The following is a 57,509-nucleotide window of genomic DNA, read 5'->3' on the forward strand; positions in this document are numbered from 1 at the left end:
TCCACGAACGCGCTCATGTCGCGGGCCCGCCAGGCCTCCTCGCGCAGGTCCATGGCACGGTCGATGTCGGCCATGTCCTCGTCGCTGTGCCGCAGCGCGGCCAGGCGAGCGGCCTCGACCTCCAGCGCGCGGCGGACCTCCAGGTTCTCGCGCAGCCGTGAGCGCTCCAGACGGCGGCGCAGGGCCCCGCCCAGTTCGCTGGAGGCGCGGACGAAGGTCCCGGCGCCCTGGCGGATCTCCAACAGGCCCGCGTGGGCGAGGGCGCGGACGGCCTCGCGGACGGTGTTGCGGCCGACCTCGAGCTGATCGGAGAGTTCGGACTCGGTGGGGATGCGGTCGCCGACGCCCCATTCCCCCGAGTCGATCTGGGCTCGTAACTGACTGATGACCTGGTCCACGAGGCCGGTCCGGCGTGTCGAGGCGAGGGGCACGCTTGTTCCTCCTAGGGGCGGGTCGCCGGATGACAGGGCGAGTGCGCGTGTTCGGATCGGTTAGGCGGGAGCTTAGACCAGTCGGGGCGCGGAATCGTCGGTGAACGGCAATGCGTTATCCTCATGAAGTACATTGGGTCATCCTATGAATTTGTGAGGCACTTCGCATGGGCGCCGCGCCAGCTCCACTGAAGACGCCGACGAGCGGTCACCCGGCACGGGAGACCGCTCCTTCGCGTTCCCGGTGGGCGGTCCCCCTGCTGGTCGCGGCCGGTATCGGACTGGCCGCCCTCAACCTGCGCACCGCGATCACCAGCGTGGGCCCCGTGCTCGACGAGGTGACCGCGGGCCTGGGCATGACCGCGGTGGGCGCGGGTGTCCTGACCACGCTTCCCGTCCTGTGCTTCGCCCTGTTCGGCGGTCTCACCCCGACCCTGGCCCGTCGCCTGGGCGACCACCACCTCCTGGTGTACGCGCTGGTGGCGCTCGTGATCGGCCTCGTCGGGCGCGCCGCGGCACCCGCCCCCTGGCTCTTCCTCGCACTGAGCGTCGTCGCACTGGCCGGTGGCGCGATCGGAAATGTCATCCTGCCCGCCCTCGTCAAGTACCACTTCCCCCACCGGGTCGGTCTGATGACGACGGTCTACACCACCGCGCTCGCCGCGGGGACCGCCCTCGCCGCCGCCGCGACCGTTCCGCTGGAGCAGGCCACGGGGGACTGGCGGATCGCCCTCGGCTCCTTCGCCGTGTTCGGGGTCGTGGCCGTCCTGCCTTGGCTGCTCGTCCTGCGGCACGGCCAGCGCGGCGGCCGCAAGGGGCGCGTGCTGGGCGTGCGCGAGGTCCTGGGCACCGCCATCGGCTGGCAGAGCGTGCTGTACTTCGGGACGCAGTCCTCGGTGGCCTACATCATGTTCGGCTGGTACGCGCAGATGCTGCGCGACCAGGGGATGGACGCCCAGACCGCCGGGCTGGCCCTGTCCTACCTGGCCACACTCGGCGTCCCGATGTCGCTGATCCTGCCGACCCTGCTGACCCGTGTGCGCGACCAGCGCCCGTTCGTCGGCGTGTTCGCCGTCGCCTACCTCATCGGGATCGGCGGCATGTGGATCGCCCCGATGTCCGGTGTGTGGGTCTGGACGACCTTCATCGGCGTGGGCATGGGCAGCTTCGTCTACGCCCTGACCGTCTTCGCGCTGCGCACCCGCACGGGTGAGGGCACCGCCGCGATGTCGGCGTCCAGCCAGAGCCTGGGCTACCTCATGGCGGGGGCCGGGCCGTTCCTGTTCGGTCTGCTGCACGAGTTGTCCGGCGACTGGCGCGCGCCGCTGGCCCTGGTGCTGGGCCTGGTCGCGGTCAACGTGGCCGTCGGGTTCCTGCTGGGGCGTCCCCGCTATCTGGAGGACGCCATCGCCGAGCGGGACCGTCGCCGGTCGGTCGGGACCGCGGCCTAGCCGGTCCGGCCACGCGCACGCCGCGAAAATAACCTGACAATCCAGACAAAGTCCAACAAAATTACCTACATGGATACCTACGTCACCGCTCCCGAGCGACTCGGAGAGACCGTGCTGACCGACGGCCGCACACTGGCCTGGGCCGAGTGGGGGCCGCGGGACGGCGTCCCCGTCCTGCTCGTCCCCGGGGCCGCCACGAGCCGGCTGCTGGGGATCGGCGCCGGCGCGGCCGAGGCGCTCGGCGTCCGCCTGGTCTGCGTCGACCGCCCGGGGCTGGGCGCGTCCTCGCCCGCGCCGGGGCGCACCTTCGCGGACTTCGCCGACGACGTCGCCGACCTCGCACGGCGCCGCGGACTGGGGTGTGTGCCGGTCGTCGGCAACTCCCAGGGCGCGCCGTTCGCGCTGGCCTGCACGATCGCGGGCGCCACGGGACCGGCCGCCCTGGTCTCGGCGGCCGATGAGGTGGCCCACCCCGCCTTCGCCGACGTCCTCCCCGACGACCTGCGTTCCCTGGTCGAACGCGTCGCCGCCGACCGGCGGGGCGCGGAGGAGCTCTTCCGCGGACTCGGACCCGAGGCGATGTGGTCGATGGTCGCGGGCGGCGCCCCGGAGAGCGACCTGGCCGTCTACCGTTCCCCCGCGTTCGAGGCGGCCTACCTGGCCGCGCTGGGGGAGGGGTTCGCCCGGGGCGGGGACGGATACGCCCGCGACACCGTGTTGGCGATGGGGCGGTGGCCCTTCGACCTCGCGGCCGTGACCGCGCCGGTCGACCTCTGGTACGGCGCCCAGGACACGGTCCACTCACCCGACAACGGCGCCACACTCGCCTCCCGTATCCCGGGCGCCGAGCGGCACGTGGTCCCCGGAGTCGGCGGAGCGGTGCTGTGGACGCACGCCGAGCGGATCCTGTCCGTCCTGTTGGAACGGGCGGCGTCCTAGACGGGGAGCCAGTCCAGGCGACCGATGAGGTACACCGACCCGACGAAGGCGACGACGTCGATGAGCGTGTGCGCGACCACCAGCGGCATCACCCGCCCGTAGCGGTGGTAGAACCAGCCGAAGACCGCGCCCATCACCAGGTTGCCGAAGAACATCCCGACGCCCTGGTACAGGTGGTAGAAGGCGCGCAGGACCGAGCTGAGCAGGATCGCGCGCCAGGGTGACCAGCCCAGCTGGCCCAGCCGGTGCAACAGGTACCCGACCACGATCACCTCCTCCAGCACGCCGTTCTTGGCCGCCTGGAGCACCAGGACCAGGGTGTCCCACCAGTTGCCGTCCAGGGTGCTCGGGTCGATCGTGACCGTCAGGCCGAGCCGCCAGGACACCACGTACACCGCCAGTCCGCCGGTTCCGATCAGGGCGGCGAGCACGGCGCCGCGCCCCAGGTCGGAGCCGGGGCGGCGCACGTCGAAACCCACGGTGCGGGCGCCCTCCCCGGTGCGGTGCAGCAGGTGCACGACCAGCAGGACGGGTGCGAGCGCGATCACCACCGCGTACAGCTGCCAGGTCAGATCCAGCCAGGGACGCTGGTCGGCGCGGGGGCGCACCAGGGTCGCGGTCTGCTCGGCCAGGGACTCCGGCGCGGTCAGCGCGCCGACGAAGTGGATGGTCGCCGACACCGCCGCCGCGCCGAGGGAGAGCGCCAGGACGGTCGCGATCTCCCAGCGCAGCAGGCGCGGGGAGGGGAGCACGGCGTCCGCGGCCGTGGTGGTCTCGCTTGGGGCCGGTGCGGCCTCGTCACGGGTCTCGTCAGTCACGTCTCGACTCTAGGAAACGCGCGACGGTGGCCGGGCACGGGAACACGAAGGGCCGTTGGCCATGCGCGTGTGACACGGACCGCGCATGGCCAACGGCCAGGGGGGACGGTCGTCCCGCCCCGCCCCAGCCACGAAAGCGGGGAGGGACGACCGTCGGGGAACGAAGACCAGCGTCAGTGAGCCGCTGAGAACTGGTCTTCCTCGGTGGAGCCGGTGAGAGCCGTGGTGCTGGCCTCGGGGGAGATGGTCGTGCTGATCGCGTCGAAGTAGCCGGTGCCGACCTCGCGCTGGTGGCGGGTGGCGGTGTAGCCCTGGGCCTCGGCCGCGAACTCGGCCTCCTGGAGCTCGACGTAGGAGGTCATGCCGTTCTGGGCGTAGCCCTTGGCCAGGTTGAACATCGAGTAGTTCAGCGAGTGGAAGCCGGCCAGGGTGATGAACTGGAACTTGTAGCCCATGTGGCCCAGCTCGCGCTGGAACTTCGCGATGGTCGCGTCGTCCAGGTGGCGCTTCCAGTTGAAGGACGGGGAGCAGTTGTAGGCGAGCATCTGGTCCGGGTACTCGGCCTTGATGCGCTCGGCGAACTGGCGGGCGACCTCCAGGTCGGGGGTCGCGGTCTCCATCCACAGCAGGTCGGAGTGCGGGGCGTAGGCCAGACCGCGGGCCACGCAGGCCTCGACGCCGTTGCGGAAGCGGTAGAAGCCCTCGGCGGTGCGCTCGCCCGTGATGAAGGGCTGGTCGCGCTCGTCGATGTCGCTGGTGATCAGGGTCGCGGCCTGGGCGTCGGTCCGGGCGATGACCAGGCTCGGGACGCCGGCGACGTCCGCGGCGAGGCGGGCGGAGTTCAGCGTCTTGACGTGCTGGCTGGTCGGGATGAGGACCTTGCCGCCCAGGTGGCCGCACTTCTTCTCGGAGGCCAGCTGGTCCTCCCAGTGGACACCCGACGCACCGGAGGCGATCATGCCCTTCATCAGCTCGTAGGCGTTGAGGACGCCACCGAAACCGGCCTCGGCGTCGGCGACGATCGGCGCGAGCCACTCGGGGGCGCTGTCGTCACCCTCGGCCCAGGTGATCTGGTCGGCGCGCAGGAGCGCGTTGTTGATGCGACGGACCACGGCCGGGACGGAGTTGGCCGGGTAGAGGCTCTGGTCCGGGTAGGTGCTGCCGGAGAGGTTGGCGTCGGCCGCGACCTGCCAGCCGGAGAGGTAGATGGCCTTCAGGCCGGCGCGGACCTGCTGGACGGCCTGGTTACCGGTGAGGGCGCCGAGGCTGTTGACGTAGTCCTCGGTGTGCAGCAGGTCCCAGAGGCGCTCGGCGCCGCGGCGGGCCAGGGTGTGCTCCTCCTGGACGGAGCCGCGGAGCTTGACCACGTCGTCGGCGGAGTAGGTGCGCTCGATACCGGCCCACCGGGGGTTGGTCTCCCAGTCGCGCTGGAGTTCGGCGCTGGCTTCCTGTCGTCGAGCGCTGGTGCCCATGTTCGATCCCGCCTTACGTGTAGTCCCCAAGGTGTTCGCACCGGTCGAGGGAGGCTCGTCCAGGGCCGCCGGGGGTGAGCCCTGGGCGGTAAGTTCCCCGCCGGTAACTATGATTCTTGAGCAAGATCCACAGGTTTTCCACTCGAAACCGTGCGAAGAAGCTTGATTCTTTCCGTACCATGAACGCATGGCGTACTTTGGTGCTGAAGAAATACCGTCTTTGACAGGTGACCTGGATCTCGTCACGTTCGGCCAGCGGCTCCGTCATCTTCGCCGCGCACGCGGGCTGACCCTCTCTGACCTGGGAGAGCGTGTTGGTCGGGCGCCCTCCCAGCTGTCCCTGCTGGAGAACGGCAAACGCGAGCCCAAGCTCTCCCTCCTCACGTCCCTGGCCTCCGCCCTCAACGTCTCGGTCGAGGAACTTCTGTCCAAGCAGCCGCCGAGCCGCCGCGCGCAACTGGAGATCGCGGTCGAGGAGGCCCAGCGCGACTCCCTCTACCAGCAGCTCAACCTCCCCCATCTGAAGGTCGGCAAGCGGGTCCCCAACGACGTGCTCGAACACATCGTGGGTCTGTACGACGAACTCAAACGGCGCAGCGCCAAGCCGACCGCCACCCCCGAGGAGGCGCGCCGGGCCAACGCCGACCTGCGGCGCCAGATGCGCGAGCGCGGCAACTACTTCGAGAACATCGAGAAGGCGGCGGCCGAGACACTGGCCGCCGTCAACTACAGCGCGGGCGCCCTCTCCCAGGGACAGATCCTCGCGATCGCCACCCACCACGGCTTCACCCTCCGGTACGTGCAGGACCTGCCCCGCTCGGTGCGCTCCCTGACCGACCACGTCAACCGGCGCATCTACCTCAAGCGCGAGACCTCGCTGGGCATGCACAGCCCTCGGACGATCCTCCTCCAGACCCTGGGCCACGTGATCCTGGGGCACGGGCAGCCGCGCGACTTCGGCGACTTCCTGCGCCAGCGGGTGGAGGCCAACTACTTCGCGGCCGCCGTCCTCATCCCCGAGTCCACCGCCGTCACCTACCTCCAGGAGGCCAAGCAGGCCCGCGACCTGTCGGTGGAGGACCTGCGCGACGTCTACTCCGTCTCCTACGAGATGGCCGCGCACCGGTTCACCAACCTCGCCCACCGGCACCTGGACCTGGTCTGCCACTTCATCCGCAACGACGAGACCGGCATCATCTACAAGGCCTACGAGAACGACGGCCTGGTCTTTCCCACCGACGACACCGGGGCGATCGAGGGCCAGCGCATGTGCCGTCAGTGGTCGGGGCGACAGGTCTTCGCCTCACCGGACCGCTACTCGATCTACTACCAGTACACCGACAAGCCCAACGGGACGCACTGGTGCGTGGCGCACGTCGACCCCAGCCGGGAGCGCAACTTCGCGATCACCCTCGGCGTGCCCTACAAGGAGTCGCGCTGGTTCCGCGGCCGCGAGACCACCAACCGCACCCAGTCCAACTGCCCGACGGGGGAGTGCTGCGTGCGGCCGCCCGCCGACCTGACCGCCCGCTGGGAGGGCAACGTGTGGCCGTCGGCGCGCGCCCACTCCCACGTGCTGTCCGCCCTTCCCTCGGGGACCTTCCCGGGTGTGGACGAGCACGATGTCTACACCTTCCTGGAGAAGCACAGCGGAGACTGACGGACCGCTGACGACGGGCGGGGCCGGTGCGCGGGGGGACGCGCGCCGGCCCCGCCCGCGTGTGCGGGCGGCGGGGGCGATTGTGTCGGCCCAGCCTCCCTGTTACCGTTGGTAACACCTAACGGCCGACCCTCCCCCGGGAGGGACCACAGAAGGATGTAAGCGCATGAGTGAGGCCACCGCGCCCGCCTTCAGCCTGGAACTGAGCGAAGACGTTCGCGACGTCCGGGACTGGGCACACGGGTTCGCCGCCGACGTCATCCGCCCCGCCGCCGCCGAGTGGGACGAGCGGGAGGAGACGCCCTGGCCGATCATCCAGGAGGCCGCCAAGATCGGCCTGTACTCCCTCGACTTCTTCGCGAACCAGTGGCTGGAACCGAGCGGACTGGGCGTCCCGGTCGCCTTCGAGGAGCTGTACTGGGGCGACCCCGGCATCGCCCTGGCCATCACCGGCACCGGTCTGGCCGCGGTGTCCGTGGCCGCCAACGGCACACAGGAGCAGCTCCTGGAGTGGACACCGCAGATGTTCGGCACGGCCGACGACGTCAAACTCGCCGCCTTCTGCTCCTCCGAGCCCGACGCGGGCAGCGACGTGTCGGCGATCCGCACCCGGGCCGTCTACGACCAGGCCAAGGACGAGTGGGTGCTCAACGGGACCAAGACGTGGGCCACCAACGGCGGTATCGCCGACGTCCACGTGGTCGTCGCCTCGGTGGAGCCCGAGTTCGGCTCCCGGGGGCAGGCGACGTTCATCGTGCCGCCGGGCACACCGGGCCTGAGCCAGGGGCAGAAGTTCGCCAAGCACGGCATCCGCGCCTCGCACACCGCCGAGGTCGTGCTGGACGACGTGCGGATCCCGGGGGCGTGCCTGCTGGGCGGCAAGGAGAAGCTCGACGAGCGCATCGCGCGCGCCCGTGAGGGCAGGCGCTCCAAGGGCCAGGCCGCGATGAAGACCTTCGAGGCCTCGCGCCCGACCGTCGGGGCGATGGCGGTCGGCTGCGCCCGGGCCGCCTACGAGTACGCGCTGGAGTACTCGACGCAGCGCGAGCAGTTCGGGCGGCCGATCGGCGACAACCAGGGCGTGGCCTTCACCCTCGCCGAGATGGCCACCCGCATCGACGCCGCGCGCCTGCTGGTCTGGCGGGCGGCGTGGATGGCGCGCAACGGCAAGGACTTCGACCACGCGCAGGGCTCCATGAGCAAGCTCTACGCCAGTGAGACGGCCACGTTCGTCACCCAGAACGCCGTGCGCATCCTCGGCGGCAACGGGTACACGCGCGACTACCCCGTGGAGCGGTGGCACCGTGACGCCACGATCTTCACCATCTTCGAGGGGGCCAGCGAGATCCAGAAGCTCATCATCGGTCGGACCATCACCGGACTGCCGATCCGCTGAGGCCACGCCGCGAGAACCCCCGGGGAACGGTCCTCCGGGGGTTCTCGCGCGTTCTCACCCGCTGGAGCCGGATCCGCTCACCGTGGTTCCAGGCGGGCGGTCGCTTGGTGAATCAATGAGGATTAATCGGGTTTTCCGTTTCCGGTTCGGCGTGGCTTTCCGATTTTTTTGCCGTTCGTTCGACGCGCCCTTCATGGTGCCTGTTCGTATCGTTTCTTGATTCGATGGATCCCCATGTGGAATGGCAATTGAGACAATACTGTCGGTAGCGTAACAGATGCGTTGCGTTACCCTTAGAAGTGCGGTGAGGTGGAAGTTGCCATCAGAAGGCGCTGTCCGCGCAGAACGGATACCCGTGCGCTATGGGGCGCACGGAAGACCGCCTGCGGCCAATAGGCGGTCGGGATCGGCGCGGACGGACTCGGTGCGGATGCTCCGCACCGCTGCTGAAAGGGGTAATCCAGATGAAGAAGACCTTCGCTCGAGTTCTCGTCACTGGTTTCGTCGTTCCGGCCATGGCCCTCACCGCTCCGTCCATCGCGTTGGCCGACTACGACTACGGCCACAAGCCCTCGAAGAAGAACGAGCTCTCGATCAAGGACAATGTGCTGAAGCACAAGAACATCGAGGTCAAGAACAAGCTCGAGAGCACCAACGTCAACGTCAACGACCTCACCAACGTGCAGGGGCAGCAGCAGGAGCAGGAGCAGGAGCAGGAGCAGGAACAGGAGCAGGAACAGGAGCAGGAGCAGACCGGGGTCGAGCTCGGGCTCTAGCCCTGACACGGACATCCGCCAGGGGTTTCCGCCACCGGCGCGACCGGGTCCGTGACGTCCACGGGCGACGGTCACCTGGTCATCAAGGGGGGCCCGCTCGAGTATCGGGTCGGGTCCCTCCCTCGTCCGGCTCCAGATTCCACCACGACGGGGACGGGTCCTGGGACCGCCCCGTCGTCGAAGGGGGAAACCAGATGAAGAAGGTCATCACCCGTGTGCTCGTCGCTGGGCTCGCCGCCCCGGCGCTGGCCCTCGGCCCAGCGGCGATCGCCATGGCCGACGTCGCCGGCGCCCACGACGACGCGGCGGGACACGGTACGGGCGACTTCTGTGCCGCGTCGAGCCCTGGTTACGGGCGCGACCACTCCGACTGCGGCAACGGCGGAGGCCGCCCGTACCCGGACACCCGGCCCGTCATCAACGTCCACGTCCACAACCACCTGGACGTGGACAACACGAACGCCAACGACCTCGACAACACGCAGGTGGAGGCGCAGGATCAGACGCAGGACGCCGGGCACGAGGTCACGGCGGAGCAGGTCAGGGGGTAGGTGCCGAGGAAGTTCCCAGAAACACAGGACACGGCGAGTCCGGAGGAGGGCGCCGACCCGACCACCCGAGGTCGGGGTCGGCGCCCTCCCTCTTGCTCCCTGGAGCCCGCCCGAGACCCGGTAACGTGGTCCGGAGGCCCCCACGTGATGTTCCTGTACGTCTATCTCGCCGTCGGCGCCGTGACGGCGCTGCTCTTCCACCTCGAGGCTGAACGCGCACTGGGTCTGGACCCTGACCCCGAGTGCGTGCCGTGCCGCGACAACCGCGCGTTCTTCCGTCGGATCGTCGGTGACCTGCCCGTCGTGACCCCCGCGGCCTGGGGGTTGTCCCTCCTGGTCGCAGCCGTGGTCTGGCCCCTGTCCGTGTTCATCGTGGTCGCCCCGGCCAGCCATCGGCCGTTCTGTCCGTTGCGCAGGAGGGGCCGCTGACGGCCGCGGGAGGCGGCACGGGATCGGCGCCGTCTTCCCGGTTCGGAGCTCCGGCGGGCCTGGTGGGGCCACGAACACCGAAGGCCCCGGCCGGTCCACGGTCCGGGCCTTGTGCATATCCTGGTGCGCTGCGGCGGAGAACGGGGAGCCGGGGTCCTGGTGGTTGTCCCTCGCCGCGTTTTCCCATTCCGGTCGAAGGTCAAGGACATCCCTCGCCGCGCGTTGTCGTTCGTCGCGATTCCGACGAGCGCGCCACCGATGGGACGCGTTGTTGGTGAACGGCGGTTCCCTTGAGAATTCAGGGTGAGTCGCCGCTGTCCCCGTCCCCGCTGCGGGCGTCTGGTGCCGGATGAGGCGCCCGGACCGGATGGGATCCGTCCCGTGTGTTCTCAGAGCGACGATGTACTCCGGCCCGTCGGCCGACCGTAGGCATCGGGGCGGACGAGGTCTCCCTTTTTCCAGACCCAACGCGGCTGTCGGGGTTTCGGTGCCCGCCCCGTACCGCCGACATCTCGGCCGGTCCCCGGCGGCGGACGAGACGCCGCTCCACGGACCCCGGTGACACGACCGCGGCGGTCATCGCCGTGTGTACCGGGGCCGCACGTCCACGTGACCGACGCTCTCCGGGGCCGAGGCTCAGCGCAGGAGGAGGAACGCGGCCATGGCCGCGGCGCCCAACAGGGCTCCGACCCCCACCTGCCCGGGCGTGTGCGCACGCAGCCGCACCCTGGACCAGCCGACCAGGAGCGCGAGCGGCCAGGCCACCAGCGCCCCCGCCCATCCGCCCAGGGCGGTGGCCGTGCTCGCTCCGACCGCGGCCGCCAACGCGTGCACCGACACCTTCCAGGACCACCGGTCCGTCACCACCCACACGACCGCGAGCACGGCCCCCATGGTCACCCCCAGCGTGACCAGGTCGGTCGGTCCGCCGAGCGCCAGGACCAGGACGGTTCCGGCCCCCACGGACACCGCGCCCACGACCAGGGGCCACCTACGGCGCGCCCGGTCCGCGACGTGGTGGTCCTCCCACCGTCCGGCGCGTACGCCACCGAGCACGAAGCCCATGGGGATCACCGCCGAGAACAGGACGCAGACCGCCGACCACACGACCGCCTGACCGGCCGTGTCCGTGGAGTCCCAGGCGACGGCCGCGACGACCGCCGTGACGATGATCGCGGGCGCCAGCGCCTCGGAGACGATCCGGGCGGCCGTGTCGACCCACCGGCGGGTGTCGGCGGTCTCGTGCATGTGCGGGGCTCCTGGGGTCGTGCCGCCGTGTCGTGTCGGTTCCCGGTGAGCGGTCCCGCGACCACGGCGTGGTCGCGCACGAGGGTAGCCGCACCCCGGAACCGCGTCGGTCGGCGCCGGGGCGACCGCCGCGTGGACGGGGCGGACGGGACGGCGGACACCGCGTCGTACACGGCCGTTCCCAGGCACACCGCTCCGGCCTCGGTCTCCCACCTTCCGTTCCGCTCCCGACGGTCGGCTCAGGCGGGGGCGGGAGGCGGGGTCAGCAGGCGCCGGGCCGCGTCGGCGGCCAGGAACGCCGCCTCCTCGGGCACTCCCCGTTCCCGCACCAGGTGGCGGCGGACCAGGGCCAGGGGCAGCTCCACCACGGCCAGGGCGACCCGCTCCCTTGCCCGTTCCTCCGGTTCGCCGGGGTCGCGCAGGTCCCGCGCCAGCACGGCCAGGAGCGCCCCGACCTCGGCGTTGGCCGACCTCAGGCGCACGCGGTCGGCGTCCGGCCACGCGGTCTCGTCGAAGTCGGCGGACCGCCACAGCAGGATCCGGGCCAGGTCCGGACGGGACCGGCTCCACTCCAGCACGTACCGGGCGGTGTCCACGGCGGCGGTCAGGGGTTCGGATGCGGACAGCGCGGCGCGGCAGCCCTCCTGGAAGGACTCCAGGGCGTGCATCCACACCGCGGCCAGGAGGGCGGGCCGGTTGGCGAAGCGGTGGTAGAGCGATCCGCTGGGGGCTCCGGCGGCGCGCGCCACCGCCGCCATCGTCACCGCCGCCGGCCCTTTCTCGGCGGCCAGTCCGACGGCGGCCGCGACCAGGTCGTCCGTGCTGAAACGTGCGGGCCTTCCCATGGCTGGGAGCCTATGCCCTATCCTTTTTTAGAGATACCTCTCTAAAATAATCCGCAAGGAGTGGGCATGGGTGTCTACAACCTCCACGAACGCCGCCTTCCCATCGCGCCCGAGCGTGCGGGAGCCCTGGTCGACGGTCTGTCGTCCCCGGACGACCCCCTCTGGCCGAGCCGCGACTGGCCCGCGATGCGCCTCGACGCGCCGCTGGCCGCCGGGGCCGTGGGCGGCCACGGGCCCATCCGCTACACGGTGGAGGAGTACGTCCCCGGCCACTGGGTGCGGTTCCGTTTCCAGGGGCCGCGCGGTTTCGACGGATTCCACGAGTTCACCGTCCGCCCCGACGGCTCCGGAGGGGCGGTCCTCAGCCACCTGCTCGCCATGCGCACGCATGGTGCGGCCCGCCTGAGCTGGCCCCTCGTCTTTCGCTGGCTGCACGACGCGCTGCTGGAGGACTGTCTCGACCGCGCCGAACGCGCCGGCACCGGAACGGTCCGCGCCCCGGCGCGGTGGAGCCCGTACGTGCGCCTCCTGCGCCGGGTCCTCTCGCGGCGCTCGCCCGCCGCGCAGGCGCGGCCGGTCGGCTGAGCCGTCGCGGATGAGCCGCCGCGTCCGCCGGGGCGGCCCGGCCCCCGCCCCGGCCCGCCCCCTACGCTGACGGTATGAACGCCAACTCGGGCAACGGCGCCCCCACCATCACCATCCCCGCCCGGTTCAACGGACCGGACGGATCGGGCAACGGCGGCTACAGCGCGGGGCTGCTCGCCGCCCGCCTCACCACCGAGGGCGGCCCCGCGGTCACGGTCACCCTGCGCACCCCGCCGCCCCTGGACCACCCGCTCACCGTGGAGGGCGCCCCCGCCACCGGCCTGCGCCTCACCGACCCCGAACGCACCGACCGGGCGCACCTCGTCGCCGAGGCCCAGACCGCCGAACTCCCCGACCGCCCCGCCATCCCCGGCGGCCCGGTGACCGCAGCCGAGGCCAAGGAGGCGGAGAAGCGCTACCCCGGCCTGGTCGAGCACCCCTTCCCGCACTGCTACAGCTGCGGTCCCGCCCGTCCCGAGGGCGACGGCCTCCGCCTGTTCGCGGGGTCCGTGCGCCCGGCCACCGGCCCCGACGGCCAGGGCAACACCGTCGCCTGCACCTGGACCCCGCACGCCGACCTCGGCGACGGCTCGGGCGCCGTCGTCCTTCCCCAGACCTGGGCCGCCCTCGACTGCCCCGGAGGCTGGTCCAGCGACGTCGTCGGCCGCCCCATCGTCCTCGGCCGCCTCACCGCCCGCGTCGACCGCGCACCGCGCGTGGGGCACACGTACGTGGTGATGGGCCACCTGGAGTCCGTCGACGGACGCAAGACCCACACCGGCAGCGCCGTGTACGACGCGGACGGCGCCCTGCTCGCCGAGGCCCACGCGACCTGGATCGCGATCCGCTCCTGAGCAGCGGCGCACCCGCGAAGGCGCTACGGTGAATCCTTGTGGCGATCGACTACACGCAGCGGACGGCCCTGACCGACGGCGATGACACCTCCGGCACCCCCGTGCCGGAGGCCCCCGCCCGTGCGCTCGGACGCGGCGGACGCGGCCGGGGCGGGCGCGACCCCGAACGGCGCCGCGCCATCCTGGACGCCGCCGACAGGGTGATCCAGCGCGACGGACCCGACGCCCCCATGCTGGCCATCGCCGCCGAGGCGGGGATCAGCAAACCGATCCTGTACCGGCACTTCGGTGACAAGGGCGGCCTGTACCGCGCCCTGGCCCAGCGCCACGTCGACCCGCTCATCGAACGCATCCGCGCCGAGCTGCACGAGCACGCCGAGCTGGAGGTCCGCGCCCGCGCCACGGTCGGCGCCTACCTGTCGATGATCTCGCAGAACCTCAACCTCTATCGGTTCCTCATGGACCGGGCCACCTCCGAGGACCCGCGCACCCGCGGTGACCTGGGGCTCATGGTGCGCCGCCTGGGGGAGGAGCTCGCCGAGCAGCTCGCCAGCGAGGGGCGCGTCACCGGCCGCCCGCACGCCCAGATCGTCGCGCACGCCGTCGTCGGCATGGTCCAGGCGGCGGGCGAGTGGTGGTTGGAGCACCCCGAGGTCAGCGAGGACGAGATCATCGAGGACCTCACCGGAGCCGTCGTCGGCGCGATCCGCGGCGGCTGACCCGCCTTTGCCGAACCCGGTCCCGGATTTGGCTTGACCTGGAGCGCACTCCAGGCCCCATGCTCTTCCCCATGAGGGACTACTACACGCCCGGTGAGGTCGCCGAACGGTTCGACCTCACACTCGACACCCTCCGCTACTACGAACGGGAGGGCCTGCTCCGACGGGTCGACCGTTCCCCCAGCGGACACCGGCGCTACCGTGCCGACGACGTCGAACTCCTCGGCCTCGTCCGGTGCCTGCGCGACACCGACATGCCCATCGCCCGTCTGCGCGAGTTCGCCGAACTCGTCCAGGCGGGCGACCACACCATCCACGATCGGCTGGACGTCCTCCAACGCCACCAGGACCGGCTGGACCAGCGCATCGCCGAGCTGCGCGCCCACCAGACCGCCATCCAGCACAAGATCGACTACTACGTCGGCGTGCTCGCCGACAACGCCCCCCGAACGGTCGAGGAGACCTCCTGATGCGCTACACCACCATCGGCGACCGCCGTGTGAGCGCCCTGTGCCTGGGCGCGATGAAGTTCGGCAGTGAGACCGACGACGCCACCGCCTCCGCGCTGCTCGACCGCTTCGTCGAGGCGGGCGGAATCTTCGTCGACACCGCCGACAACTACCAGTTCTGGGTCGAGGGCTTCGAGGGGCACGAGAGCGAGACCTTCCTCGGGCGCTGGCGCCGGGAGCGCGGTGTCACCGACGAGGTGTTCGTCGCGACCAAGCTCGGCGCCATGCCGACCGTGCCCGGCACCGGTCTGGAGACGGCGGAGGGCCTGTCCGCCGAGGTCGTCGCGCAAGCCGCCGAACGCAGCCGCGAGCGCCTCGGGGTGGAGCGGCTCGACGCCCTGTACGCCCACATCGAGGACCGTTCGGTGCCCCTGGAGGAGACCATGGGCGCCTTCGCCGCACTCGTGGAGGAGGGGGTGGTCGGCGAGGTGGGCCTGAGCAACCACCGGACCTGGCGTCTGGAGCGGGCCCGCGCCGTCACCGAGGCCCACTCCTGGCCGCGCCCCCGGCTGCTCCAGTACCGGTACAGCTACCTCCAACCCCGCGTGGACGTGCCCCTGACAGCCACGGCGCACGTGCACGTCACCCCGGAACTGCTGGACTTCGTCCGCGCCGAGGCGGCCGAGGGCCGAGAGCACACGGTCGTGGCCTACACCTCGCTGCTGTGGGGCGCCTACACGAGGCCGGACAAGGAGCTGGAGCGCGCCTACGACCACCCGGGGACGGCCGCCCGCCTGGCCGCGCTCGACGAGGTGGCCGCGCAGACCGGGGCCACCCGCAACCAGGTCGTCCTCGCCTGGCTCATGGACAGCGACCCCGCGGTCGTGCCGCTGGTCGGCGTGAGCACCATGGCACAGCTCGACGAGGCGATCGAGGCCACCGACCTGACGCTCACGAAGGAGCAGTGGCGGCGCCTCGCCGACGCGAACTAGGTGCTCTCCGGGCGCCCCGCCCCGCCCACCCGTCACCCGAGGGCCGGGTGGGCGGGCCTCCCAACGGACGCCTCGCGGCGCCCGGACCCCACTCCTCGGGCGACCGCCCCGGAAGTAGAAACCAGGGCAAACCTCGCGATTCATCCCATGGGTGTACACGTGTTGTTTTCGCCATGGGGTGACCGGATACCTTCCTTGATGGCGGCGGGCGGGGCCGCGCCGCCGCGGTCCGCCGACCCGTGGGAGGGGCGAGTTGCCCGAGGACACCTACCACCAGATCCACTTCGCCTGGGCGGAACCGACCCTTCTCGGCCGGGTCGGCCCGGGCCCGGCCGCCTCCTCCCTCACCGAGGACGACCAGCCCGCGCTGCGCTCCTGGCGCGACCGGCTCCTTCCCGCGCTCACCGCCGACTACCGCTCCGCCCTTCCCGGCACCGAACCCGCCGACTACCCCGAGACCCTCTGGGCGCGCGCCTACCCCGACGGGCGGGCCGCCCTCGTCTACCGCTGGCCCGGCGAGGTCCGCGACGCGCACGCGTGGGCGATCGTGGGACCGGCGCACGGCCTCACGTTCCCGCGTGTGCTGTCGCTCCACGAGAACCCGAACACCCGACCCTCGCCCACCCGGCCGCCCGACCCCGGGTGGGCGACCATGGACGCGCTGTCCACCCCCGACCCCTGGGAGCGCACCGCCGCCCCCGGCGCCGTGCGCACCCGCGACCGCCGCGCCGCCGAGACCGCCGTCGCGGGCGAGCCCGTCCTCGTCGGTGCCGTGGCCGCCGCCCTGGCCCGTCCCGACCTGCCGATCCACATCGGCCTGGACCCCGAGCGCGCCGATCTGTGGCAGGCGGTCCAACTCCGGTTCCTGTGGGGCGTCCACCGCGTCCTGCGCGACGTCCTCACCCCGCCCCGGGCCATCCCCGCCGCGGGGTGGAGCTGGTCCTTCTCCACCTACGACCCCGTGCTCGGCGCCGCCGACGGCCAGCACCTGTCGTTCGGTCCGCCCGTGGCCGGAGCCCGGGCGGGCTTCCTGCGCCCGCCCGCGCCCGACTACCTCGCGGTGGCCGAGTCCCTGGTCGCGCTCCTGCGGGACGAGGGCGGCGACGTGCTCGCCGACCACCTGCGCGAGTGCGGTGTGCCCGAGGCGCCGACCTTCGCCGACCGCCGCGACCTGCTGTGCGACTGGCTCGACCCGCAGGCCCGGGCCCTGCCCGCCGAAGACGAAGCCGGTGCGACGGGCGGGCCGGTCACCGATGCCGACCCCGGAGCCGCCCGGGAGACCGTCACCGCGGACGACATCCCGCCCGCGACCGACCTGCCGGACCTCGACGACGTCCCCGAGCCGGAGTGGCTGCCTCCCGAGTACGAGCCCCCGGCCGACCTCGATCCGGTCGACCCACCGGAGTTCGCCGACGTCCCGGAGCCCGATGACCTCCCGGAGTCCATCGACCCGCCGGGGCCCGACATCCCCGCGGAGCACGACGATCCTTCGGAGCCCGTCGACCCGCCCGGGCTCGACAAGCCCGACGACCTCATCGAACCCGGCTGTCTCACCGCTCCCGAGGCCCCCACCGAGCCCGCCGGCCTGCCGGACCTCCCCGAGGTGGAGCCACCGGAGACCGAGGACTCCGATGAGCCCCAACCCCCGCCCCTGTGGCCTCTGGCTGAGCGCGAACCCCACGCGGAACGGGAGTCTCATACAGAACGGGAACCCCGCGAACCCTCCGCCCCGCCACCGGTCGCCCCCAACCCCCGGTCCCCCGAGGACGCACCGCCCCTGGACCTGTCCCCCGAACCGGATTACTCCACCGAGACCGCGCTCGTCCCGGACGAGATCGTCAGTGACGAGATCCCCGACGACAACTGGCCGACCCAGTACGCCGACATCCCCCTGACCCGCCTGGAACGGTGGCACTCCCGCCGCGGACCCGAGGGCGCGCGGGTGGACGTGGTCGACGCCCGCGCCGCGATCCGGGCCGAACGGGCCGAACTCCACCGCGTCCTCGACGAACGGGACCGCTACCACACCGAGGTCCAGGACCTGCGCCGGGAGGTCGCCCGTCTGGACCGGCCCTGGCTGGAGGCCCATGAGGAGGCCCCGGCCCCCGTCGAACCGTCCGGGCGGCGGCGCACGTGGGCGGTGGTGCTCCTGGCGGCGGTCGTGCTCCTCCTCGGTCTGGAGGTGGGCGCGCGGTCGGGGACGGGCGTCACCGACCTCCTCGCCCTCGTCTGGGGAGCGCTCCCGTTCGGCTGAGCCCCCGCAGTCCGTCAGCGGTCGCGCGGACGGCGCCCACCCGGTGTGGATCGGCCGACCAGGACGGCCAGGACGGCGAGGCCGCCGCCCCGGTCATCGACCCGCTGGTCCCGCGCGACGCGGAACCGGTCGCGGGGTAGCCGGCCCGCACCACCGAAGCGGCATCGGGCCCACCGCCTCCACCCGGGCGCTCAGGACACCACGGCCCAAGGAGAACTCCTGGGGGACCGCGACGGGAACCGGTGAGACTCGCCGACGGATGAGCGCAGCGCGCGACGAGGGCGCCTCGCTCGTACCCTCATATCAGCTTCACCCGAACACCACGCCATCCGTGTTACCGGCAGGGCACCAGCCGTTCCAGATAAAGCGTGGAAACCGAGAAACACGGAAAGCGAGTTACTTCGCGTCGTGGGGAGTCCGACCGGCGCGCGTCACCCGACGGCACAGGAGGTGGCATGACGGCTCCGCGAACGACGGCACGGGCGCGCGACGCCCGCGAACGCCCCGGACCGCCCTTCCCCGCCGCGCACGGAGACGGTTTCCCGCACGAGGCGATCACCTCGCACCTGCGGGACTTCCTCACCGGGCGGGGCCGCGCCGTCGAGGAGCTGGACGCGGACTTCGCCGACGAGGTCCTGCGCCGCCTGACCGGGTTCGTGCTCGACGGGGGGAAGCGGACCCGACCGGTCTTCGCCTGGTGGGGGTGGCGCGCCGGTGGCGGCGCCGACGACGGCCCCGAAGCGACCGCCGCGCTGCGTGCGGCCTCGGCGCTGGAACTCGTCCAGGCGTTCGCCCTGGTCCAGGACGACGTCATGGACCAGTCACCCGTACGCCGGGGCAGGCCCGCCCTGCACGCGGACCTCGCCGCCGACCACCGCTCGGCGGGGTGGTTCGGTGACCCCCGGCGCTACGGGGACAGTGTCGCCCTCCTCGCCGCCGACCTCGCGCTGATCTGGGCCGAGGACATGTTCACCGAGGCCCTGGCGGGCATGGCCGACGCCCGTGAGCGGGCGCGGCGCCCCTGGCGCGCCATGCACGCCGAGATGGTGGTCGGCCAGTTCCTGGACCTGCGCTCCCAGGCCGGATCGGACGACACGGAGTCCACCCCGGCGCGGGTCAACCTGCTCAAGACGGCCTCCTACAGCGTCGAGCGCCCGCTGCACCTGGGAGCGGAGATCGCCGGGGCGACCGGGGCGGCCACGGCGGGCCTGCGCCGGTACGGGGCGGCGATCGGCTCCGCCTACCAGCTGCGCGACGACCTGCTCGACCTCTACGGCGATCCGGCGCGCACGGGTAAGGCGGTCGGCGGCGACCTGCGCCAGGGCAAACGCACCCTGCTCGTGGCCGTGGGCCTGCGCCGGGCCCGGGAGAACGGCGACACCGACGCGGAGCGGACGCTGACGTCGGCGATCGGGGACCCCGGCCTCACCGACGCCGACGTGGCCACCGTCGCCGACCTCCTGGTGGACCTCGGAGCCAGACAGGCCGTGGAACGACGGGTGGACGATCTCGTCGACGAGGGAACGCGCGCCGTGGCGGAAGCGCCGATCACGACCGAAGCGCGCGGGGAACTGCGACGCAGAGCCGGTGCGGCGACCACCCGCCTGAACTGAGCGGACCCGCGGCCGCCCGGGAACAGGCCGGAGCCGACCCGGGGAACGGTGCCCGCCGACGTGCGGGGCCCGTGCCCCACAACCGACCGACGGAGAAGAGAGCCCGTGAAGCCGTACGCAGGAGCACCGCGCACCGTCGCGGGACCCACCGACCACGTCGTCGTCGTGGGCGCGGGAGTCTCCGGACTGGCCGCCGCCCTCCACCTCCTGGGAGCCGGCCGATCCGTCACGGTCGTCGAACGCGACGGGTACCCCGGAGGCCGCGCGGGGCGGGACGAGGCCGACGGGTTCCTCATGGACACCGGGCCCACCGTGCTGACCATGCCCGACCTGATCGACGAGGCCCTGTCCGCGGTGGGCGACTCCCTCAGCCGCCGCCTGGACCTGGTCCGGCTCGACCCGGCCTACCACGCCCGGTTCGCCGACGGCTCCGCCATCGACGTGCACACCGACCCCGAGGCCATGGCCGAGGAGATCAACGACAGGGTCGGCGGACGGGACGCCCGGGGCTATCTGCGCCTGCGCGACTGGTTGAGCCGCCTCTACCGGCTCCAGATGCGTACGTTCATCGACGCCAACTACGACTCCCCGCTGCGGCTGTTCACCCCCGAGCTCGCGCGGCTGGCCGCCATGGGCGGGTTCGGACGCCTCGAACCGGCGATCGGGCGCTTCGTCGCCGACGAGCGGCTGCGCCGGATCTTCTCCTTCCAGGCCCTCTACGCCGGAGTCACACCCCAGCGGGCGCTGGCGGCCTACGCCGTCATCTCCTACATGGACACGGTCGCGGGCGTGTACTTCCCCAAGGGCGGGATGAGGGCTCTGGGCGACGCGCTCGCCGACGCCGTGGCCGACGCCGGAGGCACCGTCCACTACGGACAGGACGTGCGACGCCTGGAGCGCCGCGGAGACCGGATCACCGCGGTCCACACCCGTGACGGCGCCCGGTTCGGATGCGACGCGGTGGTGCTCACCCCGGACCTGCCGATGGCCTACCGGATGCTGGGGCGCGTCCCCTGGCGGCCGGTGCCGCTGCGCTTCTCGCCCTCGGCCGTGGTCCTGCACGCCGGGGTCGACCGCGCGTGGGCGGGGGACCACCACCACACCATCTCCTTCGGCGCCGAGTGGGAGCGCACCTTCGACGAGATCTGCCGAAGCGGAACCACCATGGGCGACCCCTCCCTGCTCATCACCCGCCCCACGGCCACGGATCCCGGTCTGGCGCCCCCCGGGCACCAGCTGTACTACGTCCTGGCTCCGTGCCCCAACCTGCGCACCGGCCGGATCGACTGGGGACGCGAGGCCGACGGCTACCGCGACAGCCTCGTCCAGACCCTGGAGAAACGGGGGATGGACGGGTTCGGCTCCGCGATCGTGACCGAGCGGTTGACCACCCCGCTGGACTGGTCGCGCCAGGGGATGGCCTTCGGCACCCCCTTCGCGGTCGCGCACACCTTCGCCCAGACCGGACCGTTCCGGCCGCGCAACCTCGTGTCCGGCACGGGCAACGCGGTCCTGGCCGGATGCGGCACCACCCCGGGCGTCGGCCTGCCCACCGCCCTGGTCTCCGGCAAACTCGCGGCCGCCCGGATCGTCGGCCAGGCGGCCGTGGCCGGGGGGAGGCGCTGATGGGCACCGCCTTCGAACTCGACGCGGCGGGTATCACCGGAGCCGCGCTGCGCCGGGACTACGCCGCCAGCCGCGCGCTGCACGCCCGGCACGGACGCACCTACTACCTGGCCACGCGGGTGCTTCCGCCCGAGCGCAGACCGGCGGTGCACGCCCTGTACGGGTTCGCCAGATGGGTGGACGACATCGTCGACGATCCCGCCCCGGGACAGACGGCCGAGCGGACCGCCGCGCTCCTCGACGGCGTCGAGCGGGAACTGGACGCGGCCATGGCCGGAGGGCACGCCCGAGCCCCGCAGGTGCGGTCCCTGGCCGACACGGCGCGCCGGTACGCGATCCCGCAGGAGTACTTCACCGCGTTCATGGCCTCGATGCGCGCGGACCTGACCGTCACCGACTACGCCGACTACGCCGCGCTCAGCGGCTACACGTACGGCTCGGCCGCCGTGATCGGCCTGCAGGTGCTCCCCGTCCTGGGCACCGTCGTCCCCCGGAGCGAGGCCGAGCCGCACGCGGCGGCGCTGGGCACCGCCTTCCAGCTGACCAACTTCCTGCGCGACGTCGCCGAGGACCTCGACCGGGACCGGATCTACCTGCCCGCCGACGTCCTGGCCCGCCACGGCGTCGACCGCGAACTCCTCCGGCACTGCCGGCGCCGCCGCAGCCAGGACGGCCATGTGCGCGAGGCCCTGGCCGAGCTGGTCGACCTCAACCGCGCCGTCTACCGCGAGGCCGAGCCGGGGTGCGCGATGCTCTCCCCGGTCGCGCGCCCGTGTGTCGAGACCGCCCTGCACCTGTACCGCGGCATCCTGGACCGGATCGAGGAGGCCGACTACGACGTGTGGTCCCGGCGGCACCGGGTCCCCCGAGCCCAACGGGCCCGTGTCGCGGTGCCCGCACTGGGCAGGGCCCTGATGGCACGGGCCCTCGGCGCCTGACCGCACAGCACGTCCCCGCCCGTCCCGACGACCCCGAGGAGGCCACGGATGCCGCAGCCCGTTCCCGAACCAAGGCGGTCCCCCCTGCGCCGGCTGCCCGCGACCCGCTGGAGCCGACAGGCCCCCACCTGGCGGGAGGCCTCACCCGCGGTGATCGGCGCCGCCCTCAAGCGCGCCCTGGCCCGCCCCTCCGGCAACTGGTACGTGTTCGCCGCCAGCGACGAGGTCCGCGCGGACCGGCCCTTCGGGCGGGTGGTCGCCGGGACGGAGATCGTCGCCTGGCGGGACTCCGAGGGCGGCCTGCACGCGGCCCCCGGCGCCTGCCCGCACCTGGGGGCGCCGCTGTGCCGGGGCGCCGTCGACTCCGGCCGCCTGGTGTGCCGCTGGCACGGGCTGTCCCTGGGGGCCGAGGGCTTCCCGGGATGGCGGCCCTACCCCTGTCACGACGACGGGGTCCTGGCCTGGGTCCGCCTGGACGACGTCGGCGGCGAGGAGCCGCTGCCCCGGCCCGTGCTCCCCGAACGCCCCGCGGCGGCGACCGCGCTCACGGCGGTGGAGAGCCTCGTCGGGCGGTGCGAACCCGAGGACGTGGTGGCCAACCGTCTCGACCCGTGGCACGGGTCGTGGTTCCACCCCTACTCCTTCGTGGGGCTGCGCGTCACCGAGACGCCGCCGGAGGGCGCCCCCGACCCCGACCGGATGGTCGCCGAGGTGGCGTTCAGGGTCGCCGGCAGGTGGGGGGTGCCCGTCCGGGCCGCGTTCTCGTGTCCGGAGCCGCGCACCGTGGTCATGCACATCATCGGGGGCGAGGGGGAGGGCAGCGTGGTGGAGACCCACGCCACCCCCCTGGGCGTGCGCGACGGCGTCCCCTCGACGGCGGTCATCGAGGCGACCGTCGCCTCCTCCGAGCGCGCCGGATTCCGCCTGGCCGCGCGCGCCGCCCCACTGGTGCGGCCCCTCATGCGCGCCGCGGCCCGGCGCCTGTGGCGCGACGACCTCGCCTACGCCGAACGGCGCTACGCGTTGCGCGCCTCCGGGCGCTGGCCCGGCTGACCCCCCGAGCGCGCCCAGCGGGCCAGCGCCCGCAACGGGCCCCAGCGCCCACGCCGGGGCACGCTCCAGAGCCGGTGCCCCGGCAGTCCCCAGCGGCCCAGCAGCGCGTTCGCGGCCATCAGACCGCTGGTCGCGGCACGTTCCATGAGGGCCACGGGCAGGTCCACGCGCACGTGGTCGCCCGCCACGACCAGCCAGGGGTCGGACGTGGTGGGCGTCAGACGGCGCTCGTAGCCGCCCGGCGGGAAGAGCGCGCAGTCCGCGCGCATCTCGTGGCGCTGGTCGACGACTCCCGCGTGCGCGGTCTCCGGGAAGACCCGGTGCAGCTGGGCGATCAGCCGCTTGCGCTCGACGTGTTCGTCGCAGGAGGCGGGCAGCGCGTAGGCGTGCAGCTCCACCACCGACCCGCCGGTGCTCCGCGCCCAGCGGGCGGCCTCGTCCTCGAACCGCTCCAGCACGCTGACGTTGTCCAGCGTGGGGTAGCCGGCGGTGCCCAGGAAGGCGGGGCGGTCCGGGCGGACGGGCCGGTCCAGCCACAGCCGGCTGACGAGGAAGGGCGGGGCGCTCGCAAGCTCCAGGGCCCGGCCGCGCCAGTCCCGGTCGCCCAGGCACGGGGAATCGGCGACCAGGCCGCGCAGTCCGGGGACGTCCGTCGCCAGGACCACGGCGTCGAACTCCTCGGCCGCCCGGCCCTCCGTGTGGACGGCGAAGCGGCGCCGCTCTCCCGGAGCGACGCGGGACACGGGCGCCGAGAGGCGTTCGCCCACCCCGTGCCGGGTGAGGTAGGCCGACCAGGGGTGCCAGATCGCCTGGGGGAAGGGCGTGTTGGCGACGTCGAACAGCAGCCCCTCGCTGGAGCCCAGGAAGTACAGGTGGAACATGACGGCGAGCTCGGCCGCCGACAGCTGGGCTGGGTCGGCGAAGAAACTGCGCGAGAACACCTCGAAGGCCAGGTGCCGGGCGCGCGGGGGGAAGCGGATCGCCTCCAGCAACGCGGGCGCGTCCCGGTCGTCCAGCCTCGTGTAGACACCGGGGACGTCCACGTCCAGCAACTGCACGGCGGCGGCGACGTTGACCCGGGCCAGCTCGCCCGCGGGAAAACTCGGGCTGCGCGCCGCCAGCGCGAGCGCGTTCAGGGGAGGCCGCGCCGGAAGCCCGGTGAACACGTCGCGCCCGCCCCGGGCGTGGACGAGCGGGTAGTCGGGCACGGGGCTGAGCATGCCCAGGCCGGGGTCCAGGCGGGCCAGCAGCGCCCGCAGGTTGTAGTACTGGCGGAAGAAGGCGTGGAAGCCGCGGCTCATCGTCGCGGCGCGGCCGTCGGCCAGGACGGTCGGCCACCCCCGCAGGCGTCCGCCCAGGTCGGGCTCGCGCTCGAACACCGTGGCGCGCACACCGCGCTCCGACAGGGCCGTGGCCGCGGCCAGCCCGGCGATGCCCCCTCCGACGATCGCCGCCCGCGGCGCGTCGGCGGCTTCGGGTCCCGTGGGAGGGGCGGGGTCGATCACCTCGGCGCGCGGGTCGGCGGGCGACCACGTCATGAGGCTCCTTCGGCCGCAACCCCGCCGAGGAACGTGTGCGTGACGCCCCGCTGCCAGCCGGGGAGCGGTAGGGAGCGCACGTTCTCCAGCCCCGCCCGACCCATGCGTCGGCGCAGCTCGGTCACGCCGTCGAAGTCCAGGACGCTGCGCCACAGATAGCGGTAGAGGTCGGACCGGCCGGTGACCAGGCGCCCGAGGGGGATGATGACGCCCCAGCACACGAGCGACCACACCAGGCGCGCGGCGGGTGAGTCGGCCACGGAGTACTCGTGCAGGACCATCCGGCCCCCGGGCCCGAGCAGGTCACGCATCACCCCCAGGGCGGCGTCGGTGTCCGGGCAGTTGCGCAGCAGATAGGCGGCGAACACCGCGTCCGAGGGGCCGCCCAGGCGGTCGGCGGACAATTCCTCGACGCGTGCGTGGATAAACCGGACATTCGGCTTCCATTTCTTCGCGCGCGCTCGGGCGAGCATGCCCTCGGAAGCGTCCACACCGATGATCCGCGCGCGTGGGAAAAGGCGCGCCAGAGCCGCCGTCGAGGCCCCGGTTCCGCAGCCCAGGTCGAGCACGCGCATACCCTCACCGCCTCGTGGGAGCGCCAGCCTGCGCGCCGACAGACGCAGGTGCCGGTGGTATCCGGGGTTGGCCGCGACGAGTGTGTCATAGGACGCCGCCGCGCGGTCGAACTCATCGGTGACCGCACCGGACTTCATTCCGAGAAATGGCCGAGCCATGATCCCCCAGAGACGGTATCGAATCGGAGTCGGATTCCATGACATGCTAACCGCCATGCGGGAATTCGATCTGGTCATCGTCGGCGCCGGCGCGGCCGGTCTCACTTTGGCACACTTCGCGGCGAAAATCGCCCTGCCCGGAATCGGCCCCCCGGAGATCGCGCTGGTCGAACCGCCGGCCGGGCCGGCGCGCCCGGGGGACCGGACCTGGTGCTTCTGGGAACGCGGCCCGGGCCCGTGGGACGGCGTCCTCGCCGCCCGGTGGGACACGCTGTCCGTCATCTCCCCCTCCGGGGCCAGACACGAGCAGGCGATCGGTCCGCTGTCCTACAAGATGCTCCGCTCCCGGGACTTCGAGACGCACGTCCGCGCCGGTTTCGGCCCCAACGTCCACCCCTGCGCCGCGACGGTCACCGCGATCGACGACGGCGCCGACCGCGCGACGGTGCGTGCCACGCGGCCCGACGGCGCACCGGTGTCGCTCGGGGCCGCGCACGTCTTCGACTCCCGCCCGCGCCCGGTGCCGCCCGGCGCGCGCACCACGCTGCTCCAGCACTTCCGCGGCTGGTTCGTCCACACCGAGGACGACGTCTTCGACCCGGGTACGGCGTCGCTCATGGACCTGCGCACCCCCAGGCCGCGCACCGGCGTCTCGTTCGGCTACGTGCTCCCGACGTCCCCGCGGGAGGCCCTGGTGGAGTACACCGAGTTCAACCGCGACGTCCTGGACGAGGACGGCTACGAGGCCGCCCTGCGCCGGTACACCGGTCAGGTGCTCGGCCTGGAGCGGTTCACGGTCGCCGCCCGCGAACAGGGCGTGATCCCCATGACGGACGCGAGGTTCCCCACGCGCGTCGGCCGTCGCGTGTTCCGGATCGGCGCGGCCGGAGGCGCCACCCGGCCGTCCACCGGCTACACCTTCGGCGGCATCCAGCGCCAGGCGGCCTCGGTGGTCCGCTCGCTGGAACGGGGCCGGGATCCGGTACCTCCGATCCCGCACCGCCACCGACACCTGGCCATGGACTCGGTCCTGCTGCACGCCCTGGACTCCGGGCGGTTGGACGGCGCGGAGTTCTTCGCCCGGCTCTTCGCCCGCAACGACACGCGCGAGGTCCTGGAGTTCCTCGACGGAGGGTCGACGTTCGGCCGCGAACTGGCCATGGGCCTGACCACCCCCGTCGCGGCGATGTCGGCGGCGGTCGTCGAACGGGCGCTCGCGCCGCTGCGGGCCGGTGCCGCTCCGGAGCGGCACCCCCGATAGCCTCGTTGCCGTTCGTCCCGTTCCGCACCGAAGGAAAGAGGCTCCCATGTCGGAGGAGCTGTCCGTGCGCGTCGACGGCCACGTCGGCGTTCTGGAGATCCATCGCCCGCCCCACAACCACTTCTCCCTCGACGTGCTCACCGAGCTCGCCGACGCCTCGGAGGAGCTGGCCGCCGACGGGTGCCGCGCTCTGGTCTGGTGCTCGGAGGGCAAGAACTTCTGCGCCGGGGTGGACTTCGCGGGGGAGGGGGTCGGCCAGAGCCCGGTCCACACGCTCAGCGCCCTCTACGGCCAGGGGCTGCGCCTGTACACACTGCCGGTCCCGGTGATCGCCGCGGTCCAGGGCGCGGCCGTGGGCGGCGGACTCGGGCTGGCCTGCGCCGCGGACTTCCGGGTAGCCTCGGCCGCCACCCGTTTCCACGCCAACTTCGGTCTGCTCGGCCTGCACCAGGGGTTCGGGCTGAGCGCCTCCCTGCCCCGCGTCGTGGGTGGCCAGAAGGCCGCCGAGATGCTCTACACCGCCCGCCGGGTCCCCGGCGAGGAGGCGCACGCGATCGGCCTGGCCGACCACCTGGTCGAGGACGGCCAGGTTCGGGAGGGCGCGCTGGAGTGGGCCCGTCGGATCGCCGCCCGCGCTCCGCTCGCGGTGCGTTCGATGAAGGCCACCATGCGCGCCGACCTGCTGGCCGCGCTGCCCGCCGCCCTGGACCGCGAGATCGTCGAACAGACCCGCCTGATGGACACCAAGGACCACGAGGCCGGGATCAGCGCCTCCCTGGCCCGCGGCACCCCGGTGTTCACCGGCCGGTGAGGGTTCCCGTCGGTCGGGGCGGTTCCCGCAAGTGGGGTTCCCGCCCGGTGCGGCCGGGTCACTCGGCGACCGCCGGGTACAGCCAGGGATCCTCGTCGTCCGCACAGCCCTCCCGGTCCGGTTCCCACCGGTCCGAGACGTCGACGCGGACTCCGGCCGCGGTGAACGCCTCGCGGACCCGCTCGGTCATGTCCTCGGACATGTAGTGGTGGTGCAGGTCGAGCCGGTCGAGTGACCGGAAGGCCGGGGCGTCGAGGAGGACCCGGGCGCCCTCGTCGGTCAGGGCGCCCAGGGACAGGTCGAGGGTGCGCAGGGTGGGTGTGACGGGTGCCTCCGCCAACGCCCGGACCCAGTCGTCGGTGAACTCGGCGTTGCGCAGCCCCAGGTGGGGCAGACCGGGGAAGGCCTCGCCCGACAGGAGGGAACCGCAGTCCTCGGGGGTGGCCGCTCCGTCCTCCGCCACCCCCAGCCACAGTTCCAGGTGTTGGAGCCCGGGCAGCGAGACGCCGACGATGCTCTCCACCACCTCGGGGTCGATCCCGCTGCTCTGGACGGTGAGCCGCCGCAGTGACCGGTGCTGCCCGACACCGAACCGGAGCCCGCCGCTCCCGCGCACGGTGAACTCGGTGAGCCTCGGGTAGGCGGCCAGCAGGGGACCCAGATCGCCGTGCCGGATCCAGGAGGCCTCGCACTCCTCCCGGAGGATCTCCCCGAAGAAGAGCGCGCGCAGGCCGGTCAGGCGCGGAGCGAGCGCGATGAGCCGGTCGCGGAGCCCGTCCGACTCCGTCGACTCGAAAGGGGAGCCGAAGGGGAACTTCCCGACGATCAGGGCGGTGATCGCCCGGGTGTCCACCGTCTCGGTGAACCGGTCCAGGTAGGCGTCCAGCTCCTCGAACGGTTCCGTCCGCGCTCCGACGCCGGGCAGGGGGCTGGGCGGCTCCATGCGCAACCGCCACGCGAACGCCCCCGGATCGTCGATCGCGCGCGAGACAGTTCCCCGTCCGTGTCCGGCCCCCGGTCTTCACGGGGCCGGTTGCCGGAGGCGCCACGGTCGGTGAACTCGACGACGGGCGAACCCACGAACCGGGTGAGGTGCTCGTCATTCGGCATGGGTGTACTTCCTGGTGGGGGAGGTGGTGGTCGGCTCCTGTGTACCAGTCCTCGACGGCACCGGACGGCCACCCGCCCCAGGGCGCCGTCCCCTCGTCGGGCGAGGGTGAGGACCGCGGCCGGTAGGCGGAGGTCGCGACGACGGTTCCGCCCGGTGTCCGGTGCCCGACCGGCGCTGACCCGGGGCGGGGAGTTCGCGCGAACGCCGGACCGCGTCCGATCCCCGGCGCTAGCGTGGCGATCATGGTTGACACCACTCCCACGACACCGTTCCCCGAGTCGATCCCGCCCCGGCTGTGGGCCGCTCTGCGAGACCTCGACCTTCCCCGTGCGGTCCTGCGCGAGCTGCAGGACGAACCGGACGAGGCCGGACCGATCCTCCTGGAGGCCGCCGACCGGATGGAGCGCGCCGGACGGTCGGACCAGGGCCGGGCCCTGCTCGAAGCACTCCGGGAGCACCCGCCGGTCCCCGAGGACGCCCAGTACGCCTCGATCGAGATCATGCGGCGGCTGCGCGCCAGCGGCGAGGCCGACGCGGTGCGGGAGGCGGAGGGGATGCTCAAGGAACTCCTGCGTCCCGGCCGCCTGGAACAGGGGCCCGCCGACCTCCTCGCCGAGGACCTGCAGGAGGCGGGAGACCTGGAACGGGCGCTGCGCTGCGCCAACATCGCCTCCCGCGACCTGCTGGCCGAACCGGCCGACGACCTCGTCGACGCCGACGCCGCCACGATGCGCCCGCTCGTCATCCGCGCCCGTGTACGCGGTGAGATGGGGCTGCCCATGGACGACCATGACGAGGCGGGCCTGACGGTGGCCATGCGTCTGCTCCAAGAGAACACGGTCCCGGACTGGGACGAAGGCCTCGACGCGTGGGACGAGGGCATGCCCGGCCCGGACGACGAGCCCGTCCCGCCGCACGGACTCCTCCGGGGGATCCAGGTCCTCGTCTCGCGGGACGACTTCGCCGAGGCGCGGTCGCGGGGCCTGCTCACCGGTGACGCCGCCGACGAGGGGCCGGACGCCTACTTCCGGGCGGCCGAACAGGTCCTGCGGGACTCGTCCGGGGAACGCCCCGCGGTGTCGTTCCACACGGTCCTGTTCCGCGCCGAGGAGATGGCGTCCTTCGCCGAGGCCGAGGGCCTGGACCCCGCCGACGCCGACACCCACCGGGCCTGGGCGGAGGCCCGGATCCCCGACGGCTCACCACGCCTGCTGCCCTGGCCTCCGGGACGCAACCAGCCGTGCTGGTGCGGTTCGGGCCGTAAGTACAAGAAGTGCTGCGGCTCGGCGGCCCACCGCTGAGCGGTCCGCCTCCCGCGGGGACCCGGTGCCGTCACCGCCCGAGCCCCACCCGGTCGAGTTCGGCCAGGAACCGCCGCTTGCGCCGGTGCTCGGCCCGCAGCCCCTCGACGAACTCCCGGCCCTCCGCCGAACGCCCCAGGCGCTCGTAGATCCGGCACACCTTCCGGGCGAGCTCGGCCGCCTCCGGATACAGCGCCGGGTTGGTGAGCGCCACCTTCGCGGAGATCCGCGGCAGGTACACCTCCAGGGCGTCCGCCGGGTGCGAGGCCTCCCGCAGGGCGGCGAGCCGCAGCCACTGGCGGTCGTCACAGCCGTGTTCGACGGCGGCCTGCCACGCACCCTCGGCGTCGCCGTCGGCCAACAGCACCTCCACCAGGGTGCAGGGGAGGTGCGGCTGAGGCCTGCGCGCGGCGGACCGCCGCAGCAGTGCCAGCGCCTGCTCACGCCCGGCGGGCCACGCGTGCTCCGGGGTGTCCGCGCGCAGACTCTGATAGGTCCGCACCCGCGGAGAACGCTCGAACACCTCCCACCGCAACCGCTGGACCTCCTCGTCCCGTCCAGCGCCCCGGTAGGCGCCGATCGCGTAGTCGGCGAGCCGTTCGTCCAGCCGACCCGTGTCCTCCGCCAGCCCTCTGAGCGCCCACTCCAGGGCCTCGTCCCGGCGGCCCGCCTCGTCCAAAGCCGCCACGATCCCGGCGTAGTGCACGTGTCCCGGGTCCGCGGCGTACGCCCGCACCAGCAGGTCGGTCTCGCCCGCGACCCGGGCGAACTCGGTCATGAGGAACCGTGCGGTCCAGTCGCCCTCCGGCCGTTGTGACCGGACCCGGGCCAGCTCCTGCCCGTAGTGCCGGAGACCGTCCTCGCCGAGTGCGTCCGCGTACGTCTCCACCAGCAGCTCCGGAACGCCGCTGGCCCCGTTGAGCTGCCGGTCCAGCAGCCAGTCCGCGAGCCGCTCGCGATCGACGCCCGCCTCCGCGCAGGCCTCGACGTGGATCTCCACGAACCGGTGCGCTGCCTCGCCCACGTCACCGTCGGAGTCGTCGACCATGCCGCCGTGTTCGTCCAAAAGTTCGATCGCGCGGCGACCCAGCTCCTCCGCCTCCGCCGCCATCCCCCGTTCGAGGAGGTCGGCCAGCTCGTCGGCCACCCCGTGGACCGCGTCCGCGTAACCCCGTGCCTCGCCGTAGTCCACGAGGTCGACGGTCCGCAGCGCGCTGTCGACCATGACCCGTAGGGAGGCGGTGTCGACCTCGTCCCCGGAGGAGGCCGCGCGCATCTCCAGGCGGCGGCGCAGTCCGGGTGAGGCGGTAGCGGCCTCCAGCACCAGGTCGACGAGCTCACCGTGGCCGAGCGACTCCAGATACGCGCGGGTGTCCGGGGCGGAGGGGACCTCCACCCCGTGTTCGAGGTTGTACAGGTGGACCAGGCCCAGCGCCACGCAGTGCTTGCAGAAGTTGCCCTCCTCCGCCCAGGGACAGTCGCAGTCCCAGACGAGACCTCTCCGGCCCGGGGTGAGCTCCACCCGGTAGGAGTGGGTCCCGGTGACGGTGGCGCGCACCGTGTTCCCGTCGACGGTCAGGCCCGTGACCTGGGAGACGTAGTCGACACCGCGTGCGTAGGATTTCCGCCCGGCGAGTTCGAGGAGGTCCTCCATGGAGAAGGTAGGCATGGGGCCATTCAACACGCCGTCACCGTGTGGGCGGCGCCGGTCTCAGGAACCGGCGGTCTCTCGGAACCTGGCGGTGACCTCCTCGCGCAGGCGCACCGCCCGGGGGTCGGTGAAGTCCTCGACGACCTCCGCCGCCTCGCGCCAGTGCTCCCGGGCCGCCTCCGTGTCACCGGTGGCGGCCACCGCGTCGGCCAGTCGGTCCAGGCAGACCGCCAGCCTCCACCGGTCCCGGTACCTGCGGTAGGCACTCGCCGCCTGCCGGTGGAAGCCCGCTGCCTCTCCCGGGCGGCCGAGCTCCTGGTAGACCTCGCCCACGCCCTCGAACGCCTCGGCCTCGCGCACGTGGTCGGCGATCCTGCGGTGCAGGCCGGCCGCCTCGTGGAAGGAGGTGAGAGCGTCCTCCATGTGCCCGAGCAGCACGTGGACCCTGCCGAGTTCGAGGAGTGCGAACCCCTCCCGGACCGGCTGGTCGAGGTCCTGGCCGATCTCCAGGGCCTGCTGGGCGAAGGTCAGGGAGCGGTCGGCCCGGCCGAGTTCCCGCCAGGCGGCGCTCAGGGAAGTCAGGCAGGCGAACTCGCTCATCCGGTTGCCGGTCTCCCGGTGGACGCCGATCGCCCGTTCGGCCAGGGCCGTCGCCTCCTCCGGCCCGCCCAGTTCGAGGCGGCAACGGACCAGGTTCCCGAGGACGATCCCCTCCCAGAGCCTGTCACCGAGACCTCCCACGGCCTCCAGCGCCCGCTCGAGGTGGTCGCGCGCCTCGCCGAGCCGGTGCCCGCGCAGGTGCGCCAGGCCCAGGGCGTTCAGTGACATGACCACGCCGAGTCCGTCGCCCAGTTCCCGGCGCAGTTCCAGGGCGCACCCGTGGTGGGTGACCGCCTCGTCGGGGCGGTTGGCCTGGTTGCAGGCGATGCCCAGGCCCTCCCACAGGTCGGCCTCGGCTGAGGGCCGGTGCTCCCGCCGCACCGCCTCCAGCCCGAGGCGGACGCTGGCGATCCACTCCGCACCGAGCGTGTGGAAGGCCGGGAAGTGCCGCAGGACGGCGGGAAGCCGCCAGGCGAGGCCGTCCAGGCCGCTGGCGGCGGCCACCTCGATCGCGGTCGTCAGGTTCCTCCCCTCCACCTCGAACCAGCGCACCGCGTCGGTGTGGTCCGTGAACACACGAAGATCGTCGCGCGCCGCTCCGGGGAGGATCTCGTCCGGGTCGGGGCGCCGCAGGTTGGAGTCCATCAACGGGAGCGCGGCGTGCGCCGTGGCCAGGTACCAGGTCAGCAGCCGGTGCAGGGCCTGGCGTCGGCGGTCCGGCTCCTCCTCGTCGCGTACCTGGTCCGTCGCGTAGGAGCGGATGAGGTCGTGGAACCGGTACCGGTCGGGGCCGGTCTGTTCGAGCAGGTGGGCTCCGACGAGGATGTCCAGGGTGCGCCGTGCCCGGCGCATCGGCAGGTCCGCCAGAGCCGCCGCCGCTCCGGTTCCGAAGTCCCGGCCGGGATGCAGGCCGAGCAGTCGGAACAGGTGTGCGGCGTCCTTGGGCAGGGCCCGGTAGGACCAGGCGAACACGGAACGGACCGTGCCCGCCTCCTCCTCGTCATCGGTGGCGAGGGCGTCCCACAGCGCCGACTCGTCGCGCAGGTCCTGGATGAGGTCGCTCAGCGGCATGTACGGGCGGCTCGCCGCGCGTTCGGCGGCGATCCGCAGGGCCAGCGGGAGCTGCCCGCACAACCGGGCCAGTTCCGTCACCTCCTGCGGATCGTCCCGCGGCCGGTGGCGGACCGTGATGTGCTCCAGGAGTTCCACGGCCTCGGCGGGATCCAGGGACCGTACCGTGAGGCGCTGCGCGCCGTCCCTGACGACCAGGCCGGACAGCCGGTCCCGGCTCGTGATCACGACGACGCAGTCGGGGGAACCGGCGAGCAGCGGGCGTACCTGCGCCGCGGACGAGGCGTTGTCCAGCAGGATCAGGACGCGTTTGTCCGCCAGGAGGGACCGGTGGAGGGCGGCCCGGCTGTCGGTGTCGGGGGGAATCGACTCGGCGGAGACCCCGAACGCCCGCAGGAACCGGTCCAACACCTGGTCGGGGGACAGGGGCAGCCCGGGACCGTAGCCCTGGAGGTCGACGTAGAGCTGGCCGTCGGGGAAGTGGTTCCGGACCCGGTGGGCCCAGCGCAGCGCGAGGGCCGTCTTCCCCACACCCGCGGTACCGGCGATGACGTGGATCGCGGCCGCGGAACCTTCGTCCGAATCGCCCGCGCCCGCTCGCGTGTGGGTGCTGAGGATGTCGAGCTCACCGGTACGGTTCACGAATCCGCGCACGTCGCCGGGCAGCTGTCGGGGCACGGGGGTGGGGGAGCGGTCCGCTCCCCGCCCGTGGAAGTGGACCCCACCCCGGACGTCCCGTGCCTGAACCGCGCGGCCGGACACCTCCGCCATCCGGGACTGTGTGCCGCCCGACGCGTTCTCCTCCGGCCCCTCGCCGGGGCGAGGCGGTCCACTATCGGGCACAGGCGACTTCCGCCCCGCCCACCTCGCGGACGAAGTAGTCCTCCAGGACTTCGGCGGTCGCGTGGAGGGCCGCGATCTCGGACCGGCACCTGGTCGTGACGGCCGGGTCGGTGAACCGGATCGCTCCTTCGAGTACGCCCTGCGCGTCGTAGAGGATCTTGTAGGTCACCTCGTCTCCGAGGGTGACGATCTCCGGAAGGGGACGGTTCCGCTCGAAGGAGGCGAGGCGGCTCGGGGAGACGACACGGATGTCCTCACCGCACTGGGCCCGTACCCGCAGGGAATGCAGTTCCCAGAGGAGGTAGGTGGGGAAGGGCTTGGCCACGACCCGCACCCGGCGAACACCGCACCCCGCCTGGGCGAGGCGGGCGAATTCCTGCCGAAGGGCGGGGCGGTTGTCCTCCAACAGGCGCAGGGACTCATCCCGGCGCCCGTCGAGAAAGGCCATCCAACTCCTGCTTTCCGGTTGGTGGAACTCCTGCTGCCGTTCGAGCTTGTAGACGTCGGTGTCCCTGAGCGAGCGGAATCGGTTCCGGAAGTCGGCGGAGTAGTCGGTGCGCGCCAGGTGATCACCGGGAAGGGAGTCGATGGTGTCAAGCATCGGGGATGTCCGATTTCGCTGAGATCAGTGTGGAGCGGGGGATGACGACGAGCCGTTCGTCGTCGGCGATGGCGGCTCCGCCCGGAAGCCGATGAGCGTAGGAGCGGGTCAGGTCACGGCCGATCACGGCTATGTCGCCATTGGAGAGCTCCCAGATGTCAGGACAGCCGTCGACGTGGTCGGTGTTGCCCAGATCCGCTGGTGAGCTGCCCAGTCTCCGTGTCATGGCCGCAGTGGGATCCGCCTCCCAGGGGCGTGTCATCGTGAGCCCTTCCGCGCACTGTTCGGGGGGTGCGTACGCCCGTCAAAAATAACACGAGAACATTCATTCCTTGGGTGATGATCGCGTTGCTCGTGGTTACCTTTGCCTCTCCTGCCTGCGCGGATTTTCGCCATTCGTGTGGCCACAGTTGGTTATGTCGCAAAAAGTACAGGCCATGAGGTCTGTGATGGCAAGGGTGTGATTCTCTTTTTGGTGCCGTGGTGGTATCTGTTGGTGGATTCTCCGCTGGCGGCTGCGCCATGTGTTCGAACCAGCGGTGTGGAGAGAAGAGCGCAAGAGTCCTTGGTCCTTGATTTCCGCTGTGTGGGGCATGCGGTGGCCGTTTCCGGCCACCCGGCGGCACTGACTTCCGCTCGTGAGAACCGTTAGTGTCACTGCCCGGTCACCCATCCCCTACCTGAAGCAAGGAGCACGGTGCCTGCCGAACGGATCTGGCTTGACGTCCCGTACGCGGAGAAGGACCTGGCGAAGGCGGAGGGGGCGCGGTGGGATCCGCGGGTGCGCCGCTGGTACGCGCCCCGGCCGGGGATCGCGGGACTGGAGCGCTGGTCGGCCCGGCCCGACATCCCCGACCTGCTCCCCGGGGAGGACCGCTCGCTCGGTTCGGGGCTGTTCGTCGACCTGGTGCCCAGCACCTGCTGGTTCACGAACGTGCGCTCGTGCGTGTCGCAGCGGGACTGGGAGCGGCTGCGCCGCATGGTCGTGGACCGTGCGGGGCAGGTGTGCGAGATCTGCGGGGCCGCCGCCGACCGCGAGGCGCGGCGGTGGTTGGAGGTGCACGAGCGGTGGACCTTCGACGAACGCTGCGGGACGCAGACCCTGCGGCGGTTGATCTGCGTCTGCACGCCCTGCCACACCGTCACCCACTTCGGCCTCGCCCAGGTGAAGGGGATCGCCGCCGAGGCGATGGCCCATCTGATCGCGGTGACCGGAGCCTCGCCCGAGGCCGCCCAGCGCCACGTCCGCGAGGCGTTCGTGCTGTGGGAACGCCGATCAGGAGTGGTGTGGGAGCTGGACCTGGGCATGCTGACGGCGGTGGGGATCACCGTCCAGCCTCCGCCCGACGCGCTGCGCCGGGCGGAGCAGGCCCGGGCCGAACTCCAGCGCCAGCGTTCGTCGTGGTGACGGTGGACGGGGGCTCGGTGGGTCTGTCGGTTCCCTCCGCTAGCGTGGCCCGGCACGCGACGCCCCGCGCTGGCGGAGGAAAGGAACCACCCCCATGCCCCGAGCCCACCTCCGGGTCGAGAGCCCGCTTGGCGCCACCGGCCCCGCTCTCGAACTGCCTGCCCTTCCCGACCGGATCTCCGTACGCGAACTGATCCGGACGCACGTGCGGGAGGAGGTCGCCCGATACAACCTCGACCGGTCCCTACCCTTCCAGGGCCTGGTGGCCCCCACCGCGGCCGAGCGCCAGCTCAACACCGGGGACCGGCGGACCGAACGGCCGACCGTGGACTGGGAGGAGCAGGCCGACCTGGCCGAGCGGGCCTTCGAGAAGCAGCGGTTCGTGCTCATCGTCGGCGACCGCCAGGTGGAGTCCCTGGCCGAGAGCGTCGACCTGACCGGCGAACCCGAGATCGTGTTCGTCAGGCTCATCCCGCTGGCGGGGGGCTGACCATGACCGGGACCACCAGCGAGGCCGCGGCCCCGCCCTTCGCCTCGATCACCCCCTCACCCGCGGCGCTGGAGTGGGCGAAGCGGACCGCCGAGGAGTTCGCCCGGGGCTTCGAGGCTACGGAGAAGCATTCCTGGGCGTATCGGAGGACGCGGCCCGAGCAGATCGAGGAGTTCCTGGGCCGGCTGCATGACCCTGGCCTGCCAGAGCTGATCGAGGAGTGCGACCGGGTCGCGCGCGACCACCATGCCTCTGGATGGGGTTGGCGGATGGAGAGGGTGTCCGCGCTGGACGCGGGCACCCCGCTGCGCGAGGTGATCGACCGGCATGACGGTGATCTGAGGGTGCGCCTGGCGCTCTGGTTCATGCTGAGCTCCCTCCATCCCCGGCCCGCCGCAGTCGACGAGAACGGATACCACGACGGTTACTTCTCTCGCTTCCACAGTCACGGCGCCCGAGCCCTGGCCAAGAAGATCCCGCTCTGGAACGCCCCCATGCTCTCCCTGCTCATGGACGCGGAGGCGCACGGTCTCATCGGCCCGGACACCCACATCGGCATCTGCGAACGGGTGGAGGATGAGGTCCTGGCCCCGTGCACGCAGCAGTTGCAGGAGTACCGGGCCCGCTGTCAAGAGCGTGGGATGCACCTGTTCGGATTCGATCACGACCGGCCCGAGGCTCCCGGACGCGGCCTGCTGCTTCTCCTCCGACTGGGCGCCGTCCTGGAGACCGGCTACGTCCTGCCGGAAGGGGACCCGTTCGGTGATGTGCTGCGTGCGCGCGAGCCCGAACTGGCCACCCGTCCGGGGCTGGCGGAGCTGTTCGTCTCCCTGCTGATCCCGCCGGGTGCCCGGCCCGACCGCGAGTGGTGCGCCGGGCTCCGGCGCAGGTTGGCCGTGCTTCCCGAGGCGGAGGACGCGGTGCGGCGCCTGATCGGAGTGGTGCTGTGCACGCCGAAGGCTGAGGAGGGGGACCACTACGGTTCGAGCACGGCCTACTTCCTGCACCACGTGCACAACATCGTCAACGGTTTGGCGTGGGCGGTGGAGGAGCTGGCCTCTGAGTCCGACACCTGGTCGCTGCCCCTGCTGGAACGGCTGGCGGTGTTCACCGGGACCGGGCCGGGCGGCTCCAAGCTGCTGCGGTCCGAACGCACGGCCTCGGCCTGCGTCCGCATCCTGGCCGCGCGCGGCACCGACGAGGCGGTCGCCGCCCTCGCCCGGATCCGTGCGCGGGTCAAGAAGAAGACCCTGTCGAAGGTGATCGACAAGGCCCTGGGCGAGATCGCCGACCGGCTGGGCATCACCGGGGAGGAACTGCTGGAGCGCACCGTCCCCGACTTCGGGCTGGACCGGGACGGGGCCCGGACCGACCTGCTGGGCGAGCACCCGGTCACCGTGGCCCTGGGCGCGGACGGTACCGCCGCGCTGGGTTTCGTCTCCGCGAAGGGGCGTCCCGTCGCCAGCCCACCCGCGGCCCTTCGGAAGTCGCATCCCGACGAGGTCAAGGCACTGCGGGCCGAGCTCAAGGAACTGCGTCAGGTCGTGGCGGCCGAACGGGTCCGCCTGGAGGGGTTCCTGGCCCAGGGGCGTGTGTGGGACGCCGCGTCCTGGGTCCGCCACTACCTTGACCACCCGGTCACCGGGACGCTCGCCCGACGGCTGCTGTGGGAGGTGAGCGGGGACGGCGGCCGGACCTGGGTGTGCGGGTTGCCCGAGGTCGACGGCGACCACTGGCGCCTCCTCGACCCGGACGGGGCCGTGGTCGCCCGCACCGCGACTCTGGACGACGGCGCCCGGGTGCGGCTGTGGCACCCCGTACGGAGCCGACCGGAGACGGTGCACCGGTGGCGGGGCATCTGACCGACCGGGAGATCGCCCAGCCCGTTAAGCAGGCGTACCGGGAGATCTACCTGCTCACACCGGCGGAGGAGGCCACCCGGGTCTACTCCAACCGGTACGCCGCCCACATCCTCAGGTACGGCCAGGCCAAGGCCCTGCTGAACGAGCGCGGGTGGAGCGTGCACCAGTTGGGCGGCTGGCACGGCGGTGAGGACGGCCCCGCCGAGTGCGTCTACACCGACCGGGAGAGCGGAACCTCCTGGCAGGTCAGTCTCGACATCGCCGTGGCCGACGATGAGTTCGATCCCGTCCGGTACTGCGGCACCGACCAGGTCCGCTTCCACCCCGCGGGCGAGCGGGAACCGGTCCCGTTGGCGGAGGTGCCGACACTGGTGCTGTCCGAGGCGATGCGCGACGTGGATCTGGCGGTGGGGGTGTCCTCGATTGCCGCAGACCCCCAGTGGGTCGACCGGGGGGAGAGCGCTCACCTGCGCTACTGGCGTGAGACGGCCTTCGGTGAGCTCACTGAAAACGCGGTCGTGCGGAGGGAGGCTCTGGAGCGTCTGCTGCCGAGGCTGAGCGCGGCCGACCGGCTGGAGGTCGACGGCCGCTTCCTGCGGGTGCGTGGAGACCTGCGTACCTACCGGATCCACCTGGGCAGCGCCAACATCCTGATGGAACCGGACGACTCCTACCTCTGCGTGGTGCCCTCGGGGAGGGAGAAGGGTCCGGGTGTGTTCCTGCCCTTCGAGCAGGACGGCGGCCGCCTGGCGTTGATCCTGTCCAAGGCGCTGATGCTGGCCGAGGACAGCGCCATCGAGGACGTGAGCATCACCAGGCAGATCCGCCGCGGACTGGACGGGTAGGGGAGCGGGAAGCGTCGGCGGGCCGTGCCCGGACGGCACGCAGCGGACCCCGGCCACGGAAGGGGCCGGGGTCCGCTGGGTTCGGGATCGGGTGATCAGCTGCGGGCGGCGGAGAGGAAGGCGTCCCGACTACCGGTAGGTGTGGTTCCTCCTCGCCCACGACCTCAGCGGCAGCCGCTGGAACGCCGACACGTAGACCACCGCCGCCACACACCACGCACGTGCTGTGTCTCTGAACTGACAAGGGCTCCGGAGAGCGTTGCAGTGCTCTTCCCGGGCCCTCAAACCCCGACATTCGAACTGACCATGGTGGGAAAGCGGGATCGATGGCGCATCCTATCCCCGCACCCGGACCTTCCAGCGGCCCGATGCCCGGTCCCTGCCTCGACGCGACCCGCTCATCGGACCATTCTGTCCCCGTTGTGCGCACAGGTTCGTTCTGACTGGCCTCTTCCCCGGGACTGGACGAGGTCCCCGACGCCGAGACCCTCGCTCGCGTCCTGGACAGGGTTCCCGACCACCACTGAATCCGACTGAGCCCAGGCGGTGCGGTGGTGGCCAGCCATGGGTCGGCTACCACCGCAGCACCCCTGGTCAGGCTTTCGAGCCAAGGTGACCGTTCGAGCCCCCTGCGGTCGAGCACGGCCTCGTGGCCAGCTCCGGCCACGAGGGGATGGCTCTCCGCCCAGGTGGTGAGAACTCTGTGTGACATCGGAACTCTCGTCGTGGACAAGGGGACGGGCCGTATGAACAGGCACGGTTTCGGCGGAATGGTCACCGACGCCCAGTGGAGTCGGCTGGTGTCCGAAGCCGTGCGGAGACCGTTCACGGAGGGGGAGACCCTGCTGCACCAGGGAGGCACCGACAGCGGAGTCCACCTGGTGTTGAGCGGCCGTACGCGGGTGGTCTCCGTCCAGGAGGACGGAACATCCGTGCCGCTGGCGTTCCGGACGCGCGGCGAGGTTCTGGGCGAGGGTTCCCTGGCCGGTGGAGAGCGTGGTGCCACGGTCACCGCTCTCGGCCCGACGACCACGGCGTTCCTGACCTCCCACCGCTTCCGTCGACTCTTGGACGACCTCGGTCTGGAGACGGCTCTGTGGCGGAGCATCCTCATGCGCCAGCGCGAGAGCGACCAGATGGTCCAGCGTTCGCTCCTGCCCGCCGAGCGCCGTCTGCCCGCGGCCCTGGTCCATCTGGCGGGGGTTCTCGGAGAGCCGACCCCTCCGGCGATCACCGACGGGCCGGGGACGGTCGGGGAGGGCAGCCTGCTGCGTATCTCCCTCGCGCAACGGGATATCGCGGACTTCGCCGGCATGTCCCGGACCTCGGTTCATCTCGCCTACACCCGGTTGAAGGAGAGCGGGTTGATCCGTACAGGGAGGCAGTACGTCGCGATTCGCGACCTGGCGGCGCTCAAGGCTCTGGCGCGCGGAGACGACAACGCGTGATGTGTCCTGCGCCACGTTCCTCGCCCTGTGTTCAGAACTGAACACAGTCACACACCTTCCACCAGGAACCTGGGGGCACACGCCTGGCGGACGGTCGGGCAGAGGCGAGGGAGCCCTCATGGAACTGGACGTGTCACGGCTCGGTCAGAGCGCCCCGCTGCCGCCCTACCGCGCCGTTCTCGCCGTGGACATGGAGAAGTTCAGCCGGAGCAGGCCGCGACACCAACAGATCGTCGGAGAGGTGATCCCGCAGGTTCTCCAGGAGGCCCTGATCCGTGCGGGGATGGCACGCGTCTGGGAGGACGCGCGATTCCCCCGGCACGGAGGTGACGGTTACGTCCTGGGAGCCGACCCCGAACACCTTCCGTTCCTGCTCAGCCCGTTCCTCGAAACCCTCCAGACGGTTCTGGAGGAGGTCCAACCCCAGTTGGCGGTGTTCGACAGGGAGTTGCGGATGCGGTTGCGCGCGAGTATCGACGTCGGCCCGCTGCCCGACACCGGCGGCCGAAGCGCCATCGACGCGATGGGGGAGGCGATGATCACCACCCACCGCCTCCTCGACTCCGACCCGGTCAAACGCGAACTCGCCACGTCGCATCCCGACACCACGCTGCTGGCCGCGATCATCTCCCGACGTGTCTACGAGGACGTGGTCCTGGGTGGTTTCGCGTCCGTCAACGAGAGCCGCTGGCGCCCGGTCCACGTCAACCTGCCCGACAAGGAGTACCGCGCCGAGGGCTACCTCTTCGTTCCCACCCCCTCCTGGACCTCCGCGATCGGGGAGGACTCCGAACCGGTCCAGGACGGCTCGGACCGACGCGGAGCCCCGGAAGACACCTCTCAACGGCGACCCGCCGCCGACCAGAACGCCGCCGCACCGGGAACCGCGAGCTCCATCGGCACCAACCACGGACAGGCGATCCAGACCGGGGTCCTGAACGGCGGCGTCACCTTCGGGAGCGACCCCGGTGAGCGGTGACGGACCCCTGCCCCTGGAAGGCGTGCCGCCCGAGGATCCGGACGACGCGCCCGACTCCCCGCACGACCAGCCACCGGAGGACCCGTCCCAGGAGTGGCCGTCCGGTCAACGCGTCGACGAGAACTACGGGCAGGCCGTCAACGCGGGGAACATCAACGGTGGCGCCCACTTCCATGAGTACCGCGACTACACGGGGGAGGAGACGACTCGTCGACTCCGCAGGGCCACCAGGGTCAGCCAGGCCAGGATCGACGACGTCCTGGAGACCTTCTGCCCCGCCGACGCGCGAGCCTATGCGGCGTTCAAGGCCGAGCTGGGCCGCCATCACACCGGCGTCATCACCGGTGAACCGGGCACGGGCAGGGCCATGACCGCCATCCACGCGCTGGCCACGCTCCGTCCGGACGTACGGGTCCAGGAGGTCGTGGCCGACCCCGACGCCCGCGACGCCGGGCTGACGGGACTGGTGGCCAAGTCCGCGCACTCACGCCTCCTCGACCTGACGCACCTGCGTGAGCCCACGCACCTCCAGAAGGCGGGAGTCAGGGCACTGGCGGAGGAACTCCGCGAGGTCGGCGCCCTCCTGGTCGTCATCGCGCGCCCACGCGAATGGGAGTCGGAGGAGAGCGAGCATCGTGCGCGCCTTCGGATCAAGGAGCCCGCGAGAACGGAGGATGTCTTCCGCCGTGCCATGTCCCGTTCCCAGGGGTCGGTGTGCGCGGACCGCTGGTCCCGTGACTCCGGCGTCCGGACCGTCCTGGAGGGAGCGGGACCCGTTCACGCCATCGAGCTCGTCCGCACGGCGGAACGGTCGACGCCACCGGAGCCTCCCCTCACCGAGGACGACCTCTCCGCCTGGATCGAGCGGACCCTCAAGGCGTTCTCCGACGCCACGGAGGAACTGCGCGACTGGTTCAAACGGCACGATCAGGAGACCGAGTTCCGACGAGTGCTGATGGAGGCCGTGGCCGTGTTGGAGGGGGCCTCCACCACGACCGTGGTGCACCAGGCCCACCGGCTCGCGGAGCGGTGGCGGGTGCCCTCGGTGTGGCGCACGCCCATCTCCGGTGAGGGGCTCAGTTCCCACCTGAGGGAGATAGGGGCCCATACGCGCGCGGACCGCGTGTGGTTCAACCGCCCCGGCCGCGGTGCCGACGCCCTCGACTACCTGTGGCGGGAACACCCGGACGCGCGCGCCTTCCTCCAGGACTGGAGCTGGGAGGTCGCTCCTGACCTCGACTGGCAGGTCAGGGCGGAGATGGCACGCCGCTGGCTGGACGTGGCGGTTCGGCACCGGGCCCCGGCACCGATCGAGTCGATGATCGACCAATGGGGCGGCAAGCACTCCCTGATGTGGGCCGCTGTTCCGGCCGTCGCGGAGGCCGCGGTCAGCCCCGAACTTGGCCCCGCGATCCGGTCCCGGCTGTACCGCCGCGCGACGTCCCGCGGGGTGTCCCTGCACGACCGCCTGGTCGTGGAGGTGTGCCGGGTGTACGGGCGCGTCCAGCCCGGCACCGCGCTGACCCGGCTGGGGCATGTGGCGGACAAGGCCCCGCAGGCGTGGGAGGAGTCGTTGCTCCAGGCACTGGAGGACATCGCCGCCGAACCCGGAAACCACGCGGTGGTGCTGGAGGAGCTGTCCGAGTGGGCCGGCCAGGAGGAGAAGGCGCGCAGGGCGGTCGTCGCGGGTCGGTCCCTCACCCGGATCCTGTGCCAGGGGGACGGGAGGTCCGGCGTCCTGGGGGCGCTCCGGTCGGGTGAGATCGGTACGGAGCCGGTGGCGGCGGCGTGGGTCGCCGCGAGCAGTGCCGACCCCCGGGTGGGGAGGGCCGTGTGGGCCTGGTGCGACGCCCTGTCGGGGGTGGGCCCCGCCGACGCCCAGGGAGCTGTGGTGCTGCTGCACGCGGCCGGGGCTGACCAGGATTTCGGTCTCGTGCTGAGGCGCTCGGTGCGGCGGTGGCGGCACGTGCACGAGGCCAGCGCACCCGTGATCGAGGAACTGTGGCGTGTGCTGGAGACCATGCGAACTGAGGAGGAGCAGTGATCGGTCGACTCCTGCGTCGGTGGTGGGGAGTGGAGACTCCCGCGTGGAACATCGCGTTCCGGGTCCCGGACGAGACACGGACCTTCCAGGCCAGGCTGCCGAGCAGCACCGAGGGAATGTGGTTCGACGCGTCCTTCGAGATGACGGTGGCGTGGAACGGGGTGGGCGCCGCGGAGCGGACGCGTGCGCTGGCGCGTGTCCAGCGCGAGATCATCCGGTCGGCCTCGGAACGCAGTGCGGTGTTCGCGCTGGGGGACCGGGGCCAGGCCGGAGCGGACATCGCCTGCGCGTTGATCGATGAGGGAACCTTCGGGCAACGGGAGATACGGGAGGTCGCGGTGGGCGTGGGGCTGTCAGCCGATCCCGAGGACCTGGCCCTGGAGCGGGAGAGGGAACGGGTCGGGCAGCGCAACGAGGTCCACACGGCCCTGCACAGGGCGCGCATGCGCCGTGTGGCGGAGCTGCGCCGGGACGTCCTCAGCGATCCGGTCGTCGCACGCGTGTGGTGGTTCGAACAGCATCCGGGCCGCCTGAACGAGCTGGAGAGCGCTGGTCTGGCACTCGACCTCATGGTCACCCGGCCCGAGGACGTCGTGCCCCCGGAGCGCCCCGCCCCCGCCGCCTCGCATGGCGATCCGGTCCTGGACGCCTTCCTGCACGGTCTCGATGAGTGGGAGGTCTCTGACGTCCTGGACCGTCTGACGACCATGATGGAGGGCCTCGATCGGGACGACCTGGCCGACCGGCTGCGCGAGCGGTGGGCCACGGCCTGACCGGGACCTGACCCCGGGGCGCCGGTGGGGACGGCGCCGGTGCCCCGGGGTCTTCAGGTAACCCCTCCTGTCAGCGCGGATCCTGGAGGAGGGTGCCCGCTCTCCCTCACTGCTTCCAGCCGCTGATCTCGTGCCCGCACAGGGCAGGCGCGGCCCCGGCCACCGTCCTGAACGGTGGAGGGCCGAGCTCCCACAGCCAGATGCGGGAAACTCATCCCCGGGTGGGTGCATCCGGGCGTACGGACTGGATGGGCCGACCGGTCTCCTTCACACGCCAGAAGTCCCAACCATTGCGCGACGGGGTGATCGCGTTGCCCTCCTCGTCCCTGGCCAGGTCGGGGTTGAAATGCGCGATCACGGCGCCGGCCGCGCTGCTCGGGGATTCGAATTCCTCTTCGTCCCATGGGAGGAGGTGATCGTGAGCCGACCGGTCCCAGGATCGAGGACACCCTCCGCGCGGTGCCTCAGATACGTGGTGTACACACTGATACCGGGAGAGTCACGGTCCTTCAGGGTGAGAGGGAGGTCCGCTGCCGTGTCCGCCCACGACAGCAGTCGACGCACCGCACCCGTGCGGTCGGTCCCGAGCAGGGAGGCGATGGCGCCGAGCGTCCGGTGGTCCTCACGGGAGACTTCGATCTGCGGCATGAGCCCAGGACCTCAGGCACAGGACATCCGTGCGCCACGTTGGATCCGCCTCATGCCCCGGGAGCACCCCCGTGCCCGTCCTGCGCGCACCCCTCCTGTCGACGCGGTCGCGCCGCACGGCTGTCCCTGTTCGGCGGCCACCGCGCGGAGTTCGCCCGCGAACACCTGCGCGCCGCCTCCCTCCAGGCCCGCAACCCCCACCTGCTCATCTGGTTCGGGGAGTCCACGCTCTCCTACTGGATCGCTGGTCCCACCGGCCTGGCCGAAGCCTCCGGCCCTGACTCCCTCACACGCATCCTCGAACACGTCCCGGCCAGCCTCTGATCGGCTGCGACCCCCCGGCGGTGGCCGTGCCCGGAACCGGACCGGTCACCGCCGACGAAGGCCTCGGCGCGGAGCTCCGCCTCACCCGCTTTGACCTGTGCGGAGAACCGCAAGTACGTTCTACGTCGATCGTCGCCTATGTCCGTCCAACCCAGTGGAGCACCAAAGTGAACAGTGAAGCCGTCGAGCAGGCGGCCGCCGTCCCCGGATGGTTTCAGGACAACCTCGATCTGCTGGTCGGCGTCCCCCTGCGGATCCTCCTCATCATCCTCGGCGCGCTGATCGTCCGAGCGGTGGCCAGGCGTGCGATCTCCCGCGCCGTGGAACGCCTCCTGCAGCCCTCCGAAGGGGAGAACGCGCCGAACCGCTCCGCCCGGGGGCCCGCGGTCCTCCAGCGCGACGCGTCCAGGGCCAGCGAGAGGCGCCAGCAGCGGGCCCGCACCATCGGTTCGGTGCTCAGCAGCTTCACGACCATCGTCGTCGTGGGAACGGCCCTGGCGATGATCCTCGACCAGGTCGGCATCGCCCTCGGCCCCCTGCTGGCCAGCGCGGGCGTGGTCGGCCTGGCGATCGGCTTCGGAGCCCAGAGCCTGGTGGCCGACTACCTGGCCGGCATGCTCATCATGATCGAGGACCAGTACGGCGTCGGTGACGTCGTCGACCTCGGCGAGGCGGTCGGCACGGTCGAGAGCGTGGGTCTGCGGCTCACCCAGGTCCGCGACATCAACGGCGGCCTGTGGCACATCCGCAACGGTGAGATCCAGCGGGTGCGCAACGACAGCCAGGACTGGGCCCGCGCCGTCCTCGACGTCTCCGTGTCCTACGAGTCCAACCTGGAGAAGGTCTACGAGGCCTTGGAGCAGACCGGTCGGGAGATGCGCAAGGACCCGCAGTTCGAGGGCATCCTCCTGGAGGACCCGTCGATCTGGGGTGTGCAGTCGCTGGACGCGGACGGCGTCGTCGTGCGCTTCGTCGTCAAGACCGTTCCGCTCGAGCAGTGGGCCGTGACCCGTGAACTGCGCCGCCGCGTGAAGGCGTCCCTGGACGCCGCGGGAATCGAGATTCCGTTCCCCCAGCGCACCGTCTGGATGCGCACCGACGGCGGTTCCACCGCCTGACGGGACCACTCGCCACGGCGAGCGGCCGCGACGCGATGGTCACGCACGACGGATAGGCGTGCGTGGCCATCGTCGTGTTCCGGCCCGAGTCCGGCCACCGGGCTCGCCCCGGACGTCATCGCGGAGGGCCGACGCCTCTCCGGACGTCCTCCGCGGTCAGGGAGTCCTTCCCGCCCGGACACCGCAGACTGACCGCGTCCGGGGTACCGGGGTCCACCTCCAGGAGTCACTGTGGGTGGCGGTGTGTTCGATCCGCCGCCACCCCCACGGAGGTTTCGTGCGACACAGCGCACGGTGTGAACTGGCGACCAGGCCCACATGCGTCTGCACCGCCTGCGGAGGAAGCCGACACGGATGGCCCGGCCACCTCGCGCGTGCGGGGGGAGATCCACAGGAGATCAGGGGGCTGGGCGAGGCCGCCGAACGGCTCTGGTGGGAGCAGCGGAGACGGCACAGGGAGAAGGGGCGCAGGGCGCCCACGCCATACCTCCGGAGGGCCGGGGGAACCGTGGTCCTCGCCGCCCTGGTCGCCTGGCTCGCGGACGAGGCGGCGACACGGGAGCGGATCGGTGCACTCGGAGCCGGGCTCCACGGCGAGGTCTTCGACCGGGACCTGCGCCGGTACGCCTCGCGGCGCGCCTCGACCGACCCGGCCTTCGCGGATGTCGGGAGGGCGATCGTCGGTCACTTCTGGTGCGACCTGCTGGTGGAGATCGCGAGGGCGGTCGACCTGGGCACCGACCACCCCGAACGGGTGCCGCGGGCCGCCCGGGCGGCGTTGTTCGAGGGGTGGGAGACACCCCTCTGGGACCGGGTGCAAACGGCGCTGGCCGGGGCCGCCCTCGGATTCCTCTGGGCGTGCTTTCAGCGCCTGCCGTGGTTCCTGGGCGCCGATCCGCGGGCGCTGGCCCCGCAGCTGCGCGTCCTCGGAGTCCTCATCTGCCCCGACCCCGGGGTGCATCCCAGGGTCGCCCAGTGCGCCCTTCGCCCGCTGGTACTGGACACCCTGGGCGGGACGCTCGGGGTCGACCTGGAACCCGGCTGGCTGTGGGGGCCGGAAATCCTGAGGCCGGTTCCGGACCGGGGCGGCCCCGCGTCGTAGCACCCGTTGGGTCCACCCGAACCGCGTCCCCGCACAGGTGTCGCGTGGTAGACCTTTGGGGCCGAGCACCGACATGGGAGCGTGTATGAGGGCATGGATCGTCCGGGCCGGGTCCAAGGGCGAGTGGGAGCCGTGGGCCCTGGAGAACGGCTGCGCCGCCGTCGGTTTCACGGGCGTCCCCGACCTTTCCCCCTCGGGCTCCCGTGAGGACGTCTTCGAGCTCCTCTCCCGGGCCTTCCCGACGGACGGGGAGAACCGGCTGCGTACCCTGGCGGCCCAGCTCTGGGCGTTCCGGTCCCGTATCCAGCTGGGCGACCTCATCGTGCTTCCGCTCAAGACCCGGTCGGCGATCGCCGTCGGCCGGGTCACGGGGGAGTACGAGTACCGTTCGGCCAACGAGCCCGGATGCCGCCACGTGCGCAGGGTCGAGTGGCTGCGCGACGACGTCCCCCGCTCCGCGGTCCGCCAGGACCTGCTGTACTCGCTCGGCGCCTTCCTCACGGTCTGCCAGGTCAGGCGCAACGACGGCGCGTGGCGGATCGACCAGGTCGCCCGGCGGGGGAGCGATCCGGGGGCGCGTACGGGAAAGGGGATCGTGCCGGGGGCGGAACCGAACGGCGACGCCGACGAGGGCGAGACCAGCGACGTGACCGCCGTGGCCTTCGACATCGAGCAGCAGGCCACGGACCGGCTGCGCAGCCACCTGATCGAGACCTTCGCCGGTCACCGGATGCAGGAACTCGTGGCGGCGGTCCTGGCGGCCGAGGGGTTCCACTGCACGACTCCTCCCATGGGCCCGGACGGCGGCATCGACGTCCTGGCCGGGACCGGTCCGCTGGGGCTGGGGTCGCCGCGCATCGTCGTCCAGGTCAAGAGCGAGGCCAAACCGGTGGGCGCGCCCGTCGTGCAGCAGTTGCTCGGCGCGGTGGGTCAGCACAACGCCGACCACGGCCTCCTCGTGGCCTGGGGCGGGGTCACCCGGGAGGTCGACCGCATGCTGATGGGACACCAGTACTTCACGCTGCGGATCTGGCAGGACAAGGACCTCATGGACGCGATCTTTCGTACCTACGACCGCCTGCCCGAGGAGATCGTCAAGGACCTGCCGCTCAAGCGCGTGTGGACCCTCGTGGAGGAGTCCGGCTGACAGAGGCGTCGCCAAGACGACCCGAACCGTGTTCTCCCTGCCCTGACAAGGATCCTTCGGGAAGGAGACGAGAGCGCACGGATCCGGACTACGTCGGGCTTGGGTCCGCGTCGTGCGGGCCCTGCCGGAACACCTTCTTCCTGTGCCAGGAGAGCGCGGCTGGGGCGGGTCGGTCGGCCTTCGCTTGGGGCAGGTCCAACGGTCGTCCCTCCAGGGCGGTGTACTCCTTCACCCCGTCGGAGGAGTGCTCGTGCAGACGGGGGCTCACCTGCACGGTCATCCTTGGGGAGATCGCCAGGTAACCCTGGTCGAAGAGCTTGTGCACGTCAGCGCGCAGCAGAAGGCCGTTGTCGAGCCGGTGCAGGCCGCCATGGCTGACCGGGTGGATGTGCGCGGCCTCCAAAGCGGGACGCACGTCGACCCCGGTGATCGCGCACCGGCCCTCGTAGGCGTCCAGGAGTCTGAGTTTGAACGCCTCCTGTCCGAGGCGCTGACGTACGAGGCGTCCCTCTCCGCGCGTGGGTCCGTCGAATGACCAGGTGGCGGTGGAGGGTGCTCCCTCTTCAGCCGGGGCGCCCCCGCTCGCGGACAGCACGCGTTCGACGATCGGGGCGAAGTAGTCCGCCAGGGCGGAGGACTCGATCGCGTCGTAGCCCTTCCCCTGGACGAGGTTCTTCCTGAAGTCCGGTGGAGGCGGGAAGGTTCCCTCTTCGGGGAAGAAGACGGGGTCGCGCAGCATGATGCAGCCGATGAGCGGGTCGTCGTGTGGGCCGATCGGGGGTTTCTTCTCCTTCAGCCGGTAGCCGTTGAGCGCCGCGCGCAGTTCACCGAGGCCGCGCCTGCCGTTGCCCTCTCCGAAGGCGGCCCACGCCTGGGAGAGCGGAACGCGGGCGAAACCGCTGAAGACGGCGCCGCCCACGATCCTGTTGTGCGGATAACGCGTCTTGAACAGGAACAGGTCGCCCAGACCGATGCGTCCGAATACGGCGTCGGACGAGGGCCGCCAGAAGTTGATCTCGGTCAGATGGGGGCGTTGGGCGAGGAACTCGGCCCAGTCCTGGTCAGTCACTCCGACAAAAGCCTTCATGTCCGACATGATCGCTTATTGGCGTTCGCTGGGTGGCCCGAAAAGGCGTTCCGTGCTCCTGATGACCGACGATGGCCGGAAGCGGTCACGCATCACCACCGCCCTTCGCCTCGACGTTCTTGGGGGATGACGGGAGCACGGTCATCACCACCAGGCGGTGCGGCGGGTGTTTCTTCCCTGGAGGGCGGGAGCCGATGGTGAAGTCGGGGAAGACCACATGGCGTAGCGGGAGCGGCCGGTGGACGCACGACCCCCAGGCCGAGCGTCAGCGGCGACCGTTCGGCTGAGCCCGACTTCGAACACGAGAACTTCCGCTGTCGGAGTTCCGGTGCGGCGTCGGACACCACGGCCCGCGCCACGTCGAGTCGCTGTCCGGTTCGCGTGCCCAGGATGACTCCCGCGCGGAAGCTGCGCGGTGACGTGGCCAAACTGGACAGGCTTCTCACAGAGGCCCGGACGGCGGCGGCCACCAGGCCGGAGGCGGCGCGACGCATCTGCGGGCGGGCTCTGGAGATGCCGCAGAAGGCACCACGGAGCAGGACGTCCGCGGGTGACACATATGAGGAGGCCTTCCGGAAGGTACTGGGGCAGTCCCAGAAGCCCGGCTCCGGAAAGCGCCGGAAGTCAGCACGGCGCCGAGGTGCGCGCACAGCGCAAACCACGGAGCTGATGCCGAGGCGACGCGGTCGGTCCGGCAGGGCGGGACGTTTCGCTCCCGAACGGATGCCGCGAGAACGTCAGTGCGGACCCGGCCGGGCGCGACGTCCACCTCTCATCGTTGCGAAGGCCCGATGGCGGCACCGCCCGTCCAGGCCGCCCTCACATCCCCCGCCCCTACCGGCCCTCACCCCCGGCTGCGGGCCTTGTGGGCGGCCCTCCGGGCCACCTTGGCCACCCGCCTGTCCGGGTGCAGCCGCCCCAGGGTCTCCAGCGCCGGGACGGTCTGGGGGTGGTCCACCCGCCACAGGTCGTCGGCGGTCTCGAGCACCATCCGCCCGATGGACCCTCCGTCCGCCTCCTCGTTGAGGGCGAACAACGTGCTGACCTGGTACTCGCCCAGTTCCATCGGCCCGGCGACGGTGTCGATGACCATCCAGGGGCCGTGCTCGCTGAACATCCGCCGCCCCTCCTCCCGGGAGAGCGCGTCGGAACTGAGCAGCGCGCTGGCCGCGAGGCCGACCATGGTCCTTCGGTCCGATCCGAGCAGGGCGCGCAGCGCGGGCGCGGTCCGCTCACCCAGCGAGTTGAGCACCATCGCGCCCAGGGCGCGGCGCGCGGCCCCGTGGCCGGTCGGCGCCGCGGCGGCCTCGGCGATCTCCCGCACCGCCTCGTCCGCCGTGCGGTTGGCCGCCCACGGCGTGACCTCGGCGGTGTGGTACTCCCTCGGCAGCGCCGCCAGCGCGTCGAGGAGCTCGTCCGCCCCGGCCGTGGCCAGGGACCCGCTGAGCGGTGCCGGAACCCCCCAACCGAGCAGGAGCTCCCGGGTCCCGAACCGGCCCAGGGGGGTGAGCGCGACCGAGCAGTCGATGACCCCGTCCGGGTGCGCGGCCTCCTCCTCAGCCTGGTCGGGGACGCGTGAGCGGGTGTGCCCCGGCCGGTACAGGGCCGCGAGCGGCGGGGGAGTGCGGTCGGTCAGCCGCACCGCGCCGATCCCGGCGAGCTCGTGCACCGCGGCGTAGAGGATCTCGGTCATGAGCTCCTCCCACCTCTCGGCGTCCGGGGCGGGGAAGAGGCTCACTCCGTCTTCCCGGGGGACCAGCGCTCCGGCCAGCTCGCCGATGGGGAACTCGGTGCCGTCGGGCGCCTCGTACAGGGAGCGCAGGGTGGGGGGAAGGGCGTCGGACCCGTCGATCCCCGAGCGGCGGTAACCGCCCGGGGCGGGCGGACCCTCGATGACCGCCTCGAACAGGTCCGTCCACAGGTCCAGCACCCGTTCGGGGTCCGCCTCCAGTCCGTGGACCGCGCCGGTGGGGCGCGCGGTGGTGGCCCGTACCTCGACCAGACCCAGCTCGACGGCCGCCTCCCAGGGCAGCAGGAAGTCGAGGAGGTCCCTGGCGGTCCGGCTGTGCCGCAGGGCTTCGGCGCGCTCGGCGGCCTCCTCCTCGGAGACGACCGGCCACAGGTCGAGTTCCTCGACCGCGGCGCGGGCGTCGGCGGGGCGGGGCACGCCGGTACCGGTCAGTTTCCGGCTCGGGGCGATCCACCGGGCCAGCCGGACCGCGCCGCGCAGCAACGGGGCGTCGAGGGCCGTGCGGGCGAGCTCGTCCGCCGGGGGGAGCGTCACCGGCCGGGCGGGGGCGGCGCGTGCGGCGGCGTCGGCGGGCTCGTCCAGGGGCAGTGCCCCGACCGCCGCGCGCAGCGCCTCCCCGATCTCTCCGACCTCGAGGTCGTCGGGGGCGAGCAGCCCCACCCAGGCCCGCTGCTCCTCGGCCTCGCCGTGGGAACCGTCCTGGATCTCGTCGGGATGGTCACGCAGGTGGCGCAGGTGTTCGTACCCCTCGGCGCCGCCGCAGTCCTCGGGCGGGCAGCCGCCGTGGCCGTCCAGGAACCGCGGGTAGACGGTGTCGGTCGCGGCCTCGCCGACGTCCTCCACGGTGATGGTGTGCCGCCAGTCGTCGCCGAAGTCGTAGCCGTAGGTGCCCTGGGAACCGGGGCGCCGCAGGACGTCACCGACCCTGGCCGCGCGCTCGTCGCGGTCGGGGGGACCGAACCCGGGATGGTCGTCCGCGTGGCCGCTGTAGCGCCGTCCGCCGAACTCGAAGGTGTGCAGGTGTTCGTCGTTCCAGCCCATGACCGCCTGGATGACCGTGTGCAGTTCGTCGAGGCGGGTGACGGAGGGTACTTCGACGCGGCGCCACACCGGAGGGTTGGTGCCGTCGAGGGCGATCGTGAGCCGGTGGACCCGATGCGACGTTGCGCGGCGTGCCATGCCCTCTCCCTGAGGCTTGCTGCGGTTCGGTGCTCTCAGTTCTAGCGGTCGGCCTCGGGGAAGCACGGCGGTTTCGGGAAATCCGCGCGGAGAAGGGCACGAGACGGGTTCCGCGCGGGTCCGACGGGCCGGATACGCCGCCGGACGCGGGACGCAACGCCGCCCCCGGCCGTCCGTGTCAGGGGCGGGCGGTAGGTTCCTCGGGACACCCGCACGAAGCATCGGAGAAACCCCCACCATGCCCTCCTCCACCGCCTGCCGCCTCGTCTACTGCGAGGGGTGGGACCCCGCCACCGCCCGCCCCGTCGGCCTGCTGGCCCCGGGCGCCGCACGGGAACGCGACGAGGCCGGTGAACAGTACGCCGTGCTCGTCCGGGACCCCGGGGGCGACCCGCTCGTCCTGCTGGAGATCGCCTGGTCGCACGACCACTGCGGGGTCTGGCTGTTCGACGCCGACGGCGAGCGGCGCACCCACCACCGCTACGCGCGCCGGGAGGGCGGCGCGCTCGCCCTCACCCACAGCCGACGCTGGCCGGACCCCGCCGCCACGGAGGGCACCGACGCGGACCAGGGGCTCGTGCTGACCACCGTCGTGCTGATGGGGTCGGAGTGGGCGAGCTACCACAACGACTACCTCGGCGGTGGGCGCACCACCGTCAACCGGTGGCCGGACGAGGACCTCGTGGCCATCGCGAACCTGTCGGCGCCCGGGTTCGGCCGCTGGGAGGAACTCCTGGCGCTGCACCCCCGGCTGCACGACACGCCCTTCCGGTTGAGTGACGTCGACGTCGAGCCCGACCCCGCTCCCGTACCCGCGCCCTGGAGTCCTCCGGGCCCGCTGGCGCCGGTCGGTGTCGACGAGCTCTTCCGGCCGGGGACGCGACACCGGGACGCGCGGTGGAAGAGCGCGGGCACGGTCGAGGTGCACGACATCGGGACGATCGCCCTGCCCACCGGGCGGCTCCTCGTCTGTGACCCCTCCCGGCTGGTGGACGCCGAGGAGGAGCAGGCCCTGGCGGTCCCCCTGCCGCCCGGCGATCACCCCATGCGGCTGTCGGTGCTGCGCTCCACCGCTCCCGACCGGGAGTTCGCCCTGGTGGCGGGCCTGCGGATCGACGTCGCGGATCTGGCGGGAACTCCGGTCGAGACCTGGGAGATGGCCCTGAGCCCGGGCCAGGACTTCCACGTCCTCGGAGAGGGTCAGTTCTTCGGCGTGCTGGTGGACGGCGGCAGCGGTGTGGTCAGTGCCTGCGACGTGTCATGTCTGCCCCACCTCCAGGAACTGTTCCTGGAGTCGGAGCGCGACCACAACCTCGTCATCGGCCACACGGGGCAGGAGCGGGAGCGGTTCGCCGACCGGGAACGGCGGATGCGGGAGGCGGCCCGGGCCTTCCTCGACGCCCCCGGCTCCCACACGGCCCAGGTGTTCGCGGGTACCGTCGGCGACTCCATGGGCGGGGAGGCGCACACCCGGCACGGTGTGCTCCTGCTGCGGCGGCTGGCGCACGCGATCGTCCACACGGAGGCCCCCGATTCCCTCGCCTCCACCGACCCCCGTGCGCGGTCCGGGGACACCAGCCACTGGTCCAGGACCCTGGACGAGCCCGTCAGCGGCGGGAACCTGGTGACCGTTCCCGCCGGTTACGGCGCCGATCCCTGCCCGATGTGGCTGGGGCGGACCGCCGACGGCCGCGTCGCCGCCCTGGTCGTCGACACCCGGGTCATCGACCGGCCCCTGGAGACGTAGCCGTTCGGGCGCGTTCCACGGGCGACCCCACCAGCCGGTCGAGGCACCTGGAAGCGGTGGGTCCGCCATCTCGGTGAGGGCGGTTCGCGGACACCTGTCATCGGCGGCGCCCTCCTCGGGGCCTCCCCCTCATCGTCCATCCACGGCCACGGGGGCGAGGCGCGGGACATCCCCGCCCCCGCCCCTACCCGTGGTCCCCCTGCGCCTGCGTGCCCAGAAGGCTCAGGATGTCGCTGTCCCCGCGATCGTCCAGGCACTCCCGTACCCGCTCCTCGGAGGCGTCCGAGGGGAGGCCGAGCGCCGCGGCGAGGGCGGCCACCGTGTCGGAGCCGGCCACCGTGTCGGAGCCGGCCACCGTGCCGGAGCCGGCGGCCGACGCGGGCACACCGGCCAGGTGCAGGGCACGGGTCAACGGGTCGGTGCCCGCGGAGTCGGCCGGGATCACCCGGCACCGCACGCGCCCCTCGCAGATGGTGATGAAGGCGTGGTCTCCGACGTTGGCGCCCTCCTCCACGAGCAGGGGGCGGACCGAACTCATCAGCGGCTGCTGCTTCCAGGCCGCCACCGCCTCGCGGTCGCCGATCAGCACCGGCATCCGTACGCCGGGGCGCATGCCCGTCCAGGCGGCGAAACCGTTCGGGATCGGAAAGCCCGAGCCGCGTAGGTGGTCGGCGTTGACCTCCACCCGCAGCCACCAGGTGCCGTCGGCGTCAGTGAAGCACCTGCGGGTGCGGTCGACCGAGCGGCGGGGACGATAGGAGCCGTCGCCGTCCGCCGCGGTGTCGCCGGGAAGGGCGATCCACCCGGGCCGGGGGTGCGCGAACGCGCTGCCCGCCGTCAGACCGCGCACGGTGGTCTCGGTGACGTCGAAGCGCCGGGAGATCGTTTCGGCGAGTTCGCAGACACGCATCTCGCCCCCGGCGCGCTCCAGTTCGCGGCGTACCGTCCCCTCGACGCCCAGGTACTCCTCACCACCCCACACGCGCAGACCGAACACGCGCCGGTCCCGCCGGATGAGGCGGTAGTCGTTGTGCAGCCGGTCCCGGAAACCGCCCTCGCTGAACTCGCCGCCGATGTGTTCGACGAGCTCGTCGACGTGCATGGGGCGTCCCGTCGCGGACAGGACGGCGAACGCCTTCTCCTGCAGGTTGCGCACCCACCGCAGGACGTGGTCCGCCAGGACGCGGGTCTGCGGCTGTGCCTCGATCCAGGCGCGCGCGTGCTCGGGGCGCACGCCCGCCTCGTGCACGATGTCCAGGACCTCGCCGAGCGGCACCGCGGTCCGATCCGCCAACAGATCCGCGAGTCGGTTGGCCAGGGTGTCGGCGGCCTCGGTCACGACCCAGTCCCCCTCGACGCGGTGCTCCGGGAGCAGGGTGAGGACGACGCGTCCCATCGGGACGTCCAGGGCGGGTGGGCGCAGGGCGTACTCGGGGCGCAGGGCCCAGAACGCGTCGAGCGGGGCCGCCGTGCCCAGCGCGGCGGACACCTCCGCCGCGTGGGTCGTCAGGGGCTGACCGGCGGGGGACGCCAACCAGGCCCTCAGGTTCTGGTCGACCTGCTTGTTGATCTGGCGGACCCGTTCCCTGCTCACCCCGAAGTCGCTGCTGATGGCCTCCAGCGTCTCGGGCGTATCCGTGAAGATCCGGCGCGAGGCCAGGGCGCGTCGGCGTTCGTCGCCCGCCTCGAGCCACCCGTTGATCGCGTCGAGCAGGGTGGTGTCGTGGCTCCCGTCCGGGACCGGTTCCCCCGCGGCGGGGGCGGGGGCGTCGTCGGCGGGTCCGTCGGCCGCGACGACCGCCTCCGCCTCCGCGCCGTCCCCTGTCTCCGGGGCCTCGGACGGCGCGACCCCGGTGCCCGATCGATCGCCCTCCACACCGGTGTCCGCGACGGTCGTCACCGTCTCGTCACCGTCCTGGGGACCGTCGTCCCCAGTGCCCTCCCGCGGCAGCCGTGCCAGGACGGCCAGGAACGCCTCCCGGAGCGCCTTCCGAGCACCCTCCTCCCCCAGCTGTTCGGTCAGCCGCCACAGCGGATTGGCGAGCGCCCGGTGTTCGTCCGAGACGCCCTCGACCTCCGCTCCCGCGAGAACGGACGCGTACAGCGCGGGCATGACCTCGCCCGGGGCCCGCCCCTCCCAGCGGTCGAGCGCCAGCCGGGCCATTCCCGAGGCGAGATGGTCGGCCCCGACGCGACCCAGCACGAGCGGCAGGCGCAACCGCCGCCACCAGCGCTCCTCGGGCAGGGACGGATGGCCGAGCGCCGTGCCGACCAGGTCGTCGCACGTGTGGTCGAGGGCGGGTACGAGGTGGGTGAGCCGGAAATCGACGGGTCGGGTCAAGGAGGGGCCTCTCACGTCGAGGGGGTGCCGTGGCCCTCATGATGCACGGCCCCTGTGACCAACTGATACCGAGGCCCATCCCACAACCGGGGCGACCCCGATGTCCTCGCAGGTCGCGGCGGCGGGTGACCGGTAACGGCCATCCGCGCCCACCGGGTGCGTCCGGTGTCGCCCAACGACGCGTGAGTGCGGTCGGGCACGCCCCGGTGCGCGATCCGTCACCGTCCCCCTGGTGCGTACTCACACGGAAACCCCCTCTGGCCTGCGGTAGTGTGGGCCCTCGTTGTCGCGTGGCCGCCGTGGACCCGGGGAGTTCCCCGTCCTTCCCGGAACCGCCCCGGCGACCCGGCGGGCCGCTGTCGACGTCCCGTCCCGCTCCACCGCGTGCCGGCTCCGCTCGGCGGCCGTCGCCACGACCCCGTCGCCGCCGGACACCGTACGGGCACGCCGGGCGGAGCCTTGCCGATACCGGCCCAGGCGCGCCGGTGCTTCCATTCGAGGGGCTTCCTCTACTCCATGTTCTCCACGCTGCGTTCACGCGCGTTCGCGCGAGGCAGACGTTCCGACCGCTGGGTCACCGGCGTGACCGGCGCCTT

Annotated in this window: 48 protein-coding genes and 1 pseudogene (2 of these 49 running past the window's edge); 34 read left to right on the forward strand and 15 right to left on the reverse strand. The window is 72.2% G+C overall.

What is annotated here, in order from left to right; all coding sequences use genetic code 11:
- Positions 1–431, reverse strand: partial view of a FadR/GntR family transcriptional regulator gene (locus tag KIK06_RS04245; RefSeq protein ID WP_017597301.1) — the 5' portion only. It extends 271 nt beyond the left edge of the window; 431 of the gene's 702 nt are visible here — the first part of the coding sequence; its start codon is at positions 429–431; its stop codon lies beyond the left edge, outside the window.
- A gap of 167 nt (positions 432–598) precedes the next feature.
- Between KIK06_RS04245 and KIK06_RS04250 the strand changes: the two genes are divergently transcribed.
- Both KIK06_RS04250 and KIK06_RS04255 read left to right on the forward strand, forming a co-directional pair.
- Positions 599–1,882, forward strand: coding sequence for a CynX/NimT family MFS transporter (locus KIK06_RS04250; protein ID WP_268641978.1), 1,284 nt, complete (start codon positions 599–601; stop codon positions 1,880–1,882).
- Between the two features lie 69 nt (positions 1,883–1,951).
- The gene (locus KIK06_RS04255) at positions 1,952–2,821 is read left to right on the forward strand and encodes an alpha/beta fold hydrolase (RefSeq protein ID WP_268641979.1); all 870 of its coding nucleotides are present in this window, start codon (positions 1,952–1,954) and stop codon (positions 2,819–2,821) included.
- Here the strand turns inward: KIK06_RS04255 and KIK06_RS04260 are convergent.
- Both KIK06_RS04260 and aceA read right to left on the reverse strand, forming a co-directional pair.
- Complete coding sequence (locus tag KIK06_RS04260) at positions 2,818–3,639, reverse strand: CPBP family intramembrane glutamic endopeptidase (RefSeq protein ID WP_442789737.1); 822 nt, start codon at positions 3,637–3,639, stop codon at positions 2,818–2,820. The genes KIK06_RS04255 and KIK06_RS04260 overlap by 4 nt on opposite strands.
- A 173-nt stretch (positions 3,640–3,812) precedes the next feature.
- Positions 3,813–5,111 (reverse strand): isocitrate lyase, encoded by a 1,299-nt coding sequence (gene aceA / locus KIK06_RS04265; RefSeq protein ID WP_268641980.1) that lies wholly within the window; start codon positions 5,109–5,111, stop codon positions 3,813–3,815.
- A 220-nt stretch (positions 5,112–5,331) separates the two neighbouring features.
- Between aceA and KIK06_RS04270 the strand changes: the two genes are divergently transcribed.
- From KIK06_RS04270 to KIK06_RS04290, 5 genes are all read left to right on the forward strand, one after another.
- Positions 5,332–6,771, forward strand: a complete 1,440-nt coding sequence (locus KIK06_RS04270) for an XRE family transcriptional regulator (protein ID WP_017597305.1) — start codon at positions 5,332–5,334, stop codon at positions 6,769–6,771.
- 166 nt (positions 6,772–6,937) lie between these two features.
- On the forward strand, positions 6,938–8,167 hold the full coding sequence (locus KIK06_RS04275; protein ID WP_268641982.1) for an acyl-CoA dehydrogenase family protein: 1,230 nt from the start codon (positions 6,938–6,940) through the stop codon (positions 8,165–8,167).
- A gap of 464 nt (positions 8,168–8,631) precedes the next feature.
- Complete coding sequence (locus tag KIK06_RS04280; protein WP_017597308.1) at positions 8,632–8,943, forward strand: hypothetical protein; 312 nt, start codon at positions 8,632–8,634, stop codon at positions 8,941–8,943.
- 194 nt (positions 8,944–9,137) lie between these two features.
- Positions 9,138–9,494 (forward strand): hypothetical protein, encoded by a 357-nt coding sequence (locus tag KIK06_RS04285; protein ID WP_017597309.1) that lies wholly within the window; start codon positions 9,138–9,140, stop codon positions 9,492–9,494.
- A gap of 144 nt (positions 9,495–9,638) precedes the next feature.
- On the forward strand, positions 9,639–9,923 hold the full coding sequence (locus KIK06_RS04290) for a hypothetical protein (protein ID WP_268641983.1): 285 nt from the start codon (positions 9,639–9,641) through the stop codon (positions 9,921–9,923).
- Between the two features lie 636 nt (positions 9,924–10,559).
- Here the strand turns inward: KIK06_RS04290 and KIK06_RS04295 are convergent.
- Both KIK06_RS04295 and KIK06_RS04300 read right to left on the reverse strand, forming a co-directional pair.
- Positions 10,560–11,171, reverse strand: coding sequence for a hypothetical protein (locus tag KIK06_RS04295; RefSeq protein ID WP_268641984.1), 612 nt, complete (start codon positions 11,169–11,171; stop codon positions 10,560–10,562).
- A gap of 239 nt (positions 11,172–11,410) precedes the next feature.
- On the reverse strand, positions 11,411–12,016 hold the full coding sequence (locus KIK06_RS04300; protein WP_268641985.1) for a TetR/AcrR family transcriptional regulator: 606 nt from the start codon (positions 12,014–12,016) through the stop codon (positions 11,411–11,413).
- 66 nt (positions 12,017–12,082) lie between these two features.
- Between KIK06_RS04300 and KIK06_RS04305 the strand changes: the two genes are divergently transcribed.
- The 10 genes from KIK06_RS04305 (at position 12,083) to KIK06_RS04350 (ending at position 23,099) form a co-directional block, all read left to right on the forward strand.
- Complete coding sequence (locus tag KIK06_RS04305) at positions 12,083–12,601, forward strand: SRPBCC family protein (RefSeq protein WP_268641987.1); 519 nt, start codon at positions 12,083–12,085, stop codon at positions 12,599–12,601.
- Between the two features lie 74 nt (positions 12,602–12,675).
- Positions 12,676–13,455 carry a hypothetical protein gene (locus KIK06_RS04310; RefSeq protein WP_268641988.1) on the forward strand — a complete coding sequence of 260 codons (780 nt, stop codon included), beginning with the start codon at positions 12,676–12,678 and terminating at the stop codon, positions 13,453–13,455.
- 38 nt (positions 13,456–13,493) lie between these two features.
- Positions 13,494–14,174 carry a TetR/AcrR family transcriptional regulator gene (locus tag KIK06_RS04315; RefSeq protein ID WP_268641989.1) on the forward strand — a complete coding sequence of 227 codons (681 nt, stop codon included), beginning with the start codon at positions 13,494–13,496 and terminating at the stop codon, positions 14,172–14,174.
- 71 nt (positions 14,175–14,245) lie between these two features.
- On the forward strand, positions 14,246–14,644 hold the full coding sequence (locus KIK06_RS04320; protein ID WP_026127365.1) for a MerR family transcriptional regulator: 399 nt from the start codon (positions 14,246–14,248) through the stop codon (positions 14,642–14,644).
- Positions 14,644–15,615: an aldo/keto reductase gene (locus tag KIK06_RS04325; RefSeq protein ID WP_268641992.1), complete on the forward strand. Its 972-nt coding sequence runs from the start codon at positions 14,644–14,646 to the stop codon at positions 15,613–15,615. The genes KIK06_RS04320 and KIK06_RS04325 overlap by 1 nt, the downstream gene beginning before the upstream one ends.
- A 253-nt stretch (positions 15,616–15,868) precedes the next feature.
- Positions 15,869–17,869 carry a hypothetical protein gene (locus tag KIK06_RS04330; protein WP_268641994.1) on the forward strand — a complete coding sequence of 667 codons (2,001 nt, stop codon included), beginning with the start codon at positions 15,869–15,871 and terminating at the stop codon, positions 17,867–17,869.
- Between the two features lie 455 nt (positions 17,870–18,324).
- On the forward strand, positions 18,325–19,482 hold the full coding sequence (locus KIK06_RS04335; protein ID WP_268641996.1) for a polyprenyl synthetase family protein: 1,158 nt from the start codon (positions 18,325–18,327) through the stop codon (positions 19,480–19,482).
- Between the two features lie 105 nt (positions 19,483–19,587).
- A complete protein-coding gene (gene crtI / locus KIK06_RS04340; RefSeq protein ID WP_268641997.1) occupies positions 19,588–21,108 on the forward strand; it encodes a phytoene desaturase family protein in 1,521 nt (506 codons plus the stop codon).
- Positions 21,108–22,046 (forward strand): phytoene/squalene synthase family protein, encoded by a 939-nt coding sequence (locus KIK06_RS04345; RefSeq protein WP_268641998.1) that lies wholly within the window; start codon positions 21,108–21,110, stop codon positions 22,044–22,046. Before crtI ends, KIK06_RS04345 begins: the two co-directional genes overlap by 1 nt.
- A gap of 48 nt (positions 22,047–22,094) precedes the next feature.
- Positions 22,095–23,099, forward strand: coding sequence for a DUF5914 domain-containing protein (locus tag KIK06_RS04350; protein WP_026127367.1), 1,005 nt, complete (start codon positions 22,095–22,097; stop codon positions 23,097–23,099).
- Here KIK06_RS04350 and KIK06_RS04355 read toward each other — a convergent pair.
- Positions 23,063–24,637, reverse strand: coding sequence for an FAD-dependent oxidoreductase (locus tag KIK06_RS04355; RefSeq protein ID WP_268641999.1), 1,575 nt, complete (start codon positions 24,635–24,637; stop codon positions 23,063–23,065). The two genes, KIK06_RS04350 and KIK06_RS04355, sit on opposite strands and share 37 nt — an antisense overlap.
- Entirely contained in the window at positions 24,634–25,350 is a 717-nt protein-coding gene (locus tag KIK06_RS04360; protein ID WP_268642000.1) for a class I SAM-dependent methyltransferase, read from the reverse strand. The genes KIK06_RS04355 and KIK06_RS04360 overlap by 4 nt, the downstream gene beginning before the upstream one ends.
- 76 nt (positions 25,351–25,426) lie before the next feature.
- Here KIK06_RS04360 and KIK06_RS04365 point away from each other — a divergent pair, with 76 nt between their 5' ends.
- The gene (locus KIK06_RS04365) at positions 25,427–26,632 is read left to right on the forward strand and encodes a lycopene cyclase family protein (protein WP_268642001.1); all 1,206 of its coding nucleotides are present in this window, start codon (positions 25,427–25,429) and stop codon (positions 26,630–26,632) included.
- A 46-nt stretch (positions 26,633–26,678) separates the two neighbouring features.
- Positions 26,679–27,443, forward strand: a complete 765-nt coding sequence (locus KIK06_RS04370) for an enoyl-CoA hydratase/isomerase family protein (protein ID WP_268642002.1) — start codon at positions 26,679–26,681, stop codon at positions 27,441–27,443.
- A 58-nt stretch (positions 27,444–27,501) separates the two neighbouring features.
- Here KIK06_RS04370 and KIK06_RS04375 read toward each other — a convergent pair whose 3' ends face one another.
- Positions 27,502–28,386 (reverse strand): STM4015 family protein, encoded by an 885-nt coding sequence (locus tag KIK06_RS04375; RefSeq protein WP_268642003.1) that lies wholly within the window; start codon positions 28,384–28,386, stop codon positions 27,502–27,504.
- 410 nt (positions 28,387–28,796) lie between these two features.
- Between KIK06_RS04375 and KIK06_RS04380 the strand changes: the two genes are divergently transcribed.
- Positions 28,797–29,855, forward strand: a complete 1,059-nt coding sequence (locus KIK06_RS04380) for an SEC-C domain-containing protein (protein ID WP_268642004.1) — start codon at positions 28,797–28,799, stop codon at positions 29,853–29,855.
- A 31-nt stretch (positions 29,856–29,886) separates the two neighbouring features.
- On the opposite strand, the gene KIK06_RS04385 is transcribed toward KIK06_RS04380, so the two are convergent.
- The 4 genes from KIK06_RS04385 to KIK06_RS04400 all read right to left on the reverse strand — a co-directional run bounded on the left by KIK06_RS04385 (position 29,887) and on the right by KIK06_RS04400 (position 34,883).
- Positions 29,887–31,524 (reverse strand): SWIM zinc finger family protein, encoded by a 1,638-nt coding sequence (locus KIK06_RS04385; RefSeq protein ID WP_268642005.1) that lies wholly within the window; start codon positions 31,522–31,524, stop codon positions 29,887–29,889.
- 42 nt (positions 31,525–31,566) lie between these two features.
- Complete coding sequence (locus KIK06_RS04390) at positions 31,567–33,948, reverse strand: ATP-binding protein (protein WP_268642006.1); 2,382 nt, start codon at positions 33,946–33,948, stop codon at positions 31,567–31,569.
- Positions 33,949–34,009: 61 nt separating this feature from the next.
- Complete coding sequence (locus KIK06_RS04395) at positions 34,010–34,621, reverse strand: DUF6879 family protein (protein WP_268642007.1); 612 nt, start codon at positions 34,619–34,621, stop codon at positions 34,010–34,012.
- Positions 34,614–34,883 carry a hypothetical protein gene (locus KIK06_RS04400; protein WP_268642008.1) on the reverse strand — a complete coding sequence of 90 codons (270 nt, stop codon included), beginning with the start codon at positions 34,881–34,883 and terminating at the stop codon, positions 34,614–34,616. Before KIK06_RS04400 ends, KIK06_RS04395 begins: the two co-directional genes overlap by 8 nt.
- 435 nt (positions 34,884–35,318) lie before the next feature.
- Between KIK06_RS04400 and KIK06_RS04405 the strand changes: the two genes are divergently transcribed.
- The 12 genes and pseudogenes from KIK06_RS04405 (at position 35,319) to KIK06_RS04455 (ending at position 48,809) form a co-directional block, all read left to right on the forward strand.
- Positions 35,319–36,029 carry a DUF5710 domain-containing protein gene (locus tag KIK06_RS04405; RefSeq protein WP_268642009.1) on the forward strand — a complete coding sequence of 237 codons (711 nt, stop codon included), beginning with the start codon at positions 35,319–35,321 and terminating at the stop codon, positions 36,027–36,029.
- Between the two features lie 94 nt (positions 36,030–36,123).
- Entirely contained in the window at positions 36,124–36,519 is a 396-nt protein-coding gene (locus KIK06_RS04410) for a hypothetical protein (RefSeq protein WP_268642010.1), read from the forward strand.
- A gap of 641 nt (positions 36,520–37,160) precedes the next feature.
- A pseudogene (locus KIK06_RS29320) lies at positions 37,161–38,476 on the forward strand (DUF4132 domain-containing protein); the annotation flags it as partial.
- Between the two features lie 291 nt (positions 38,477–38,767).
- Positions 38,768–39,226, forward strand: coding sequence for a DUF7737 domain-containing protein (locus KIK06_RS29325; protein ID WP_442789817.1), 459 nt, complete (start codon positions 38,768–38,770; stop codon positions 39,224–39,226).
- A 746-nt stretch (positions 39,227–39,972) separates the two neighbouring features.
- Entirely contained in the window at positions 39,973–40,674 is a 702-nt protein-coding gene (locus tag KIK06_RS04420) for a Crp/Fnr family transcriptional regulator (RefSeq protein ID WP_268642011.1), read from the forward strand.
- Positions 40,675–40,792: 118 nt separating this feature from the next.
- The gene (locus KIK06_RS04425; RefSeq protein WP_268642013.1) at positions 40,793–41,653 is read left to right on the forward strand and encodes a hypothetical protein; all 861 of its coding nucleotides are present in this window, start codon (positions 40,793–40,795) and stop codon (positions 41,651–41,653) included.
- Positions 41,643–43,697, forward strand: a complete 2,055-nt coding sequence (locus KIK06_RS04430) for a hypothetical protein (protein ID WP_268642015.1) — start codon at positions 41,643–41,645, stop codon at positions 43,695–43,697. Before KIK06_RS04425 ends, KIK06_RS04430 begins: the two co-directional genes overlap by 11 nt.
- Positions 43,694–44,470: a hypothetical protein gene (locus tag KIK06_RS04435; protein ID WP_268642016.1), complete on the forward strand. Its 777-nt coding sequence runs from the start codon at positions 43,694–43,696 to the stop codon at positions 44,468–44,470. The genes KIK06_RS04430 and KIK06_RS04435 overlap by 4 nt, the downstream gene beginning before the upstream one ends.
- A gap of 687 nt (positions 44,471–45,157) precedes the next feature.
- On the forward strand, positions 45,158–45,442 hold the full coding sequence (locus KIK06_RS04440) for a hypothetical protein (RefSeq protein WP_268642017.1): 285 nt from the start codon (positions 45,158–45,160) through the stop codon (positions 45,440–45,442).
- A 167-nt stretch (positions 45,443–45,609) separates the two neighbouring features.
- Positions 45,610–46,560 (forward strand): mechanosensitive ion channel family protein, encoded by a 951-nt coding sequence (locus tag KIK06_RS04445; protein WP_268642018.1) that lies wholly within the window; start codon positions 45,610–45,612, stop codon positions 46,558–46,560.
- Between the two features lie 508 nt (positions 46,561–47,068).
- Positions 47,069–47,662, forward strand: a complete 594-nt coding sequence (locus tag KIK06_RS04450) for a hypothetical protein (protein ID WP_268642019.1) — start codon at positions 47,069–47,071, stop codon at positions 47,660–47,662.
- 85 nt (positions 47,663–47,747) lie between these two features.
- Positions 47,748–48,809, forward strand: a complete 1,062-nt coding sequence (locus tag KIK06_RS04455) for a restriction endonuclease (protein WP_268642020.1) — start codon at positions 47,748–47,750, stop codon at positions 48,807–48,809.
- 88 nt (positions 48,810–48,897) lie between these two features.
- Here KIK06_RS04455 and KIK06_RS04460 read toward each other — a convergent pair whose 3' ends face one another.
- On the reverse strand, positions 48,898–49,896 hold the full coding sequence (locus KIK06_RS04460; protein WP_268642021.1) for an HNH endonuclease: 999 nt from the start codon (positions 49,894–49,896) through the stop codon (positions 48,898–48,900).
- An 844-nt stretch (positions 49,897–50,740) separates the two neighbouring features.
- Positions 50,741–52,825: a plasmid pRiA4b ORF-3 family protein gene (locus KIK06_RS04465; RefSeq protein WP_268642022.1), complete on the reverse strand. Its 2,085-nt coding sequence runs from the start codon at positions 52,823–52,825 to the stop codon at positions 50,741–50,743.
- Between the two features lie 238 nt (positions 52,826–53,063).
- Between KIK06_RS04465 and KIK06_RS04470 the strand changes: the two genes are divergently transcribed.
- Positions 53,064–54,572, forward strand: a complete 1,509-nt coding sequence (locus KIK06_RS04470) for a DUF4241 domain-containing protein (RefSeq protein ID WP_268642023.1) — start codon at positions 53,064–53,066, stop codon at positions 54,570–54,572.
- A 184-nt stretch (positions 54,573–54,756) separates the two neighbouring features.
- On the opposite strand, the gene KIK06_RS04475 is transcribed toward KIK06_RS04470, so the two are convergent.
- Complete coding sequence (locus KIK06_RS04475; RefSeq protein WP_268642024.1) at positions 54,757–56,913, reverse strand: sigma factor-like helix-turn-helix DNA-binding protein; 2,157 nt, start codon at positions 56,911–56,913, stop codon at positions 54,757–54,759.
- 516 nt (positions 56,914–57,429) lie between these two features.
- Here KIK06_RS04475 and KIK06_RS04480 point away from each other — a divergent pair.
- On the forward strand, positions 57,430–57,509 hold the beginning of the coding sequence (locus KIK06_RS04480; RefSeq protein ID WP_268642025.1) for a BCCT family transporter. 1,531 nt of this gene lie beyond the right edge of the window; only the first 80 of its 1,611 coding nucleotides appear in the window; it begins with the start codon at positions 57,430–57,432; its stop codon lies off the right edge, out of view.

Origin of the sequence: Nocardiopsis sp. EMB25 (genome assembly GCF_026797795.1) — a bacterium.
Lineage (GTDB): Bacteria > Actinomycetota > Actinomycetes > Streptosporangiales > Streptosporangiaceae > Nocardiopsis > Nocardiopsis lucentensis.

What these genes read in the sequence shown, in the direction of transcription:
- KIK06_RS04250 (WP_268641978.1), top strand. Translation starts at nt 599, where the DNA reads ATGGGCGCCGCGCCAGCTCCACTGAAGACGCCGACGAGCGGTCACCCG.
- KIK06_RS04255 (WP_268641979.1), top strand. Translation starts at nt 1,952, where the DNA reads ATGGATACCTACGTCACCGCTCCCGAGCGACTCGGAGAGACCGTGCTG.
- aceA (WP_268641980.1), bottom strand. Translation starts at nt 5,111, where the DNA reads ATGGGCACCAGCGCTCGACGACAGGAAGCCAGCGCCGAACTCCAGCGC.
- KIK06_RS04275 (WP_268641982.1), top strand. Translation starts at nt 6,938, where the DNA reads ATGAGTGAGGCCACCGCGCCCGCCTTCAGCCTGGAACTGAGCGAAGAC.
- KIK06_RS04280 (WP_017597308.1), top strand. Translation starts at nt 8,632, where the DNA reads ATGAAGAAGACCTTCGCTCGAGTTCTCGTCACTGGTTTCGTCGTTCCG.
- KIK06_RS04285 (WP_017597309.1), top strand. Translation starts at nt 9,138, where the DNA reads ATGAAGAAGGTCATCACCCGTGTGCTCGTCGCTGGGCTCGCCGCCCCG.
- KIK06_RS04295 (WP_268641984.1), bottom strand. Translation starts at nt 11,171, where the DNA reads ATGCACGAGACCGCCGACACCCGCCGGTGGGTCGACACGGCCGCCCGG.
- KIK06_RS04300 (WP_268641985.1), bottom strand. Translation starts at nt 12,016, where the DNA reads ATGGGAAGGCCCGCACGTTTCAGCACGGACGACCTGGTCGCGGCCGCC.
- KIK06_RS04305 (WP_268641987.1), top strand. Translation starts at nt 12,083, where the DNA reads ATGGGTGTCTACAACCTCCACGAACGCCGCCTTCCCATCGCGCCCGAG.
- KIK06_RS04310 (WP_268641988.1), top strand. Translation starts at nt 12,676, where the DNA reads ATGAACGCCAACTCGGGCAACGGCGCCCCCACCATCACCATCCCCGCC.
- KIK06_RS04320 (WP_026127365.1), top strand. Translation starts at nt 14,246, where the DNA reads ATGAGGGACTACTACACGCCCGGTGAGGTCGCCGAACGGTTCGACCTC.
- KIK06_RS04325 (WP_268641992.1), top strand. Translation starts at nt 14,644, where the DNA reads ATGCGCTACACCACCATCGGCGACCGCCGTGTGAGCGCCCTGTGCCTG.
- KIK06_RS04335 (WP_268641996.1), top strand. Translation starts at nt 18,325, where the DNA reads ATGACGGCTCCGCGAACGACGGCACGGGCGCGCGACGCCCGCGAACGC.
- KIK06_RS04345 (WP_268641998.1), top strand. Translation starts at nt 21,108, where the DNA reads ATGGGCACCGCCTTCGAACTCGACGCGGCGGGTATCACCGGAGCCGCG.
- KIK06_RS04350 (WP_026127367.1), top strand. Translation starts at nt 22,095, where the DNA reads ATGCCGCAGCCCGTTCCCGAACCAAGGCGGTCCCCCCTGCGCCGGCTG.
- KIK06_RS04355 (WP_268641999.1), bottom strand. Translation starts at nt 24,637, where the DNA reads ATGACGTGGTCGCCCGCCGACCCGCGCGCCGAGGTGATCGACCCCGCC.
- KIK06_RS04360 (WP_268642000.1), bottom strand. Translation starts at nt 25,350, where the DNA reads ATGAAGTCCGGTGCGGTCACCGATGAGTTCGACCGCGCGGCGGCGTCC.
- KIK06_RS04365 (WP_268642001.1), top strand. Translation starts at nt 25,427, where the DNA reads ATGCGGGAATTCGATCTGGTCATCGTCGGCGCCGGCGCGGCCGGTCTC.
- KIK06_RS04370 (WP_268642002.1), top strand. Translation starts at nt 26,679, where the DNA reads ATGTCGGAGGAGCTGTCCGTGCGCGTCGACGGCCACGTCGGCGTTCTG.
- KIK06_RS04375 (WP_268642003.1), bottom strand. Translation starts at nt 28,386, where the DNA reads ATGGAGCCGCCCAGCCCCCTGCCCGGCGTCGGAGCGCGGACGGAACCG.
- KIK06_RS04380 (WP_268642004.1), top strand. Translation starts at nt 28,797, where the DNA reads ATGGTTGACACCACTCCCACGACACCGTTCCCCGAGTCGATCCCGCCC.
- KIK06_RS04385 (WP_268642005.1), bottom strand. Translation starts at nt 31,524, where the DNA reads ATGCCTACCTTCTCCATGGAGGACCTCCTCGAACTCGCCGGGCGGAAA.
- KIK06_RS04390 (WP_268642006.1), bottom strand. Translation starts at nt 33,948, where the DNA reads ATGGCGGAGGTGTCCGGCCGCGCGGTTCAGGCACGGGACGTCCGGGGT.
- KIK06_RS04395 (WP_268642007.1), bottom strand. Translation starts at nt 34,621, where the DNA reads ATGCTTGACACCATCGACTCCCTTCCCGGTGATCACCTGGCGCGCACC.
- KIK06_RS04400 (WP_268642008.1), bottom strand. Translation starts at nt 34,883, where the DNA reads ATGACACGCCCCTGGGAGGCGGATCCCACTGCGGCCATGACACGGAGA.
- KIK06_RS04410 (WP_268642010.1), top strand. Translation starts at nt 36,124, where the DNA reads ATGCCCCGAGCCCACCTCCGGGTCGAGAGCCCGCTTGGCGCCACCGGC.
- KIK06_RS29325 (WP_442789817.1), top strand. Translation starts at nt 38,768, where the DNA reads ATGCGCGACGTGGATCTGGCGGTGGGGGTGTCCTCGATTGCCGCAGAC.
- KIK06_RS04420 (WP_268642011.1), top strand. Translation starts at nt 39,973, where the DNA reads ATGAACAGGCACGGTTTCGGCGGAATGGTCACCGACGCCCAGTGGAGT.
- KIK06_RS04425 (WP_268642013.1), top strand. Translation starts at nt 40,793, where the DNA reads ATGGAACTGGACGTGTCACGGCTCGGTCAGAGCGCCCCGCTGCCGCCC.
- KIK06_RS04455 (WP_268642020.1), top strand. Translation starts at nt 47,748, where the DNA reads ATGAGGGCATGGATCGTCCGGGCCGGGTCCAAGGGCGAGTGGGAGCCG.
- KIK06_RS04460 (WP_268642021.1), bottom strand. Translation starts at nt 49,896, where the DNA reads ATGAAGGCTTTTGTCGGAGTGACTGACCAGGACTGGGCCGAGTTCCTC.
- KIK06_RS04465 (WP_268642022.1), bottom strand. Translation starts at nt 52,825, where the DNA reads ATGGCACGCCGCGCAACGTCGCATCGGGTCCACCGGCTCACGATCGCC.
- KIK06_RS04470 (WP_268642023.1), top strand. Translation starts at nt 53,064, where the DNA reads ATGCCCTCCTCCACCGCCTGCCGCCTCGTCTACTGCGAGGGGTGGGAC.